This window comes from Brevibacterium samyangense (assembly GCF_039529845.1).
In the GTDB taxonomy this organism is placed as follows: Bacteria; Actinomycetota; Actinomycetes; order Actinomycetales; family Brevibacteriaceae; genus Brevibacterium; species Brevibacterium samyangense.
The window spans coordinates 6414-55621 of record NZ_BAAANO010000025.1; the positions used below are offsets into that span (position 1 = coordinate 6414).

The 49208-nt window shown below is 70.0% G+C and carries 45 protein-coding genes and 1 pseudogene; 33 read left to right on the plus strand and 13 right to left on the minus strand.

Features of this window, described 5'->3' with window-relative positions; genetic code table 11:
* Positions 1-699, plus strand: a pseudogene (locus ABD172_RS12440) (ISL3 family transposase); the annotation flags it as partial.
* 234 nt (positions 700-933) lie between these two features.
* On the opposite strand, the gene ABD172_RS12445 reads toward ABD172_RS12440, so the two are convergent.
* The gene (locus ABD172_RS12445; protein WP_344310091.1) at positions 934-2316 is read right to left on the minus strand and encodes a chromate transporter; all 1383 of its coding nucleotides are present in this window, start codon (positions 2314-2316) and stop codon (positions 934-936) included.
* Between ABD172_RS12445 and ABD172_RS12450 the strand changes: the two genes are divergently transcribed.
* The gene (locus tag ABD172_RS12450; RefSeq protein WP_344310093.1) at positions 2315-2836 is read left to right on the plus strand and encodes an acyl-CoA thioesterase; all 522 of its coding nucleotides are present in this window, start codon (positions 2315-2317) and stop codon (positions 2834-2836) included. The two genes, ABD172_RS12445 and ABD172_RS12450, sit on opposite strands and share 2 nt — an antisense overlap.
* 52 nt (positions 2837-2888) lie before the next feature.
* Here the strand turns inward: ABD172_RS12450 and ABD172_RS12455 are convergent, their stop codons facing one another.
* Together ABD172_RS12455 and ABD172_RS12460 are read right to left on the minus strand one after the other, a co-directional pair.
* Complete coding sequence (locus ABD172_RS12455; RefSeq protein WP_344310095.1) at positions 2889-3809, minus strand: DMT family transporter; 921 nt, start codon at positions 3807-3809, stop codon at positions 2889-2891.
* 66 nt (positions 3810-3875) lie between these two features.
* Positions 3876-5618 carry a glycosyltransferase family 2 protein gene (locus tag ABD172_RS12460; RefSeq protein WP_344310097.1) on the minus strand — a complete coding sequence of 581 codons (1743 nt, stop codon included), beginning with the start codon at positions 5616-5618 and terminating at the stop codon, positions 3876-3878.
* 138 nt (positions 5619-5756) lie between these two features.
* Here ABD172_RS12460 and ABD172_RS12465 point away from each other — a divergent pair, with 138 nt between their 5' ends.
* Positions 5757-6710 carry an SCO6745 family protein gene (locus ABD172_RS12465; protein WP_344310098.1) on the plus strand — a complete coding sequence of 318 codons (954 nt, stop codon included), beginning with the start codon at positions 5757-5759 and terminating at the stop codon, positions 6708-6710.
* 63 nt (positions 6711-6773) lie between these two features.
* Here ABD172_RS12465 and orn read toward each other — a convergent pair whose 3' ends face one another.
* Entirely contained in the window at positions 6774-7343 is a 570-nt protein-coding gene (gene orn, locus ABD172_RS12470) for an oligoribonuclease (RefSeq protein ID WP_425546687.1), read from the minus strand.
* 360 nt (positions 7344-7703) lie between these two features.
* Between orn and ABD172_RS12475 the strand changes: the two genes are divergently transcribed.
* The 12 genes from ABD172_RS12475 to ABD172_RS12530 all read left to right on the plus strand — a co-directional run bounded on the left by ABD172_RS12475 (position 7704) and on the right by ABD172_RS12530 (position 22400).
* A complete protein-coding gene (locus ABD172_RS12475) occupies positions 7704-9356 on the plus strand; it encodes a hypothetical protein (RefSeq protein WP_344310102.1) in 1653 nt (550 codons plus the stop codon).
* Positions 9357-9398: 42 nt separating this feature from the next.
* A complete protein-coding gene (locus ABD172_RS12480; RefSeq protein ID WP_344310103.1) occupies positions 9399-10358 on the plus strand; it encodes a tetratricopeptide repeat protein in 960 nt (319 codons plus the stop codon).
* Between the two features lie 23 nt (positions 10359-10381).
* On the plus strand, positions 10382-12106 hold the full coding sequence (locus tag ABD172_RS12485; RefSeq protein WP_344310105.1) for a DUF8094 domain-containing protein: 1725 nt from the start codon (positions 10382-10384) through the stop codon (positions 12104-12106).
* A 26-nt stretch (positions 12107-12132) separates the two neighbouring features.
* The gene (locus ABD172_RS12490) at positions 12133-12483 is read left to right on the plus strand and encodes a hypothetical protein (RefSeq protein WP_344310107.1); all 351 of its coding nucleotides are present in this window, start codon (positions 12133-12135) and stop codon (positions 12481-12483) included.
* A gap of 8 nt (positions 12484-12491) precedes the next feature.
* Positions 12492-12995 carry a hypothetical protein gene (locus ABD172_RS12495; RefSeq protein ID WP_344310109.1) on the plus strand — a complete coding sequence of 168 codons (504 nt, stop codon included), beginning with the start codon at positions 12492-12494 and terminating at the stop codon, positions 12993-12995.
* Between the two features lie 176 nt (positions 12996-13171).
* Positions 13172-14455: a cysteine desulfurase family protein gene (locus ABD172_RS12500; protein WP_425546684.1), complete on the plus strand. Its 1284-nt coding sequence runs from the start codon at positions 13172-13174 to the stop codon at positions 14453-14455.
* Entirely contained in the window at positions 14452-15627 is a 1176-nt protein-coding gene (gene mnmA, locus ABD172_RS12505; RefSeq protein ID WP_344310111.1) for a tRNA 2-thiouridine(34) synthase MnmA, read from the plus strand. Before ABD172_RS12500 ends, mnmA begins: the two co-directional genes overlap by 4 nt.
* A gap of 56 nt (positions 15628-15683) precedes the next feature.
* A complete protein-coding gene (locus ABD172_RS12510; protein WP_344310112.1) occupies positions 15684-17714 on the plus strand; it encodes a prolyl oligopeptidase family serine peptidase in 2031 nt (676 codons plus the stop codon).
* Complete coding sequence (locus ABD172_RS12515; RefSeq protein WP_344310114.1) at positions 17711-18850, plus strand: hypothetical protein; 1140 nt, start codon at positions 17711-17713, stop codon at positions 18848-18850. Before ABD172_RS12510 ends, ABD172_RS12515 begins: the two co-directional genes overlap by 4 nt.
* Complete coding sequence (gene ligA / locus ABD172_RS12520; protein ID WP_344310116.1) at positions 18847-21054, plus strand: NAD-dependent DNA ligase LigA; 2208 nt, start codon at positions 18847-18849, stop codon at positions 21052-21054. Before ABD172_RS12515 ends, ligA begins: the two co-directional genes overlap by 4 nt.
* A 126-nt stretch (positions 21055-21180) precedes the next feature.
* Entirely contained in the window at positions 21181-21621 is a 441-nt protein-coding gene (locus tag ABD172_RS12525; protein WP_344310118.1) for a hypothetical protein, read from the plus strand.
* A 59-nt stretch (positions 21622-21680) separates the two neighbouring features.
* A complete protein-coding gene (locus tag ABD172_RS12530) occupies positions 21681-22400 on the plus strand; it encodes a class I SAM-dependent methyltransferase (RefSeq protein ID WP_344310120.1) in 720 nt (239 codons plus the stop codon).
* 113 nt (positions 22401-22513) lie between these two features.
* Here the strand turns inward: ABD172_RS12530 and ABD172_RS12535 are convergent, their stop codons facing one another.
* Positions 22514-22699, minus strand: a complete 186-nt coding sequence (locus tag ABD172_RS12535; RefSeq protein WP_344310122.1) for a hypothetical protein — start codon at positions 22697-22699, stop codon at positions 22514-22516.
* 383 nt (positions 22700-23082) lie between these two features.
* Positions 23083-23394: a hypothetical protein gene (locus ABD172_RS12540; RefSeq protein WP_344310124.1), complete on the minus strand. Its 312-nt coding sequence runs from the start codon at positions 23392-23394 to the stop codon at positions 23083-23085.
* Between the two features lie 120 nt (positions 23395-23514).
* Between ABD172_RS12540 and ABD172_RS12545 the strand changes: the two genes are divergently transcribed.
* Together ABD172_RS12545 and ABD172_RS12550 are read left to right on the plus strand one after the other, a co-directional pair.
* Positions 23515-24495, plus strand: coding sequence for a LysR family transcriptional regulator (locus ABD172_RS12545; protein ID WP_344310126.1), 981 nt, complete (start codon positions 23515-23517; stop codon positions 24493-24495).
* 1 nt (position 24496) lies between these two features.
* Entirely contained in the window at positions 24497-25030 is a 534-nt protein-coding gene (locus tag ABD172_RS12550; protein WP_344310128.1) for a GNAT family N-acetyltransferase, read from the plus strand.
* A 90-nt stretch (positions 25031-25120) separates the two neighbouring features.
* Here ABD172_RS12550 and ABD172_RS12555 read toward each other — a convergent pair whose 3' ends face one another.
* Complete coding sequence (locus ABD172_RS12555; RefSeq protein WP_425546688.1) at positions 25121-26743, minus strand: solute symporter family protein; 1623 nt, start codon at positions 26741-26743, stop codon at positions 25121-25123.
* A 5-nt stretch (positions 26744-26748) separates the two neighbouring features.
* Positions 26749-27177, minus strand: a complete 429-nt coding sequence (locus ABD172_RS12560) for a DUF485 domain-containing protein (protein WP_344310131.1) — start codon at positions 27175-27177, stop codon at positions 26749-26751.
* A 283-nt stretch (positions 27178-27460) separates the two neighbouring features.
* On the opposite strand from ABD172_RS12560, the gene gatC reads away from it, so the two are divergent.
* Genes gatC through gatB form a run of 3 tightly spaced genes read left to right on the plus strand, consistent with a single transcriptional unit; the run spans position 27461 to position 30772 of the window.
* Positions 27461-27766, plus strand: a complete 306-nt coding sequence (gene gatC, locus ABD172_RS12565; RefSeq protein ID WP_344310133.1) for an Asp-tRNA(Asn)/Glu-tRNA(Gln) amidotransferase subunit GatC — start codon at positions 27461-27463, stop codon at positions 27764-27766.
* Between the two features lies 1 nt (position 27767).
* Positions 27768-29276, plus strand: a complete 1509-nt coding sequence (gatA, locus tag ABD172_RS12570; RefSeq protein ID WP_344310135.1) for an Asp-tRNA(Asn)/Glu-tRNA(Gln) amidotransferase subunit GatA — start codon at positions 27768-27770, stop codon at positions 29274-29276.
* A gap of 14 nt (positions 29277-29290) precedes the next feature.
* A complete protein-coding gene (gene gatB, locus ABD172_RS12575; protein WP_344310213.1) occupies positions 29291-30772 on the plus strand; it encodes an Asp-tRNA(Asn)/Glu-tRNA(Gln) amidotransferase subunit GatB in 1482 nt (493 codons plus the stop codon).
* Positions 30773-31009: 237 nt separating this feature from the next.
* On the opposite strand, the gene ABD172_RS12580 is transcribed toward gatB, so the two are convergent.
* From ABD172_RS12580 to ABD172_RS12590, 3 genes are read right to left on the minus strand one after another with little or no spacing between them, the layout of a single operon-like run.
* The gene (locus tag ABD172_RS12580; protein WP_344310137.1) at positions 31010-32080 is read right to left on the minus strand and encodes a FecCD family ABC transporter permease; all 1071 of its coding nucleotides are present in this window, start codon (positions 32078-32080) and stop codon (positions 31010-31012) included.
* Entirely contained in the window at positions 32077-33189 is a 1113-nt protein-coding gene (locus ABD172_RS12585) for a FecCD family ABC transporter permease (protein WP_344310138.1), read from the minus strand. The genes ABD172_RS12580 and ABD172_RS12585 overlap by 4 nt, the downstream gene beginning before the upstream one ends.
* Before the next feature lie 11 nt (positions 33190-33200).
* Complete coding sequence (locus ABD172_RS12590; protein WP_344310140.1) at positions 33201-34220, minus strand: iron-siderophore ABC transporter substrate-binding protein; 1020 nt, start codon at positions 34218-34220, stop codon at positions 33201-33203.
* A gap of 229 nt (positions 34221-34449) precedes the next feature.
* On the opposite strand from ABD172_RS12590, the gene ABD172_RS12595 reads away from it, so the two are divergent.
* From ABD172_RS12595 to ABD172_RS12620, 6 genes are all read left to right on the plus strand, one after another.
* Positions 34450-35502: an iron-siderophore ABC transporter substrate-binding protein gene (locus tag ABD172_RS12595; RefSeq protein ID WP_344310142.1), complete on the plus strand. Its 1053-nt coding sequence runs from the start codon at positions 34450-34452 to the stop codon at positions 35500-35502.
* A gap of 5 nt (positions 35503-35507) precedes the next feature.
* The gene (locus ABD172_RS12600; protein WP_425546685.1) at positions 35508-36593 is read left to right on the plus strand and encodes a FecCD family ABC transporter permease; all 1086 of its coding nucleotides are present in this window, start codon (positions 35508-35510) and stop codon (positions 36591-36593) included.
* A 101-nt stretch (positions 36594-36694) separates the two neighbouring features.
* A complete protein-coding gene (locus tag ABD172_RS12605) occupies positions 36695-37756 on the plus strand; it encodes a FecCD family ABC transporter permease (protein WP_425546689.1) in 1062 nt (353 codons plus the stop codon).
* Between the two features lie 2 nt (positions 37757-37758).
* On the plus strand, positions 37759-38784 hold the full coding sequence (locus ABD172_RS12610) for an ABC transporter ATP-binding protein (protein ID WP_344310215.1): 1026 nt from the start codon (positions 37759-37761) through the stop codon (positions 38782-38784).
* Positions 38781-39761 (plus strand): siderophore-interacting protein, encoded by a 981-nt coding sequence (locus tag ABD172_RS12615; RefSeq protein ID WP_344310146.1) that lies wholly within the window; start codon positions 38781-38783, stop codon positions 39759-39761. The genes ABD172_RS12610 and ABD172_RS12615 overlap by 4 nt, the downstream gene beginning before the upstream one ends.
* A gap of 95 nt (positions 39762-39856) precedes the next feature.
* On the plus strand, positions 39857-41062 hold the full coding sequence (locus tag ABD172_RS12620) for a hypothetical protein (protein ID WP_344310148.1): 1206 nt from the start codon (positions 39857-39859) through the stop codon (positions 41060-41062).
* Between the two features lie 84 nt (positions 41063-41146).
* On the opposite strand, the gene def is transcribed toward ABD172_RS12620, so the two are convergent.
* Positions 41147-41722 (minus strand): peptide deformylase, encoded by a 576-nt coding sequence (def, locus tag ABD172_RS12625; RefSeq protein WP_344310149.1) that lies wholly within the window; start codon positions 41720-41722, stop codon positions 41147-41149.
* Positions 41723-41733: 11 nt separating this feature from the next.
* Positions 41734-41865 carry a hypothetical protein gene (locus ABD172_RS12630; RefSeq protein WP_344310150.1) on the minus strand — a complete coding sequence of 44 codons (132 nt, stop codon included), beginning with the start codon at positions 41863-41865 and terminating at the stop codon, positions 41734-41736.
* A gap of 88 nt (positions 41866-41953) precedes the next feature.
* On the opposite strand from ABD172_RS12630, the gene cysK reads away from it, so the two are divergent.
* The 7 genes from cysK (at position 41954) to ilvD (ending at position 49109) form a co-directional block, all read left to right on the plus strand.
* On the plus strand, positions 41954-42880 hold the full coding sequence (gene cysK / locus ABD172_RS12635; RefSeq protein ID WP_344310152.1) for a cysteine synthase A: 927 nt from the start codon (positions 41954-41956) through the stop codon (positions 42878-42880).
* The gene (gene epsC, locus ABD172_RS12640) at positions 42880-43539 is read left to right on the plus strand and encodes a serine O-acetyltransferase EpsC (protein WP_344310154.1); all 660 of its coding nucleotides are present in this window, start codon (positions 42880-42882) and stop codon (positions 43537-43539) included. The genes cysK and epsC overlap by 1 nt, the downstream gene beginning before the upstream one ends.
* 310 nt (positions 43540-43849) lie before the next feature.
* A complete protein-coding gene (locus ABD172_RS12645) occupies positions 43850-45067 on the plus strand; it encodes a CE1758 family FMN-dependent luciferase-like monooxygenase (RefSeq protein ID WP_344310156.1) in 1218 nt (405 codons plus the stop codon).
* Positions 45067-45687 carry a CE1759 family FMN reductase gene (locus tag ABD172_RS12650; protein ID WP_344310158.1) on the plus strand — a complete coding sequence of 207 codons (621 nt, stop codon included), beginning with the start codon at positions 45067-45069 and terminating at the stop codon, positions 45685-45687. Before ABD172_RS12645 ends, ABD172_RS12650 begins: the two co-directional genes overlap by 1 nt.
* Positions 45662-46231 (plus strand): MarR family winged helix-turn-helix transcriptional regulator, encoded by a 570-nt coding sequence (locus tag ABD172_RS12655; RefSeq protein WP_344310160.1) that lies wholly within the window; start codon positions 45662-45664, stop codon positions 46229-46231. Before ABD172_RS12650 ends, ABD172_RS12655 begins: the two co-directional genes overlap by 26 nt.
* Positions 46232-46318: 87 nt before the next feature.
* Entirely contained in the window at positions 46319-47269 is a 951-nt protein-coding gene (locus ABD172_RS12660; protein ID WP_344310162.1) for a 2-hydroxyacid dehydrogenase, read from the plus strand.
* 76 nt (positions 47270-47345) lie between these two features.
* Complete coding sequence (ilvD, locus tag ABD172_RS12665) at positions 47346-49109, plus strand: dihydroxy-acid dehydratase (RefSeq protein ID WP_344310164.1); 1764 nt, start codon at positions 47346-47348, stop codon at positions 49107-49109.
* Positions 49110-49208 lie beyond the last annotated feature (99 nt).

Sequence of the window (49208 nt, forward strand, 5' to 3'; positions counted from 1 at the left end):
GAAGGTCGGTCGAAGAAGGCGTTCAAGGACTGGCTGGCCGAGCGGGACCAGGCTTGGCGCGATGGGATCGAGGTCGTGGCCATGGATGGGTTCGCGGGCTTCAAGACCGCCACCACCGAGGAGCTGCCGGACGCCGTCACGGTTATGGATGCCTTCCACGTCATCCGGTTGGCCGGGGACGCTCTCGATGAGTGCCGCCGCCGAGTCCAGCAGGAACTGCACGGATAACGCGGACGCAAGGGCGACCCGCTCTACACCGCGCGGCGGACCCTGCACACCGGGGCTGACCTGCTCACCGACCGCCAGCACGAGCGCCTTGACAAGCTCTTCGCTGGGGACCGGCACGTGCAAGTCGAGTGCACCTGGGGGATCTACCAGCGCATGATCTCCGCCTACCGTCACCCCGACCGGGCAGCCGGCCGCGTCGAGATGAGCTCCGTGATCGACGCCCTCGCCGACAGTGTGCCTGAGGCGTTGGTAGAACTGCGCAAGCTCGGCCGCACCCTGACCAGACGCGCCTGCGACGTCCTGGCCCACTTCGACCGGCCGCGCACGAGCAACGGACCTACCGAAGCCGTGAACGGTCGCCTCGAGCACCTGCGTGGCCTGGCCCTCGGCTTCCGCAACCTCACCAACTACATCGCCCGCGCACTCCTCGAAACCGGCGGATTCAGACTACACCTACACCCCGAATTGTGAAGAGCCACAAAAGGACGCTCTCGGTTCGGCGGCTGAGGTGGTGACCATCGTTGATCTATTGGCGCCTCGAGAAGTACAGGGACCCTGGAATCGTTTGTGGGGTCTGGGGACGAAACGACCGTCGCCGACCCTCGCGTCGCGGCCACGTGCACCACGAGCTCGCAGAACCCGCCGTTCGGACCGTGAACCCGTAGTTCAGAACGTGAACTCGCCGTTCAGACGAGAACCCGCCGCTCAGAACGCGAACGCGCCGACCACGCCGGCGGCGATGACGACCGACCACGCCGGGAGCTTCCACACGACGAGCGCGACGAAACACACCGCGGCCACACACAATGTGCCGACACCGAGAATCCCTGTCGTGAACACCGGGTTCCACAGTGCCGCGGCGAGGATCCCGACGACCGCCGCGTTCGCCCCGACCATCGCGCGCCGGATCCCCGGCCGTGTCCGCACCTGCTCCCAGAACGGCAGCACCCCGAGGACGAGCAGCGCCGCCGGCAGGAAGACGGCGAGCAGCGCGAGCAGACCACCGAACACCCCACCCGGACCGGCTGCATCGACGACGCCGAGGAACGCCGCGAAGGTGAACAACGGCCCCGGCACCGCCTGCGCTGCGCCGTATCCGGCCAGGAAGTCGGCGGCCCCGACTGTCCCCGCGCCGACGGTGCCTCCCTCGAGGAGCGGCAGCACGACGTGCCCGCCACCGAACACGAGCGACCCGGCCCGGTAGTACGTGTCGAGGAACCCGAACCCGGGTACGCCGGCGGCCGCCCCGATCGGCAGGCCGACGAGGACGAGAACGAACAGCGCGAGCGCGCCGAGCGCGACTCCCCGTGATGAGCGCGCGGACGCCGGCCGTCCCGAGTCGTCCGGCCCACCGACGGCACGGTCCCCTCCGGAGCCGACGCCACCGTTTCCTCCCGAGGGGCCGTCCCCTCCCGAGCCACCGTCCGAACCACGCGGCGCCTCGGGTGCGTCGGAAGTCGACGCCACCCCCTGCCGGCGGTGGATCGCCGAGGCGAGGGCGGCTCCCAGCAGAATCGCCCCGACCGGCGCGAGGGTGTGGGGGACGAGCGTCACGAGGACGAAGGCGCCGACCGCGATCGCGGCCGTGAGGCGACCGGAGGCGAGGTTCCCCGCCATCCCGAGGACGGCCTGGGCGACCACCGCGACGACCGCGCATCCGAGACCGATGATCCACCCCGCCGGTTCACCGCCCGCGAGTGCCGGCCCACCGAGGGCCCCGAAAACGAACGCGAAGACCGCCAGCGCGACGGCCGAGGGGAGGGTGAACGCGAGCCACGCGAGGAACATCCCCAGGTGTCCTGCCCGGCGCAGCCCGACGGCCATCCCCACCTGCGAGGACGCGGGTCCGGGGAGGAACTGGCAGAGCGCGACGAGATCCGCGTACTCCTCCTCGGTCATCCAACGGCGCCGGAGGACGAACTCCTCGCGGAAGTACCCGAGGTGGGCGACCGGACCCCCGAAGGACGTGAGACCGAGGCGGGTGAAGACGAGGAGGACCTCGAGCGCGGCATGCATTCCACGATGATGACCGAACTTGGTGACGAGGTCGAGGACGACACATGAACGATCACCTACTGTGGGCCTCATGACATCCACAGATCTCACATCGCGCGCGCAGGAGCCGACCGCAACGAACGACACGAATGCCACCCCGCAGACCACCCCGGAAGCCACGACAGCCGGGTCCGCGACGGTCCAGGACCCGAGCAGGGTCACCGTCCCGCTGCGGTGGCGGGACCTCGACGCGCAGGGCCACGTGTACAACGGCGCCTACCTCACGCTCTTCGACGAGGCGAGGTCGGTCTACATCCGGCACGTCACCGGAACCGGGCCGGAGGTCGGCAGTGTCGTCGCGCGGATCGAGATCGACTACGTCTCCGAGATCGCGGCGGGAGTGCCGGCCGTGACGATCGAATCGGGGATCCTCGCTGTCGGCAACAAGAGCTTCCGCACCCTCGAGACGATGTACACCCCCGACGGCACCGTCGCCGCCCGGGTGCAGGCCGTCATGCTGCTGTGGGACAAGGAGGCCCGCGTGGCACTGCCCCTCACGGACGCACAGCGGGCGGGCCTGGAAGCGGCGCGGGTCGAGCAACCGAACGCATAACGGCGGAGGCACCCCACACCCGAGGCGCCCCGCACCCGTGGCGCCCCGCACCTCAGCCGGTCCGGCCCCCGGCGACGGGGGTCGGGGGCCCGGCCGGCGCCTCGGCGGTCTTCGGCTTCCGGGAGACGAGGACGACGCCTAGCACGATGACGACACCGCCGAGCATCTGCATGGGTGTGAGGACGTCCCCGAGGAACAGCCCCGCGAGGGCGGTGAAGAACGGCAGCAGGTTGAGGAAGACCCCGGCGCGGGCCGCACCCACGCCCTTCACGCCGATGTTCCACATGAGGTAGGAGAGCACCGAGGGGAAGAGGGCGATGAAGAGGACGCCCCACCACGTGGGTGCGTCGACGGGAGCCGAGGCGCCGCTGAGCAGCCCGGCAGGCACGAGGATCACCGAGGCGATGAGGGACTGGACGGCGGTGGCGGCGATCGGCGGGGACGACAGGAACCGGCCGGCGACCGTGTACGTCACCCAGGTGACGATCGCGCCGACCATGAGGAGCTCACCCGTGCCGAACCCGATGCTCGGGAGCGCGCCGCCTCCGAACCGCACGAGCACGAGGACGACACCGGCGAGGGAGAGCGCGAGGCCGAGGACCGCCACCGGCCGCATCCGCTCCCGCGCGATGAGGACGGCGACCCCGGCGATGAGGGCCGGGCACACCGCATTGAGCAGGCTCGCGGAGACCGGGGTCGTGTGGAGCAGGGCGAGATACGTGAACATGCCGTACCCGACGAGCCCGAGGACGGAGAGCCCGAGGAGTTTGGGCCATTCGGCGAGCACGGAGCGCCACCGAGGGCGTTCGACGAGTACGGCGATGACGAAGAGCGGCACCGTCGCGACGACCCAGCGCATCATCGTGAGGTAGAGCGGATCGACCTTCCCGGCCACGAGCCCACCGACGACGAAGTTCCCCGCCCAGAAGACGTTCGCCAGGACCAGGAACAGGTAGTTCTTCGCATCTCGCACGATCGGTACTGTACCGAGTGGCCGTGACGGTCCCCACACCCGGGGTCGGGCGCCCGCCGGATCGTCTCACCGTTCCCGGGAGTGCTCCACGGTCGATCCACGGTCGGACGGACGCGCATGCCCCCGCCCGATCCAGGCAGCACTCGTCGGGGCGTCGAGCGCGACGGCAGCCGCGCCGGGGACTCCGGCGGAAGCGGCGGTCATCTTCTCGGTGACGTCGAAACGCTCGCGGTACCTGCCGACGAGGAGTCGACCCTGCGAGTAGAGCGCGGTCGAGGCGTTGAATGTGAGGATCGTCGCCGGGTACAGCAACCACTGGAGATACATGAAGAGGTGCCGACGGCGCGAGTAGTAGACCGGCCGCGGCGGCAGCACGGCCCGGTACACGAGGATCGAGATGAGCAGGCTGATCATCGCGATCTGCTGCACGAGTCCGACGACGTACGGCATCTGCTCGATGAACGCGTCGGAACCACCGGTCGTGCGCATGACGAGGAACGGGATCCATCCGCCCATCGCGATGATGAGCGAGACGCACGCGAGCGAGATGTGCCCCTCGAGCAGGTTGAGGAACCGGAGGAACCCGGCCCAGAAAGGTGCGCGGCGGTGCCGGCCGAAGATCCCGGCGGCGACGAACGGGACGTCCGAGGCACCGTACGACCACCGGCTCAGCTGTGTGAACTGGGCCACGAGCGTGTCCTTCAGCCCTCCGGCCATGACCGCGTCCTGGTAGATCGGCACGTGGATGGGCACGACCCGGTAGTTCCCCCGGAAGTGGAAGTAGGAGCGCCAGTACTGGTGTCCGTCCTCGACGATCGTCCGTTTCGACCAGTACCCCATCTCCTCGAGCGCGTCGAGGGGCTGCGAGTGGGACGCGAAGTTCCGCAGAGCGAAGGGCCGCACCGTGCACGTGAGGTTCCAGAAGCAGTTCGCACTCGCGATGACGCGGGTGACGGCGGGCGCGTCCCAGATGTTCGTGATGTAGAGGGAGATCGGCTGGTACGCGGTGCGCTTGCGGTCGGGGCTCGCGATGTACTCGTACGCGACGTAGTCGAAGTAGCTGTCGTAGGGGTGGTTGTCGCAGTCGAGCGTCGTCACGAGGACGTGCTCGGGGGCGATTCCGTGCTCCTTCACCCAGCGGGAGACCGCGTGCCCCGCATACGTGATGTTCGATCCCTTGCCCGCGATCTCGTCCGGGAGGTCCGTGGGGTGCTCGACGATCTCGAACGCACCGAAGCGGTGCCCGTACTCGGCCCGCAGCCGGTGCGCCGTCTCCCGGATGCCGTCACCGCCGCGTTCCTCGTACGCGAAGAACACGAGGAGTTGTTCGCCGGGGGTCGTCGAGTACGCGAGGGAGCGGATCGTCGGTGCGATGACGTCGTAGGGCTCGTTGTACGCCGCGACGATCACCGCGTGGCGGAGATCGTTCGGGTGGAGGAAACGGTCTGGGTCCGCCTTCACCTCGTCGAGCAGTGCCCGGTGCCGGTGCACGCGGAAGGAGTGCGGGGGACTGGGCGGCACCCGACGCCCGTCGAGTGCGAGCCCGATGTCGACGAGGCGGGCGCTCCAGTCCACGCGGGACGAGGCACGGAACCGGGCGAAGCCGCGGGCCAGGTCGACCGAGCCACGGATCGCCCGGAAGAACATCACGCCGACGACGGCGAGCACGTAGTACGCGCCCAGGCGCGGATCGATGAAGGGGAGGACGAAGACGAGGACGAGCAGCGAGTAACTCACGACGGCGGGCAGCATCTCGAAGGCGCGGTAGAGCGGTGTGCGCGTGCCGCGCGGGATCTCGTTCTCGATCATGGTCCTCCTCGCCGAGCGGACGTATCGATCCATCGTTACCGAATCGATATAGCGCATGTGTGCACAGGAGGTGAATAGTTGACGCGTTCCGCGAGACATGTGATGTCACCCACCGTCCGGAAGGCGTATTCTCGCCCGATGGACAACTCACAACGGGGTGAGACCGGCCGTCGCCTGTTCCGCCACCTCGACACCGTGCACGCCGCGTCCTACTTCGCGCCCGAGGTCGCCGAGGCGCTCGCCGGCGTGGGCCTCGACCACCCGGCCGGGCAGTACCTGGCCTCCCGCACCGCCCCGCTCGGCGCGGTGCCGAGTGCCGTCGTCACCGCCACCTTCTACAACTTCGCTCCGGCTCACGTGGCGCGGCACGTGCCGGGGTGCTGGGACGTCGCGACGCCTCGGGAGATCCTCGACGCCCGCACCCGGGGTGTCGAAGCGCTCCTGGCCCGCCTGTTCGGGCCGGGGGAGAACGCCGCGGGTACGGACGGCGCGCGCTCCGCGGTCGTCGAGCGTTCCCTCACCGCCCGGGAGATCACCGCCCGACTCCAGCCGGTGCTCGACGAACTGCCCGACGACGGACGGCCCCTGTTCGCCGCGCACCGCAGCGCATTCGACGGGGGAGTGCTCACGGAGTCCCCGGACCTCCAGGCGTTCATGGATCTGTGGATCGGATGCACCCTCGTGCGCGAGTTCCGCGGGGACGGGCACATCGGCGCGCTCCTCTCCCACGGGCTCACGGGGCTCGAGGCGCTCGTGCTCCACTGCGCCACCGGTACCACCTTCACGCCCCGGGCTGCGCGGAGGTCGCGGGGCTGGACCGAGGAGGAGTGGGCGGACGCCGAGGACGCGCTGCGCGAACACGGGCTGCTCACCGGTTCCGGTGACGAGGCGCGGATCACCGACGCGGGGGCACGTCTGCGGGAGGAGATCGAAGCGGTGACGGACACCTCGAGCGCGCAGGTGTGGAAGGGGTTCGACGACGCCGCGCTCATGTCGCTCGCGTCGGCGGTGCGGGACCTCTCGCGGGTGGTCGTGAGTGCCGAGGCGTTCCCGGCGAAGGTGTTCCGTCCCGCCTCCGGCCGGGTGCGGTAGGACCGGGCGGGAGGCGGGAGGCGGGCGCGGGACCGTCCGGAGGAGGGACGCCGAGGCGCGGGCTCAGGCCCGGGCGGCGGTCACCTCGGCCGCGATCGCCATGGCCTCCTCGGAGGTCGGTCCCTCGTCCCCGCGGAACACCGCGGAACGGTAGTACGTGAGTTCGGCGATCGAGTCCTGGATGTCGCCGAGCGCGCGGTGACCGCCGGTCTTCGCCGGGGCGTGGAAGTAGGCGCGCGGGAACCAGCGCTTCGCGAGCTCCTTCACCGAGGACACGTCGATGATGCGGTAGTGGAGGTGCTCGACGAGCTCGGGCATCTGCTCGAGGAGGAACGCCTTGTCGGTGCCGACGGAGTTGCCGCCGAGCGGGGCCTTCTTCGCCTCGGGGACGTACTTCCTGATGTGGGCGAGGACCCGCTCCTGCGCCTCGGCGACCGTGAGGCCGGCATCGAGTTCGGTGATGAGGCCGGAGGTCGTGTGCATCTGCGTGACGAAGTCGTTCATGTTCGCCCGGGCGGCGTCCGAGGGGCGGATGACGACGTCGATCCCCTCGTCGAGGACGTTGAGGTCGAAGTCCGTGATGTGCACGGCCACCTCGATGAGTTCGTCGATCCCGAGCTCGAGCCCGGTCATTTCGCAGTCGATCCACACGATTCTGTCATTAGCCACGGCTCCGATCCTAGCGTCCGGGCATGCGGACAATCCCGGGGGAGTCGTGCCGGAAGCGGTGACCGGCCGATCGTGGCGGGCGTCACCGCGGTCCGGAGCGTACTGCCAGGGTCCTTCAGTAGGGTCGATTGCCGTTCGCCGCCGCGGACTTCCGGGGCTCCCGGGGCCGGAGCACGGTCTGTGTCCCCACCTGCGCCTATTCTGGTGGCAGTGGGTCGGTGGTGAACACGAATGCCATGGGCTCCGTGCCTGGCGTCCCACAGCGGGGCGGGAGGCCTGCAGGGTTCACGGCAGGGTCGATTGTCGGTTACGAAGGGAATGCGCGTGCGCTACATCTTCTCCGTTCTGTTCATCGTGGCCGGGCTGGTGCTCGGTGGACTGGGAGTACTCCAGAAGACGCTCTGGGCGCCGAGCGAGAACATCACGGCGAGCACCACGCTCGAGGATCCGGGGCCACTGCTCGTCGTGGACCCGGGCGTGCTCAATCTGTACGACACCCCCGCGAAGCTCACGATCGAGGGCGAGGGCGACCTCGTCATGGTCGAGCAGTCGAAGGAGTTCGTCGATGCCTGGGTCGGCGACACGACCCACACGAACATCACCGGCCTGTCCGGTGAGGGCGCGCTCGCCGCCGAACGCACCGACGGTGAACAGGCGACCGCTCCGAACCCCGCCACCGGTGACACGTGGAACTCCGTCACCACGGGTGAGGGAACCCTCGAACTCACCTGGGACGAGGATCCCGGACGCACGACCTTCCTCGTGGCGAGCGACGGCACGCAGCCGGCCGCCACCGACGTCACAGTCGAATGGCCCAATCACGCGGAGACGCCGTGGGCCCTCCCGCTCATCATCGGCGGCGCCGTGCTCGTCGTCATCGGCATCGTCCTCGCCGTCACCCGTTGGAGGCGCGGTCGCAAGGACCGGGCACGCCGTGAGGCCCGTGTCGAACGCCGCAAGAAGCTCGTCGAGACCGGGGCCGCCTTCGCCGTCGTCCCCGCCATCGCCCTCGCCGGATGCGCGCCGTCGCCCGAACTGCCGACGCCGCAGCCGGCCGCGGCCCCGAGCACGGCGCCGGCGTCCGTCACCGACGAACAGATCACGAAGATCCTCGAGGACACCGCGAAGGTCGTCGCCGACGCCGACGGGAAGACGGATGCGAAGGCCCTCGAGCCCCGCGCCGCCGGAGCCTTCGCCACTCAGCGGAACCTCGCCTACGAGGTGAAGAAGAAGTCCGAGGACTTCACCCTGCCGCCGGCCGTCGCCGACCAGGAGGTCCTCGTCAACTGGACGACACAGACGGACACCTGGCCGCGCATCACCTCCGTCGTCGCCTCCGACGAGGAGATCGGTCAGACCCAGTACCTCGTGTTCTCCCAGGAGGACGTCCGCGCGCCGTACAAGCTCGTCGCCCAGACCACCCTCGTGCCCGGGGTCGAGTTCCCGTCCGTCGCGGACGCCCGGGCCGGTGCGCTTCCGGTCGCCGGCGACTCCGAGGACTTCGTCCTCAAGCCGCAGGACATCACCGGTCGCTACGCCGACGTCCTCACCCACGGCGATCAGTCCAAGTTCGCCGGCGATTTCTCCGTCGACGCCCTTCGCCTGCGCCTCGCCGGTGAGCAGAAGAACCTCACGGATTCCCTCGCCTCCGGCAACGCGACCGTGGAGTTCTCCTACAGTGCGGACTCCAACGCGCTCGTCGTCCAGCAGACGGCGGACGGGGCCGCGATCGTCACGGGGGTCGTGGGCGGCACGACGACGATGACCCCGGAGAAGGAGGACGACCGCGTCGGCAAACTCAGCCTCACCTCTCCGATCAGCGACATCGTCGGGGAGACGGAGACCGAGCAGTCCGTCGAATCGACCCGCCAGATGCAGGTGACCTTCTTCGTCCCGAAGGCGGATGCCGCCGAGGACGCCCGGGCCGTCGAGCTCATCGGCGTCACGGATACGATGTCGGGCGCAGAGCTCAAGTAAGGTGCGCCACCTCCGCACAGCCGCACGTCGAAAGGACCACTGGTGACCACGCCGCAGGATTCCACACCCCAGGGACTCGACCTGTCCGCAGCCCGTTCGACCCGCACCGCCGCCGAGGCGCCCGCCGGCACCCGGCCGGACGTCGCCGGTGCCGGTGGGGGCGCCTCGGGTGGGCAGCCGCCGGAGAACACGGTGGCCGTCCCGTCGCTCGTGTTCGACGTGAACGAGGAGGCGTTCAACGACCTCGTCGCCCTGTCGAACGACGTGCCGGTCGTCGTCTCGCTCCTCACCGAGTGGAGTGAGCCGTCGAAGGACATGACCGCGATCCTCGAGTCGATCGCCACGTCCCTCGAGGGGCGGATCGTCGTCGCCCTCGTCGACATCGAGAAGAGCCCGCGGGTCGCGCAGCTCTTCCAGGCGCAGAGCGTCCCGACCTTCGTCGCGATCGTCAAGGGACAGCCGATCCCGCTGTTCCAGGGCACGATGGCCGAACCCCAGGTCCGGGAGTACGTGAGCCAGCTGCTCCAGGTGGCCGCGCAGGCCGGGGTGACGAAGACCGCCTTCGTCGGAGGGGCCGAGGAGGCGGCCCCGGCCGTCGCCCATCCGGAGGCCCTCGCCGCGATGGAGGCGGGCGACCTCGACACCGCCGCGGAGGTCTACCGCAAGGCCCTCGCGGAGGCCCCGGCGGACGCCGAGGCGAAGGTCGGCCTCGCCCGGGTGGGGCTCCTCTCCCGGGTCAAGGACATGGACGCGACGGCCGTCCGGGCAGCTGCCGCCGAGGACTCGAAGAATGTCGCGGCGGCCCTCGACGTCGCCGATCTCGACCTCGCCGGCGGTCATGTCGAGGACGCGTTCAATCGCCTTCTCACCGTGCTCACTCTCGTCGCCGGTGAGGACCGGGAGTCGCTCAGGGTCCGCCTGCTCGAACTCTTCGACGTGGTCGGCGCGGAGGACCCGCGGGTCGTCAAGGCCCGTGCCCGCCTCATGCGCGCCCTCTTCTGAACCGCCCGTCGTCAGGTTCCCTCGTGATTCGTCTGATCCTCGCCGCACTCGGCCTCGTCCTGGGGCTCGTCGCCGGCGGTCTCTCGGTCTCCGCCCTGTCCGTCGTCGGAACGGACGACGTCACGGAGACCGCTCCTCTGACCCTCGACTCGGCCGCCCACGGCATCGTGTTCAACCAGGGCCTGGTGCCGTTCGAGCAGACCACGGCGACGGTGCACGTGAAGGCACCCGAGGGAAATGAGGTGTTCCTCGGTACCGCGAACGGGGTGGACGCGACGAGCTACCTCACGGGCGTCGCCCACGAGGAGATCACCTCGGTCGAGTTCCCGCAGGCGCTCGGTCACCGCTTCGTCGCCGGCGACACGACGCCGAAGTCGAGCGCCCAGAGCCGTGACTGGTGGCTCGACACCTCGACCGGCCCCGAGGTCTCCACGACGTTCGAGGTCGGGCCCGACTCCCCGCAGAACATGGTCGTCGTGCTCCCGGCCGACATGACGTCGACTCTCGAGGGTGCGCAGGTCTGGGCGACGATGTCGACCGACGGCGTGTTCGGATTCTCGATCCTCGGACTCGCGATCGCGCTGCTGCTGATCGGGGTCGCGATCTTCCTGTTCCTCCACTGGCGGAACTCGCGCCCCGGCGTACGGCGTCGTAGGAGGGCGCGGGCCCGGGCCGCTGCCGAGGAGGGTGTCGGTGCGAGGTCGCCGGCCACCTCGGCGACAGCGGGGGTGCGTGGGCCCGGTCAGCGGGATCGCAGGTCGAGCGCGCGGCGCGGCCGTTCGTTCGCCGCGCTCGTCCTCGTTCCCGCGTTCGCGGTCGCCGGTTGCACGCCCCTGCCGGTGGCCCAGCCGCACACCCCGATCCTCACGCCCGCCGAACGCCCCGCGGTCCGGGAGGGTGAGGCCGCGGCATTCCTCGAACGCTACAACTGGGTACTCGACGAGGCCCTGAGCGGTGGGTCCTGGGACGTCGACACGACGATGTACGGACCGCTCCTCGAACGCACGCGGGCGGAGATGGCCATTGCGGAGGCCGGCGGGTCCGAGGCCAGTGCGGTGCCGTTCGCCCAGGTGTCCGCCGGTGGCCCGGTGTTCTCCGAGTACCCGATGTGGTTCTTCGCGTTCGCGGAGCCGACACCGGACTCCGAGAACGTCCAGGTCATGCTCGCGACCCGGGAGAGCGCCGCGGACGACTGGAAGGTGCCGCAGGCCCTCTTCATCCCGCGTGACCAGATGCCCGTGCTCCTCGCGGACGGGGCCGGTGGGGTGGAGCCCGCGCCGAAGAGCCACGTCGCGACCGCGGAGAAGGTGCGGGCACAGCTCGAGGAGTACCTCGAGACCGGCAAGGTCGCGGAGCTGGACGGGGTCACGATCGAGTACCCGACGAACGCGTTCACGAGCTTCCGCGAGTACGTCGAGGAGTTCACGGGCGAGGACTCGGACTTCGACAGCGTCGACGTGCAGTGCACGCCCTACGCCGGCTTCGACTTCTCGCAGTACGCCCTGTCGACGGAGTCCGGCTCCATCGCGGTGGGGGAGATGCGCTGTTCGATCACCTTCTCCGTGCTGCCGGATTTCGCCCTCGACCTCGGTGAGCAGATCGACGCGGTCATGACGACGGGTGACGAGGGGAACATCGTGACGATCAACACCTCGCTGCCCCTCTTCATCAACGTGGGATCCGATGACGTCGTCCGGGTGAGCAGCCCCGACTGGTTCCTCCTGTCGGCGGAGACGCGCGAGGGCTGAACGCTTCCGGCGCCTAGAATGGCGGGGTGCTTCCGTTCCTCACCTACACGTTCTTCGCGCTCTGTGTCGTCCTCGCGGGATGGGCTCTCGTCCTCACCCTCAGGAACCGGCCGGCCGGGCCGTGGATCCTCCTCGCGACGGCACTCCTCCTCGTCCTCCTGCTCGTCCAGGGAGTCGTCGGGATCGTCATGTGGGGAAGCTCGGGGAATACGGACGGGATCCTGTTCTTCGGTTATCTCCTCACCGCGATCGTGCTCCTGCCGCTCGCAGGCTTCTGGGCCTATGCCGAACTCAGCAGGTGGGGACCGGCCGTGCTCGCCGCCGCGGCCGTCACAGTCTTCGTCATGATCGAACGGATGGATCAGATTTGGGTATGAAGGACCGGATGCGGGACGCACACGAGTCCCGGACGCGCGGAGTGGGTTCGCCGGAGACCACCGCGCGGGAGTCCCGGAGCCCCGTGGCCCCGTCACCGCACGGCTACTCCGCGATGCGCACCGGCCCGGGGCGTCTGCTCGCCGCCGTCTACGGGTTCTTCGCACTCGCGGCCGGCATGCGTTCGGCCGTCCAGATCCCGCGCGAGTTCGACACCGCACCCGTGGCGCTCACGCTCTCGGGCGTCGCAGCCCTCGTCTATGTCCTCGCGACGGTGTGCCTCGTCGTGAGCAACCGCGTCACGCACCACGTGGCGGTCGCCTCGTGCGTCTTCGAACTCCTCGGCGTCCTCGTCGTCGGGTTCCTCAGCCTCACGCACCCGGAGATGTTCCGGGTCGACTCGGTGTGGTCGCTCTTCGGCATCGGGTACGGCTTCGTCCCGCTCGTGCTGCCGGTGCTCGGCCTGTGGTGGCTCCGGCACGTCTCCCGCGTCACCGCCGCCGAGGCGCACTGACGGATCCCTCCTGACAACGGTTTCGCCGAGAACGACGCATTCGGTTTCCTTCTCGCGGAACGGCAATGGATTCGGTTGCCGTGGGTGAAACCGTTGTCTTCTCGCGGTCGGAGGCTGTACCGATCGTGCGCAAGGTCTCCCGGCCGGCCGTGCGCGACCGGCGTAAAATGGTGCCGGTGCGTGCTTACTTCGATCACGCCGCGACCTCGCCCATGACCGACGAGGTGCTCGCGGCGTACACCGCGGAACTCACCCGGATCGGGAACCCCTCGTCGCTCCATGCCGAGGGGCAGGCCTCCCGTATGCGTATGGAGGCCGCCCGCGCGACACTCGCGGCCGCCGTCGGGGCCTCGACCCCGTCCGAGGTCGTCTTCACTTCCGGGGGCACCGAAGCCGACAACCTCGCCCTCAAGGGCATCTGGTGGGCCCGCAACGAGAGCGCCGCCGGAAGCCTCCCGCGTCCCCGCCTCCTCGTCTCGGAGATCGAGCACCACGCCGTTCTCGAGACCGCCGAATGGCTCGAGACCCGTGGTGCCGAGCTCGTGTGGCTCCCCGTCGACGCCGAGGGTGTCCTCGATCTCGCAGCCTTCGAACGCGCCCTCCTGACGGACCCGGAGCGCACCGCCCTCGTCTCCGTCATGTACGCGAACAACGAGATCGGCACGCTCCAGCCGATCGCCGAGGTCGTCTCCCTCGCACACGCCCACGGGGTGCCCGTCCACACGGACGCCGTGCAGGCCCTCGGACAGGTGCCCCTCGACTTCGCCGGCCTCGGGGTCGACGCGATGACGCTGTCCGCCCACAAGATCGGCGGCCCGGTCGGCGTCGGTGCCCTCGTCCTCGCCCGGGACCTCGCCCCCGTCCCCGTCCTCCACGGGGGCGGGCAGGAACGCAAGGTCCGCTCGGGCACCCTCGACGTGGCCGGGGCGACGGCCTTCGCGGAGGCGGCCCGGCTCGCGACGGAACGACTGCCGGAAGCCGCGGCGCGCCTCGGCGACCTGCGGGACCGGCTCATCGCCGGGATCGAGGCGGCCGTCCCGGACGCCGTCCTCTCGGGACCCCGAGGCGATCGCCGGCTGCCCGGGAACGTCCACTTCACCTTCCCCGGGGCGGAGGGCGACTCCATGCTCTTCCTCCTCGACGTCGCCGGATTCGCGACCTCGACCGGTTCCGCCTGCCAGGCCGGGGTCTCCCGGCCCAGCCACGTCCTCATGGCCTGCGGCCGCGACGAGGACACCGCCCGGTCCACCCAGCGGTTCACCCTCGGGTACGGCACGACCGAGGAGGAGATCGACGCTCTCGTCGCCGCCCTCCCGGACGTCGTCGCCCGGGCGCGGAGGGCCGGGATGGTCTCCGCGACGCCCGCCTGGATGTCCGACACCCCCGAGATGCCGACCGCATCTGCGTCCACCGCACCTCCGTCCACCGCGCACCCGACCCGAGAGGTCCCCCGCTCATGAAGATCCTCGCTGCCATGTCCGGCGGAGTGGACTCCGCCGTTGCCGCCGCCCGCGCTGTGGATGCCGGCCACGAGGTCGTCGGCGTCCACCTCGCGCTCTCCCGCATGCCCGGCACCCTCCGCACCGGTTCCCGCGGTTGCTGCACGATCGAGGACTCCCGCGACGCGCACATGGTCGCCGGGCTGCTCGGCATCCCGTTCTACGTGTGGGACTTCAGCGAGCGGTTCAAGGAGGACATCGTCGACGACTTCATCGCCGAGTACTCCCAGGGGCGCACCCCGAACCCGTGCATGCGCTGCAACGAACGCATCAAGTTCGCCGCGCTCCTCGACCGCGCCCTCGCCCTCGGCTTCGACGCCGTGGCGACCGGTCACTACGCGGAGATCGCGTTCGACGACCACGGGCACCCCGAACTCCACCGGGGCGTCGACATGAACAAGGACCAGAGCTATGTTCTCGGGGTCCTCACGGAGGACCAGCTGCGGCACTGCTACTTCCCGATCGGCGCCTCGGCGTCGAAGGCGGACGTGCGTGCGGAGGCCGAACGGCGCGGATTCCCGGTCGCGAACAAGCCGGACTCCTACGACATCTGCTTCATCCCCGACGGGGACACGAAGGCGTGGCTCGCGGACAAGATCCCGCTGCGGCCCGGCCTCATCCGTGACACCGAGGGAGAGGTCCTCGGGGAGCACGACGGCGCGACGACGTTCACGATCGGGCAGCGCAAGGGCCTGCGGATCGAACGGCCCGCGGCCGACGGGAAGCCCCGCTACGTCGTCGACGTCGACGCTCGCGAGAACGTCGTCACGGTCGGTCCGCGCGAGGCACTCACGGTCGACCACCTCGACGGGATCCGGACGACGTGGTGCGGCATCCCGCCGGAGGACATCGGGCTCGGTGAGGACGGCGCGATCGAGTGCGAGGTGCAGATCCGTGCACATGCGGACCCGGTCCCGGCGCGCGCCTGGTTGGGCGAGTACGTGAGCGAACCGCCCGCCTCCGAGTACAACGTCCCGACCCCGCGGCCGGCGGGGCAGATCATGCACGTCGACGTGCGCGAACCGCTCTCCGGCGTGGCCCCGGGGCAGACGATGGTCGTGTACCGCGGCACCCGAGTGCTCGGGCAGGCGACGATCGACCGCACCGAGCGGAAGCCCGTCGCGATCGGCTGAGCCCCGTGACTGCGCGACCGGGATGTGTGTCCGTCCCGGCGGATAGAGTTCTTCCCATGCGCACAGCCCCGTTCGGTTCCTGGGAATCCCCGGTCGACGCCCGTACCGTCGCGGCGGGCACCGAACCGGTCCACGACGCGTGTTTCCTCGGCGAGGACATCTGGTACCTCGCCCGGGTGAGTACCCTCGACGGGCGCAATGCGCTGTTCCGGGTTCCGGCCCCCGGCGGCGTGCCGACCCCCGGTTCCACTCCCGAGGCGCTCCTCCCTCCCGGTAGCAACGTCCGGTCCCGGGTCCACGAGTACGGAGGTCGCGCCTGGGCGGCGCGGCTCGAGGGCGACGTGCCCGTCGTGTACTGGGTGGAGGGAGCGGACCAGCGCATTCACCGGCTGCGCGTGGGCACGGGGGAGGCCCCGGCGGTCCTCACCCCGGACACCGGCGCGCGCGTCCGCTACGGCGACCTCGTGATGGCCGGCGGCCGGCTGCTCGCGGTCCGGGAGAGCCATGCCGAGGACGGGACGGTGAACCGCGCGATCGTCGAGGTGATCGACCGTGCGGAGGACGCCGGTCCCGGTGTCGCAGCTCCCGCCGTCGTCGAACTCGCCCGCGGACCCCATTTCCTCGCGTGGCCGCGGCTCTCTCCGGACGGGCGGCGCCTCGCGTTCATCGGGTGGGACCACCCGCACATGCCCTGGGACGAGACCGCCCTGTACGTCCGGGAACTCGACCGCGAAGACGCCCTCTCCGCGGTCCGCGTACTCGGCCGTCCGGAGGAGTCCCTGCTCCAGCCCGAATGGCTCTCGAACTCGCGGCTCGCGGTCCTCGGGGACCGATCGGGGCGCTGGGACCTGTACTGGTTGCGCGTCGAGGACTTCCTCGCCCGCGCCTCGGGTGATCCCGGTGCCGGGCCCGCGGAGGAGGAACTCGTGCTCCGTGCCGAGGGGGAGATCGGCGGACCGCTGTGGGCCCTCGGCGCCCGGTGGTACCTGCCGGTGCGGTCCGGACACGGCACCCGGATCCTCGCGGAGGACCGTCACGCCACGAGCACACTGCGCTGGGCGATCCCCGGTGGTGAGGTGCGCACCCTCGACTGTCCGCTCGCCACGTGTTCCCTGCAGGACCACCGGGACGGCACCGTGCTGCTCATCGGCGGGGGACCCGACCGGGTGTCCGGCCTCTACACGTTCCACGTGGCGAGCGGGGAACTCACGGAGGTGAAACTCGCGATCGACCCGTTCCCGGACGGGGCTCCCGTGTCCCCGGCGGAGGTCCGGGAGTTCGTCGACCCGGACACCGCGGAACTCGTCCACGCGGTCGTGTACCCGCCGCACAATCCCGCTTTCACCGCACCCGAGGGCGAACGCCCGCCCTATGTCGCGTTCGTCCACGGCGGGCCCACCGGGCAGGTCGTTCCCCAGGTGTCGCTCCACCACACGTACTTCACGAGCCGCGGAATCGGCGTCGTCGACGTCAACTACGGCGGTTCCACCGGTTTCGGGCGGGCCTACCGCGAACGCCTGCGCGGAGCGTGGGGGATCGTCGACGTCGCGGACACGGTGACCGTGCTCCGCGGCCTCGTCGCGGAGGGCGCGGCGGACCCGGACCGCCTCGCGATCTCCGGGGGTTCCGCCGGCGGGTGGACCGTTCTGGGTGCGCTCACCCGCACGGACACCTTCGCCTGTGGGACGTCCGCGTACGGGGTCGCGGAACTGAGCGTCTTCGTCACGGAGACCCACGACTTCGAATCGCACTACATCGAGGGCCTCGTCGGTGATCCCGCGGACGAGGAGCTCTACCACGACCGGGCGCCGCTGAGTCACCTCGAGGATCTCCGCGTGCCCGTTGCGGTGTTCCAGGGTGAACTCGATCCGATCGTGCCCCCGGCACAGGCGCGTCGTCTCATCGCCGCCCTCGAGGACCGCGGTGTGCCGTACACGAGCCTCTTCTTCCCGAACGAGTCCCACGGGTTCGTCCGCCCCGACAACGTCGTCCGGGCGCTCGAGGCCGAACTCGGGTTCTACGGACGAGTCCTCGGATTCGAGGTGCCGGGTGTGCCACCGGTCCGGATGCAGGGGAGAGGGCGATGACACAGCGGGGAACGACGACGGAAGGACGGCGTACGAACATGGTCGGAACGGGCGATCGCGCGGCGGAAACCGCACCCGGTGCCGCCGTCGAGTCGGTGCGAGCGACGACGACCGGCGTGTGGCCGGGGGAAGAACCCCGGCAGGCCGCCTCGGCGGGTTTCTCGGCACTCGCCGAGGCGTTCGTTCCCGTCCCTCTGGTGTCCACTCCCGCGCACGGCGGCACCCGCTGGGCCGCGGACCTCATGGGATTCGCCGTCCAGTTCCTCGAGGGGCTGCCGGTCGACCGGAGTTCCTTCGGATGGCGCCTCTCCCGCGGCACCGGTGCGGACCTCCGGATCGAACGCTCCCGATTCGGCCGGACCCTCGACGCGCTCGGGGAGTACGGCGAGGGCTTCACCGGGCGACTGCTCCTCACCCTGCCCGGGCCCTGGGAACTCGTCCACGCCCTCAGCCTGCCCGACGGCAATCGTGTCCTCGGTGATCACGGGGCGCGCCGGGACGTCGTACAGTCCTACGCCGCGGGAGTCGCGGAACTCCGGGTGCGCATGGCCCGGTTGTTCGACCGGCCCCCACGTGTCCGTCTCCTCGAGCGGCACCTCGATGCGATCCTCACCGGCGCCGTGCCCACGGTGTCCGGCTACGCGACTCTCCCTGCCGTCCCGGACGCCCACGTGACCGCCGCGCTGCAGTCCTTCCTCGCGCGCTCGGGCCCGGATACGCTCCTCGCCCTTCCCGCGCTCGGCGCGGTCGAACTCTCCGGGAAGCGGGTGACGCACCGGTCCCTGCTCGAGGCGACGGGCGCCTCGGCGGTGGAGATGCCGCTGCGGCGGCTGGACGCCCGGGGATGGGAGCAGTCCGCGGAGCTCGTCGAATCCGGGGCCGAGGTCTGGCTCGGTCTCCCGCCGGACGCCGGTGCACGGCCGGGGGACGTCCGCCGGTGGATCGCGGCGATCGAGGAGCCCTGGGCGCGGATCGGGATGGGCCGTGCGGGCCTGCGCGACTTCGGGATCACCACCGGCTGGGAGGCCCCGGACGCGCTGCCGCCGCTGCTGCCGGAGAGCGCGGATCCGAGCACCGCCGCCGGTCAGGGAGAATTGGCTGCACGAGTGGTACGTGCACTGAAGGAGTCGGAATGAGCGAGGAGCAGGTGACCGGGACGCAGGGGACCGGCGACACCCCGGACACGACCGGGACACCGGAGGACCGGGCGGCCCGTGTCGCACGTCTGCGGGCGGCGATCGAGGAACACCGGGACGCGTACTACCGGCGTGACGCCCCCACCGTCTCCGATGCGGAGTACGACGCGCTCGTCCACGAACTCGAAGCGCTCGAGGAGCAGTTCCCCGAACTCCAGGAACCCGATTCCCCCACGCAGACCGTCGGCGGCGCAGCCGACACGCGGACCTTCGACCCCGTCGTCCACACCGCACGCATGTACTCCCTCGACAACGTGTTCTCGCACGAGGAACTCGACGAGTGGTTCCTGCGGACGGGGAAGTCCGTGGGCCGGGAGGTCGCCTATCTGTGCGAGCTCAAGATCGACGGGCTCGCGGTCAACCTCCTCTACCGGGACGGGGAACTCGTGCGGGCCGCCACGCGCGGCGACGGTCGGGTGGGCGAGGACATCACCGCGAATGTGCGGACCATCGCCGACATCCCCGAACGCCTCGACACGGACGCGCCCCCTGCCGAGGTCGAGATCCGGGGCGAGGTCTTCTTCCCGGTCGAGGCCTTCGGCGACCTCAACGCCTCCCTCGTCGAGGCGGGCAAACCACCCTTCGCGAACCCCCGGAACGCCGCTGCCGGCTCGCTGCGGCAGAAGGACCCCTCGGTCACCGCGCGCCGGCCGCTCCACATGCTCGTCCACGGCATCGCCGCCTGGACCCCCGCCCCGGGAGCGGACCCCGAACCGGCGGCCCAGTCCGAGGTCTACGAGCTCCTCCGCGGTTGGGGGATGCCGATCAGTGAGTACTACGCGGTCAAGCACACCCCGGAGGAGGTCCACGCCTTCATCGATCACTACGGGGAACATCGGCACTCGGTGATCCACGAGATCGACGGGATCGTCGTCAAGGTCGACGACATCGCCACGCAGGAGGACCTCGGATACACCTCGCGGGCACCGCGGTGGGCGACGGCGTTCAAGTACCCGCCGGAGGAGGTGACGACGAAGCTCCTCGACATCCAGGTGCAGGTGGGACGTACCGGTCGGGTCACCCCCTTCGCGGTGATGGAACCCGTTCTCGTCGCCGGCTCCACCGTCGAACGCGCCACTCTCCACAACGCCCACGAGGTGAAGCGCAAGGGCGTCCTCATCGGCGACACCGTCGTCCTCCGGAAGGCCGGGGACGTCATCCCCGAGGTGCTCGGGCCCGTCGTGGCGAACCGCGACGGTTCCGAACAGGAGTTCGTCATGCCGAGCACGTGCCCGGCCTGCGGCGCCGAACTGTACGAGCAGAAGGAGGGCGACAAGGACCTCCGGTGTCCGAACGCACGCTCGTGCCCGGCCCAGTTGCGCAACCGCGTGTACTACCTCGCGTCCCGCGGGGCGTTCGACATCGAGGCCCTCGGCGAGGAGGCGGCGACCGCGCTCACCGCACCGCTCGAACCCGAGCTGCCGCCGCTCACGACCGAGGCCGACCTCTTCGACCTGCGGCCGGAGGACCTCGCGGACGTCGTCATCGAACGGCCCGAGAGGAAGAAGGGTGTCCTCACGGGGCGGATGGAGAAGGTCGCCTACTTCTACACGAAGGCGACCGCGAAGACCCCGAGCCGCCCGCGGAAGAACACGCTCACGATGTTCGAGGAGATCGAGAAGGCGAAGTCCCAACCGCTGTGGAGGGTCCTCGTCGCGCTCTCGATCCGTCACGTCGGCCCCACCGCGGCCCGCGCGCTCGCGGGCCACTTCCGGTCGATGGACGCGATCCGGGCGGCCTCCGTCGAGGAGCTCGCGGAGGTCGAAGGAGTGGGCACGATCATCGCGGAATCCCTCACCGCGTGGTTCGAGGTCGACTGGCACCGCGAGATCGTCGAGAAATGGGCCGCGGCCGGTGTCCGGATGGAGGACGAGGCGCCGGAGGACTCAGGAGTCCCGCAGACTCTCGAAGGCCTCACGATCGTCGCGACGGGATCGCTCCAGCACTACACTCGGGATGGGATCAAGGAAGCGATCACGGCGGCCGGCGGCAAGGCGGCGGGATCCGTCTCGAAGAAGACCGACTACCTCGTGGCCGGGGAGAACGCCGGCTCGAAACTCGACAAGGCGGAGTCGCTCGGCGTGCCCGTGCTCGATGAGGACACCTTCACCCGACTCCTCCAGGAAGGACCGGAGGCACTGTGACGTACGGAGACCAGTGCCACCCCGGTGGGCAGAACCCGGGACAGCAGGTTCCGGGACAGCAGAACCCGGGTCCGGTGTCCGGACAGCAGCCCGGGCCAGTACGCGCAGTCCGGACCCTCCGGGTACGTGCAGCCGGCTGCGGGGGCGACACCGTGGTTCCTCGGACTCGTGGGTGCGTACGTGCCCGTTCTCGGCACACTCGTGCTCGCCGTGATCGGGCTCGTCGGGAAGAAACCCGAAGGACCGATGTGGCCAGCCGAGTCCCTCGCCCGGTGGCGCAACGGATGGAACTGGAACATCTCCTGCGGTATCTACACGCTGATCGCCGCGGTCATCGGTGTGATCGGCATCGTGCTCATGGTGAACGGTGACGCCGACGGCAACGGAGGGGTCTCCTTCGGGGAGTCGCCCGCCGCGTCGGTCGGCATCGTTCTGTGGGCCTCGGCATGCATCTTCGTCTTCCTGCTCTGCCAGGTGCAGTTCTGGGTCGCGATCGTCTGCGGCATCCGGGCGAACACGCGGAAGCCCACCCGCATGTGGCCGACGTTCCCGGCGAGGAAGCCCTGACCGAGCCGGGACCCTGCACGTCCGCCGGTCCCCACTCCTCGACACCCGAGAGGCCCCGCATGTCCGACCACGCACACGGAGCACACGAGCACGCCGGGTTTCCCGACCCGCACACGGATCCGAAGGAGTTCTGGGAGGAACGGTACGGGTCCGGCACTCCGGTGTGGTCCGGGAAAGTGAACACAGCGCTCGAGTCCGTCGCACGCGAGCTCACCCCGGGTACCGCCCTCGACCTCGGATCGGGCGAGGGAGGAGACGTCCTCTGGCTCGCCTCGCAGGGGTGGACGGCGACGGGCTACGACCTCTCCGAGAACGCCGTCGCGCTCGCCCGGGCCGCCGCACGCACCGCGGAGGCCGCCGGGACGGTACCGGCCGACCGGGCATTCTTCGAGATCGTCGATCTATCGGAGTGGGCGGCGGGAACCTCTGCGGGGGACGTTCCCGCGGGAGATCGTTTCGACCTCGTCACGGCCTCGTTCCTCCAGTCGCCCGTCGTGCTCGCCCGCACGGAGGTCCTCCGAGCGGCCGCCGCGCACGTCGCCCCCGGCGGGCATCTGTGCGTCGTCGCGCACGCGGAACCGCCGCAGTGGGTACGGCCGGAGGCGATGAGCGCGCACCAGGAGTTCCCGACTCCGGAGTCCGACCTCGCCGCGCTCGCGCTCGACCGCGAGGGGTGGACCGTGGAGATCGCCGAAGTGCGCACCCGCGAAGGCCTCGCCCCGACGGGGGAACCGACCGTATGGAAGGACTCCGTCGTCCTCGTTCGCCGCAACGCCTGACTCCTTTCACGCACAGCAGCACTTTGCCCCGGGACACAGGGTTCGTTCCCTGTGTCCCGGGGCAGAGTGCTGCTGTCGGACGTGCACGCGGGCGCGTGCGGCTGCGCCTCGGGTCAGACGCGCGCGATGCCGGCGGCGTCGAAGCCGCGGTGCACGGTCGCGAGGAATCCGTGGAAACCGGTGCCGCGATCGGCGACGTTGAACTGCGCGTCGGTGACGAAACGACCGATCGCGTAGTAGCCCGCCACGATGGCGACGGCGATGAGAGCGAGGAACAGAACTGCTGCGAACGTGCTCATGACGAGCTCCTTCCGGAAGTGTGGATGTCGGCGGGTCCCAGTACCTACCGCGTCCTGCGGATGGAACCTCGTGCACCATCGTGCGGCCGCGGGGCCGTTCGTTTCCACCGCACGGACCTGTACAACCGTGCAGCTGACCTGCACAGGGTCCGTGCTGATGTGAACGCGGGTCGAACGGCCGGTATTCCGGGCGGAGAACGCTGTCATTCCGTGGCCCGGGTCACCGGAATCGGAGTGTTCGGTGGACTCGGACCCCCGGCCGGCCACTCGGAGCGTGCGGCCGGGTGAGGAAGATCACCCTGCCTCCCTCGGGCCCGTCGTCCCTGCGCGTCCCGTGCACCCGCCGGGACGGGAGGGCAGATGTGCCCGAGGGCGCGGTCACGTCATGCCGGGCAGCGGTCCGCCTCGCCCGTGGCCGCATGTGCGTCCCGGCCCGGGCGCGCGGAGGTGGCGGCGCCACCGTCCCGGTCCGCTGCGTGCTGCGCGGCGGACGGCCGTTCCCGGCGGGTGAGTGCTGCGGAGAGGGCGAACGTCTCGGCGCCGCGGACGAGCGTGTGGAGGACGCCCCGGAGTCCGAGTTCGGCGAGCGGCACGCGCTCCCGCGCGGGTGTCTGGAGGCGACCGACGAGGAAGTACTCGAGGGTGATGGCGGATGCGAGGGCGAGGAGTGCGGTGAGGGCGACGACAGCGGACATGGAGGCTCCTTCGGGCAACTGGAGGGTGGGATGGATGCGTACCAGGATGCGCCGCTGCCACATTGCAGGAATAGCGCACAGGTCTTCACGCGTGAGCGCGTGAGCTTTACAGTGATATCCATGACCGACCTGACCCAGTTGCGTGCCTTCCGTTCGATCGTGTCCACCGGATCCGTCCGCGGTGCCGCGGACGCGCTCGGTTTCACCCCCTCGGCCGTGAGCCAGCAGCTCCGCGCGCTCGAGCGGGGCACCGGGCTCCAACTCTTCACCCGGGTCGGGCGGAGTCTCCGGGCGACCGAGGCGGCCCGCGACCTCCTGCCCCAGGTCGAAGCGGTCCTCGATGCGATGGCCGAACTCGAGGAGAAGGCCTCCGACCTGAGCGAGGGCCGGCGCGACACCCTTGCGATGAGTTATTTCGGGTCGACCGGTGTGCGGTGGGTTCCCGATGCCCTCGCGTTCCTCGAGTGGTTCCGGCCCGAACTCTCGGTGAGCGTCGTCATGGGCCAGGGCCGTGGTGATTTCCAGGCGAACGGGCCCGAGGTGCAGGTCGTCATCTCCGACACCGACCGGATCACGGTGCCGACGGGATGGACCGCCACCCATCTGCTGGCCGATCCCTACGTCGTCGCGCTCCCGGAGAACAATCCGCTCGCGCAGGAGGAGTCCGTCCGGATCCCCGACCTCGTACCCTTCGCCTGGGTCGACAACGAGGCCGGGGGAGGGCCGTGCGCCGACCGGCTGCACGCGGTGTGCGCGGCCGTGGGTGTCACGCCCCGCTTCCGCTACGGAGCGTACGACTACCAGACGGCGATGGAGATGGTCGACCGTGGCATGGGGGTCTCGATCCTCCCGCGCCTCGGCATCGTGCACATCCCCTCGGGTGTGCGTGTGCTGCCCATCGTCGATCCGGTACCACTGCGTCACATCCACCTCGTGGTCTCCGAACGGATCCCGGACGCGGAACTGCGCGAGCGCCTCGCCGAGTGTTTCCGCAACCTCGCCCGTGAGTCCGTCGAGGAGGACATCGCACGCCTCGGTTTCAGCGCCGGTGACGGCACCGGTGTTCTCGAGGTCGCCACGGGCCTCGAATCGGTGGCCTGAGATGGCAGGAGTCCCGCACTCCCCGGAGCTGTCCCTCCGTGGTGCTGCCGCCGCCGACCTGCCGGCAATCCGCGCGCTCGTGCGGAGTTCGTACGCGCTCTACGTCGAGCGCATCGGGAAGGAGCCGGCGCCCATGACGCACGACTACGCCCGTTCCCTCGCCCACGACCGGGTGTGGGTCGCCGAGGCGGTCCGCACCTCCCCGGCACCTGCGGGCGGCGCTCCCCGTTCCCCGGGACGGACCGGACTGCTCGGCCTCCTCATCACCGTCGACGCCGGGGACCACCTCCTTCTCGAGAACGTCGCGGTGGCCCCGGAGGCACAGGGGACCGGGCTCGGGCGGGTGCTCCTCGCACGGGCGGAGCAGGACGCGCGGGACCTCGGACACACCCGCATCGAGCTCTACACGAACGCCGCGATGACGGAGAACCTCGCGTACTACCCCCGGCGCGGGTACGTCGAGGTCGACCGGCGGACCGAGGACGGGTTCGAGCGCGTGTACTTCGTGAAAACACTCGTGCCCCGGGGAGCCTGAGCTCCTCGGGGCACGAACGGTGAGGGGGGCGGGATCCGCCGAGGCGCCTCGGCGGTTCCGGCGACAGCGGAGTCACCGGCGCCCGCCGGGTCAGTGGGCGACGGCGCCCTCGGCTCCGTGGCCGGTGAGGGAGCGGACCTCCATCTCCGCGGCGAGTTCCGGATCCTCCTTGCGGGACTCGGTGATCGACCCGAGCCACCCGAGAAGGAAGCCGAGCGGGATCGAGATGATGCCGGGGTTCTTGAGCGGGAAGATCGCGAAGTCGACGCCCGCACCGAGCATCGCCGTCTCGTTCCCGGAGAACACCGGGGAGAACACGATGAGGAGGACGCAGGAAGCGAGCCCTCCGTACATGCTCCACACCGCGCCGCGGGTCGTGAAGCCGCGCCAGTACAGCGAGTACACGATCGTCGGCAGGTTCGCGCTCGCGGCGACCGCGAACGCGAGGGCGACGAGGAACGCGATGTTCTGGCCCTGGACTCCGATGCCACCGACGATCGCGACGACACCGATGACGACGACCGTGCGCCGGGCGACCTTCATCTCCTCGGCCTGATCGGCCTTCCCCTTCTTGATGACCGAGTTGTAGATGTCATGGGCGAAGGACGCCGAGGCGGTGATCGCGAGGCCGGCGACGACCGCGAGGATCGTCGCGAACGCGACCGCACTGATGAAGCCGAGGAGGACCGGGCCACCGAGCGCGTTCGCGAGCAGCGGTGCGGCGGAGTTCACGCCACCGGGGGCGGCGGCGATCGCCTCGGGACCGACGAGCGCGGCGGCACCGTAACCGAGGACGAGGGTGAAGAGGTAGAAGATGCCGATGAGCCAGATCGCCCAGACGACGGACTTCCGAGCCTCCTTCGCGGTCGGAACCGTGTAGAAACGCATGAGCACGTGCGGCAGACCCGCGGTACCGAGGACGAGTGCGAGCGCGAGTGACACGAAGTCGATCGGCAGGGCCCCGTACTGGAGGCCGGGGGCGAGGATCGCCTCGGGCGGGGTGGAGGTCGAGGTCGCCACGGCACCCTCGAGCACCGAACCGAGGCTGAAGCCGTTGATCGCGAGGACCCAGGCCGTCATCGCGAACGCGCCGCCGATGAGGAGGACCGCCTTGATGATCTGCACCCAGGTCGTGCCCTTCATCCCGCCCACGAGGACGTAGAGGATCATGAGGGCGCCGACGACCGCGACGACGACCGACTGGCCGACCTGCGAATCGATACCGAGCAGCAGGGACACGAGTCCACCGGCGCCGGCCATCTGCGCGAGGAGGTAGAAGAAGCACACCGCGAGCGTCGAGATCGCTGCGGCCATGCGGACCGGGCGCTGGCGGAGGCGGAAGGAGAGTACGTCCGCCATCGTGAACTTGCCGGTGTTGCGCATGAGCTCGGCGACGAGGAGGAGTGCGACGAGCCAGGCGACGAGGAATCCGATGGAGTAGAGGAATCCGTCGTAGCCGTTCACCGCGATCGCCCCGACGATGCCGAGGAACGAAGCGGCTGACAGGTAGTCGCCACTGATCGCGAAGCCGTTCTGGGTCCCGCTGAAGGACCGGCCGCCCGCGTAGTAGTCCGCGGCGGACTTGTTGTTCCGGCTCGCCCGGAACACGATCACCATCGTCACGGCGACGAAGGCGCCGAAGATCGCGATGTTGAGGACGGGGTTGTTCTCGGCCGTCGCCGGCTGCGCGAGCAGTTGCGCGGCATGGAGCATCGTGGTCATTTCACACCGTCCTTCTCGTATTGTTCGAGGCGCTCACGGATCGCCACCGCCTTCGGATCGAGGGTGCGGTTGGCGAAGGACACATAGGCCATCGTGATGACGAATGTCGTGACGAACTGGGCGAGCCCGAGGACGATGCCCATGTTGACGGGCCCGAACACGGGGCGCGCCATGAACTCGTGCGCATAGGCGCCGAGGAACACGTAGACGAGGTACCAGAGAAGGAAGAACGCCGAGAGCGGCAGCACGAAGGACCGGTGGGTCCGTTTGAGCGTCGTGTACTCCGGTGAGTTCTCCACCTCGACGAAGTCGATCGCGTGGTGCGCGACGGAGCTCTCCGTCCGCGTCGATTCCTCCGCCGGTCCGGTCGTACCGGTGGCGGAGGGTGGGTTCGGACCGTTGGCCGAATGAGCGTCGTGACTCATAGTGCCTCCCAGGTTCGGCGGGCGTCGTTGCCCGGCCGGGGCGTCGTTGCCCGGCAATAGCTGGAAGTCTATGAGCGGCATCACGAATTGCAAGGAAATTGCTTGAAATGGGTATCAATCGGTTCCGAAGTGATGTCCACCGCTGCGGGTCGGAGCCGGAGCGGTGCCGGGGCCGGTGGAGCGCCTCGGCGGTGGGGACGGGGCCCGGAAGGGGCACCCGTGTGCGGCGATAGACTGGGGCGCGAAGTCCCGACCAGTAACGAAACCCGAAGAAGGGGTGACGATGCCGGAGAAATCCGCAATCACCACCGAGGACGTGGCACACCTGGCGAACCTCGCCCGGATCGCCATGTCGGACGAGGAACTCGCCGTCATGGCGACGGACCTCGACACCATCCTCGCCAATGTCGCACGTGTGAGCGAGGTCGCCACGGACGACGTCCCCGCCACCTCGCACCCGATCCCGCTCACGAACGTCATGCGCGAGGACGTCGTGGGGCGGACGCTCACCCAGGAGCAGGCCCTCGCCGGTGCGCCCGCCTCCGACGAGGCCAAGTTCCTCGTCCCGCAGATCCTCGGGGAGGAGTGAGATGACGGACATCGTCAGGAAGAGCGCGGTCGAGCTCGCCGCCGGACTCCGCGCCCGGGAGTACTCCTCGACCGAGGTCGTCGAGGCGCACCTCGAGCGCATCGGAGCGGTCGAGGAGACCGTCGGGGCCTTCATCACCGTGACCGGCGAGCAGGCGCTCGCCACCGCCGCCGAGGTCGACGCGAAGCGCACCGCCGGTGAGGACCTCCATCCCTTCGCGGGTGTACCGGTCGCCCACAAGGACCTCGTGTCCACCGAGGGCATCCTCACGACCGCGGGGTCGAGGATCCTCGGGAACTGGGTCCCGCCGTACGACGCGACCGTCTACCGGAAGACGCAGGAGGCGGGCCTGCCGCTCCTGGGCAAGACGAACCTCGACGAGTTCGCGATGGGCTCGACGACCGAGCACTCCGCGTTCCACCCGACGACGAACCCCTGGGACACCTCGAAGGTGCCCGGTGGCTCCTCCGGTGGTGCGGCAGCGGCCGTCGCCGCGTACGAGGCGCCCTTCTCCGTCGGCACCGACACCGGCGGTTCCGTCCGTCAGCCGGCTGCCTTCACCGGCACCGTCGGCGTGAAGCCCACCTACGGTTCGGTCTCCCGGTACGGCGTCATCGCGATGGCGTCCTCCCTCGACCAGGTCGGTCCGCTCACCCGCACGGTGGGCGACGCCGCCGCCCTCCACGAGATCCTCGCCGGGCACGACCCCTTCGACTCGACGTCGCTGCCGGACGAGGTGCCCTCGTTCCTCGCCGCCGCCACGGCCGCCGCGGCATCGGGCTCGCTCGCCGGCAGGAAGCTCGGTGTCATCAAGCAGCTCGTGTCCGACGCGTATGCACCCGGCGTGCGCTCGGCGTTCCGGGAGGCGCTCGACGTCGCCGCGAAGGCCGGCGCCGAGATCGTCGAGGTCGACTGCCCGTCGCTCGGGTACGCGCTCGACGCCTACTACCTCATCATGCCGTCCGAGGTGTCCTCGAACCTCGCCCGCTACGACGGGATGCGCTTCGGCCTCCGTGTCGAGCCCGAGGAGGGCCCGGTCACCGCGGAGACGGTCATGGCCGCGACCCGAGCCGCCGGTTTCGGTTCCGAGGTCAAGCGCCGCATCATCCTCGGTACCTACGCCCTGTCCGCCGGGTACTACGACGCCTACTACGGCTCCGCGCAGAAGGTCCGCACGCTCGTGCAGCGCGACTTCGCCGCCGCCTTCGAGCAGGCCGATGTCCTCGTGTCCCCGACCGCCCCGACGACCGCGCTGTCCTTCGGTGCGGAGGCCGAGGCGACCGACCCGATGGCCCTCTACCTCGGTGACATCGCCACCATCCCGGCGAACCTCGCGGGCATCCCCGGCATGTCCCTGCCGGCCGGTCTCTCCGAGGGCATGCCCGTCGGCTTCCAGCTGCTGGCACCGGCCCGTGAGGACGTCCGCCTGTACGCGATCGGTGGTGCCCTCGAGGCAGCCCTGAACTCCGCCCGCGGCACCACGGTGCTCGCGCAGGCACCGGAACTGTGAGGATGAGCGCGATGATGAAATACGAAGACGCGGTCGCGAAGTACGACCCGGTGCTCGGGATCGAGGTCCACGTGGAGCTCGGGACCGCGACGAAGATGTTCGACGCCGCCCCGAACTCCTTCGGTGCCGGGGCGAACACCTCCGTCACCCCGGTGTCGCTCGGTCTGCCCGGTGCGCTCCCGGTCGTGAACGAGAAGGGCGTCGAGTACGCGGTGAAGATCGGCCTCTCTCTCGGCTGCGACATCGCCGAGACCTGCCGCTTCGCCCGGAAGAACTACTTCTACCCGGACGTCCCGAAGAATTTCCAGACCTCCCAGTACGACGAACCGATCGCCTTCGACGGCGAACTCGAGGTCGAGCTCGAGGACGGCACCCTCGTGACGGTGCCGATCGAGCGCGCCCACATGGAGGAGGACGCCGGCAAGAACACCCACGTCGGCGGGGCGACCGGCCGGATCCACGGCGCCGATCACTCGCTCGTCGACTACAACCGTGCCGGTGTACCTCTCGTGGAGATCGTCACCCACCCCATCACCGGCACGGGGAAGCGCGCACCCGAGGTGGCCTCCGCGTACGTGCGGACCCTCCGTGACATCTTCAAGGCGCTCGGGGTCTCCGAGGCACGGATGGAACAGGGCAATGTCCGCGCGGACATCAACGTGTCGCTGCGTCCCTCGCCGGACGCCCCGCTCGGCACCCGCACGGAGACGAAGAACGTCAACTCCTTCCGGTCGATCGAGAAGGCGGTGCGCTTCGAGATCCAGCGGCAGGCGACCCTCCTCGAGGCCGGTGAGTCGATCCTCCAGGAGACCCGTCACTTCCACGAGGACACGGGGGAGACCTCCTCCGGCCGCGTGAAGTCGGATGCAGACGACTACCGCTACTTCCCGGAGCCGGACCTCGTGCCGCTCGTGCCCTCGCGCGCGTGGGTCGAGGAGATCCGGGCGACGCTGCCGGAACTGCCGGCCGCCCGTCGCCGTCGCCTCCTCGAGGAGTGGGGATTCTCCGAACTCGAGATGCGCGACGTCATCAACGCCGGGCTCCTCGACCCGATCGAGGCGACCGTCGCCGCCGGCACGACTCCCGCCGCCGCGCGCAAGTGGTGGACCGGTGAGATCGCCCGCCGTGCGAACCAGGACCAGAAGGACCCGGCGGAGCTCGTGACCCCGGCCGCCGTCGCGGAGCTCCAGGGCCTCATCGACGCCGGCAAGCTCAACGACAAGCTCGCCCGGAAGGTGCTCGGGTCCGTCATCGACGGCGAGGGCACCCCGACGGAGGTCATGACCGCCCAGGGCCTCGAGATCGTCGAGGACACCGGTGCCCTCGAGGCAGCGGTGGAGCAAGCCATCGCCGACAACCCCGATGTCGCGGAGAAGATCCGTGGTGGCAAGATGCAGGCGATCGGCGCCCTCATCGGACCGATCATGAAGGCCACCCGCGGTCAGGCGGACGCGAACAAGGCCCGCGAGCTCATCCTCGCGAAGCTCGGCGTCTGAGGAGCGGCTGAGACACGACGACCGAGGCCATCGGCGCACGACACGGCGGGCCGGTTCCGGGATCACTCCCGGTACCGGCCCGCTGTTCTCGTGTCGTTCAAGAGATGCCGAGATCGCGATTCCATTCGGACTTTGCGTCGAGATCGCAGTTGAATGCGTGGTTTCGCCGAGATCCAGCACTCGATTGCGAAATGAACCCCCCCGCGACCGCAGCCCATCGAACAGCCGGCGTCGCGGTCAGTTCTGCTGCCGCCAGCGGTGGACGAGCAGGGCACCCAGGTAGAGGCCACCGACTCCCGCCGTGACGATACCGACGGGCAGTCCGTCGAGGGCCGGCACCTGCGTGACGAGGAGGTCGGAGGAGACGAGGACGAGGGCACCGGTGAGCGCGGAGCCGAAGAGGTCGGTCCCGGCCCCGCGGCGCACCGGCCCGGCGAGGCCCCGCGCGATGTGCGGGCTCATGAGCGCGACGAAGGCGATCGGTCCGCATGCGGCGACCGCGAAGGCGGCGAGTCCGACGGCGAGGAACACCGACACCGTACGGGTCGACACCGCCGGGGAGCCGAGGACGGTCGACAGCGTGTCCCCGAGCTCCATCACGCGGAACCGGTGCGCGAGCCACGCGAGGACCGGCAGCGCGAGGACGAGCGCGGTCCACACGAGGGCGACGTGCCCGAGGTTCCGGGTACCGAGCGATCCCACGAGGTACCCCGCGAGTTCGGCCGACTGGTCCCTCCGGGTCGCGGTGAGCACGAACTGGGTGACCGAGATCGCGAGGGCATTCACCGCGATCCCCGCGATGATGATCCGGCCGGTCGAGGAGAATCCGTTGCCGGTGAAGAACCACAGGGCCGCGAGGGTCACCCCGGCCCCGAGGAGCGCACCGACGGGTCCGCCGAGGGCCACGGGCGCGAGCACCGAGGCGACCGCGACGCCGGCGCCGGCGCCCGAGGAGATGCCGAGGACATCGGGACTGCCGAGCGGATTCCGGGTCACCACCTGGAACAGGGCACCGGCGAGCCCGAGGGCGGCACCGGCCCCGATCGCGACGAGCACCCGCGGACCGCGGAGTTCGGTGAGGACGTAGGCAACCTTGCGCGACGCCTCGCCCCGCACGAGGTCGAGGACATCGCCGGGACCGACGCCGAGGCGCCCGAGACCGAGCGTGAGGGCGACGAGGACACCGAGGAGGACCGCCTCGGCGGCCCATACGAGAGTCCTGCGGTCGGGGCCGGACCCGCGGCTCCTCGACGTGTCGTGCCCGTGCCCGGAGAGTCCGCCGTCGAGGCGCGTGTCGCCCCTCCTCATTTCTCCACCGCCCCGCGACGGACGGCGGCGAGGAGGAACGGTGCCCCGAGGAACGCGGTGACGATCCCCACCATGAGTTCCTGCGGTCGCACGAGGACCCGGCCGAGGACGTCGGCGCCCACGAGGACGAGCGCACCTCCGAGGAACGAGGCCGGCAGCAGCCACCGGTACTCCGTGCCGAGGACGGCCCGCAGGATGTGCGGCACCGCGAGTCCGACGAAGGCGATGGGACCGGCGACCGCGATCGCGGCCGCGGCGAGGAGCGTGGCGGCCGCGAGTCCGGCGGCCCGGACGGGCATCACCCGGACACCGAGCCCCGAGGCCGCGGCATCGCCGAGCGAGAGCACCTCGAGCGGCCGGACGAGCAGACAGGCGACGACTGCGCCGAGGACGAACGCCGGCAGCGCCGCGAGCAGACCGGCGTACTCGACGCCGGCGAGCGAACCGACCATCCAGAACCGGTAGGAGTCGAAGACGTCCGGCCGCAGGAGGATCATCGCGTTCACATAGGCGGTGAGCACCGCGGTGACGACGGACCCCGCGAGGACGAGCGGGACGACCGAGGCCGACCGCGACTGCCGCCCGAGCAGGTACACGACGAGGACCGCGCACACCGCGCCGGGCAATGCCACCCACACCGTCGTCGTCCCCGCGGCCACCGCACCGGAACCCGCGAGCGCACTCGCGGTCACCATCGCGGCGCTCGCACCCGCGCCGATCCCGAGGAGTCCGGGTTCGCCGAGCGGGTTCCGGGTGAGTCCCTGGATGAGAGTGCCCGAGGCGGCGAGGGCCGCACCGACCACCGCACCGACGACGGTGCGGGGGATCCGGGCGTCGACGACCTGGCGGATGTAGTCGTCACCACCGCCGGTGAGGACCGCGAGGACCTCACCGAAACCGGTGTCCTTCGACCCCGCGAAGAGGCCGAGCACGCCGACGACGGCGAGGGCGAGCACGAGGGTCGCGAGAGTGAGCGGGCCGGCGAACCGACGGGCGCCTCGGGCGGGGAGAGCGGCCGGGCCGGTACCGGGCGCCGGGGCAGCACCTGCCGGGCCGGTACCGGCACCCGGACCGGCACCCGTCGTGGAGGGGAGACGATCGAGCGACATGGTCGGTGTGCTCAGACCTTCGCGACGGCCTCGTCGATGAGTGGGGTGAACCGCTCGAGTACCCACGGGACGGTGAGCGGGTTGATCTGCGAGGACGCGGTGACGAGCGTCTGGTCGGTGGGCGCGACGACGGAACCGCGTTCGATCGCGGGGATCGAGGCGTAGAGCGGCTGGGCCTCGGTCTCGGTACGGTTCGCCTCGTCGAGGTAGAAGGTGAAGAGGAGGTCCGAGTTCTTCAGCATGTCGGCGTTCTCGAGTCCGAAGGACGCCGACTGGGTGCCGGGTGCGTCGTAGGACTTCTGCAGCTCCTCCCACACCGGGTCGGGCGTGAGGCCGAGCGCGGCGACCATTGCGGAACGCTGTTCGGTCGGGTAGAAGACGCCGAGCGTACCGGGGCCGTTGTTGTAGATGTACGAGTACGTGAGGCCCTCGTACTCGGGCTTCGCGGCGGCCTCGAGCGTCGTGGTGATCTCGTCGACGAGTCCGGCGGCCTCGTCCTGCTGCCCGAGCGCCTCGCCGATGATCCCGATCTGCTGGTCCCACTCGATCGTCCACGGCTGTTCGGGATAGGCGACCACCGGCGCGAAATCGGAGAGCGCGTCGTACTGGGCCTGGTCGATCCCGGACCACGGTGCGAGGACGAGATCGGGGTCGAGCTCGATGATCGACTCGACGTCGAGTTCGGTGGCGCCGGTGATGAGCGTCGGCAGTTCGTCGCCGGACTCGGTGACGGCGTCGTGGATCCACGGGAGGTACCCGGTCTCGTCGGCGCCCCACGTGTACTCCTCGATGCCGACCGGCGTGACGCCGAGGGCGATCGCGGTCTCCGCGGAGCCCTGACCGAGGGTCACGATGCGTTCGGGGCGTTCCTCGATGACCGCGGTGCCGAGCGCGCTCTCGATCTCGACCGGGGTCCAGTCCCCGGAACCGGACTCCGCCTCGGTCGTGTCGCCGCCGGGGCTGCACGCCCCCATGGCGAGCGCGAGGGACAGGGCGCCGGCAGCGGCGGCGAGTATGCGGGTGATCCTCATGGTGGGCCTTCCGTGAGCGGGGTCCGGGGGACCGGATGCCCGTATCGGGTTTCGGAATTAATGAAGGTGACCCTAACCTAAGTAGTATGGAATATGCGAACACCGAGGTGCTCGAATTCCGGTCGCATTTACGACATGCATGTCTTTTTGAAAGAAAGATGGGCCCGCGTGGTGTTGACTTTCCCCGGCCGCTCGATCAGCGAGCGCCCCGACCCCAGGAGCTGAACCCATGCGTTCTCTTCGCACTCTCGCCCTCGCCGCGGCCTCCGCAGCGCTCCTCGCGCTCTCGGCGTGCGGCACTTCCGCCCCGGGCGGCACCGATACCACAGCGGGCAGCGACACCGGAGGCACCGGCGCCTCGGGTGAGGTCACGTACCCCGTCGAGATCGAGCACGCGCTCGGCACCACCGTCATCGAGGAGAAGCCCGAACGGGTCGCCACCGTGAACTGGGCGAACCACGAGGTGCCCCTCGCTCTCGGCGTCGTCCCCGTCGGCATGGCGGCGGCGAACTACGCCGACGAGGACGGCGACGGCCTCCTGCCGTGGACGAAGGCGAAGCTCGACGAGCTCGGCGCGGAGACCCCCGTGCTCTTCGACGACACCGCGGGCATCGACTTCGAAGCGGTGGCGAACACCGAACCGGACGTCATCCTCGCGGCCTACTCCGGCATGACGCAGGAGGACTACGACACGCTCTCCCAGATCGCCCCGACCGTCGCCTACCCCGAGAACGCCTGGGGTTCGACGTGGCAGGAGACCATCGAGTTCAACTCCGCCGCGATGGGCATGGCACCCGAGGGCCAGGCGCTTCTCGAGGACCTCACCGGCACGATCGAGGGCCTCGCCGGCGAGCACCCCGAACTCGAGGGCAAGACCGCGATGTTCATGACCCACATGAACGCCGACGATCTCAGCCAGGTCGGTTTCTACACCCAGCTCGACACCCGCGTGAAGTTCTTCCAGGACCTCGGGCTCGAGATGCCCGAGTCGGTCGTGAACGCGGCCGACGGCGAGTTCTCCCAGACCCTGAGTGCCGAACAGGCGGATCAGTTCTCCGACGTCGACATCATCGTCGCGTACGGTGACGCGGCCCTCCAGGAGCAGATCCAGGCCGACCCGCTGCTGAGCAAGATCCCCGCGATCGCGAATGGCGCGATCGTGTGGCTCGACGGTACGACCGCGGCGAGCACCGCCGCGAACCCGACCCCGCTCGCGATCGACGACCCGATCACCGCGGACTACGTCGAGCAGCTCGGACAGGCCGCGGCGAAGGCCTCCTGATCGACGTGACCACCACCCCCGCCGAGGCGCCCCACCGGGACGCCGTGCCCGGCACCTCCGCAGCGGACACCGCCTCCGCACCGGAGGGTCGGGCACGGCGGGTGTCCGTGCGCGCGGGCGCCCTGCTCCTCACCGTCGCGGTCGTGTGCGGCCTCTGCGTGCTCTCGGTCGCGATCGGTTCGCGGTCGGTCGGGTGGGACGACATCCTCGCGGGCATCGCCGGCCACACGGACACCTTCGAGCAGGCGGCCGTGTTCCGCCGCGTGCCGCGGACCCTCCTCGCCCTTGTCGTCGGGGCGGCCCTCGGGCTCGCGGGCGCGGTCATGCAGGGCGTGACCCGCAATCCGCTCGCGGACCCCGGCATCCTCGGGGTGAACTCCGGTGCGGCACTCGCGGTCGTCCTCGGCATGGCCGTGTTCGGACTGTCCTCGGCCTTCGGTTTCATCTGGGTGGCGATCGTCGGTGCAGCGCTCTCCGCCGCCTTCGTGTACGGGATCGCCTCGCTCGGCACCGGCGGTCCAACCCCGCTCAAACTCGTCCTGTCGGGAACCGCGACGGCCGCCGCGATGACCTCCTTCGTGAGCGCGATCGTCCTGCCGCGCGGGGACATCGCCGAGAACGTCCAGCAGTGGCAGATCGGCGGGGTCGGTGGTGGCACCTTCGAGAAGGTCGGCGCGGTCCTGCCGTTCCTCGTCGTCGGATTCCTCCTGTGCCTCGTGTGCGCGCAGGCGCTCAACTCCCTCGCCCTCGGTGACGAGCTCGCCGCGGGCCTCGGGGAGAAACCCGCCCTCGTGCGCGGGATCGCGGCGACCGGCGCGGTCGTGCTCTGCGGTACCGCGACCGCCGTCGCCGGACCCATCGGCTTCGTCGGCCTCGTCGTCCCGCACGTGTGCCGTCTGCTGCTCGGCCCCGACCACCGCCGGCTGCTGCCGTTCTCGGCGCTGAGCGGTGCGGGCCTGCTCGTCGCCGCGGACGTCCTCGGGCGCATCGTCGCCCGACCCGCCGAGATCCAGGTCGGCATCATCACCGCCCTCGTGGGCGCCCCCTTCCTCATCTGGATCGTCCGTCGGACCAAGGTGCGTGAGCTGTGAGCACCCTCGTCCCGTCCACCTCGTCCGCCGGAGCCGACACGCCGCCCGAGGCGCCCCGCCCCTCGGGGGGCCCTCTCACCACGACGTCGCCCGCCTCCGCCGTGTCGGGCGCCGACACCCCGTCCGCCGCGGACACCCCGGCGTACCGTGAAGTCGCTGCCGAACGACGCCGTGGCCGGGCTCGCCGCGGCCTCGTCGTCGGGGCCCTCGCGGCTCTCGTCGTCGTGGTCTTCGCGCTCAGCCTCATGTGCGGGCACCGCTTCTACTCCCCGGGCGAGGTCGTCCGGGTGATCCTCGGCCAGGACGTGCCCGGCGCGGGCTTCACGGTCGGAACCCTCCGTCTGCCGCGCGCGCTCCTGGCGGTCGTGACGGGTCTGTGCTTCGGCATGGGCGGTGTCGTCTTCCAGACGATGCTCCGCAACCCCCTTGCGAGCCCCGACATCATCGGCATCAGTTCGGGCGCCTCGGCGGCGGCCGTGTTCGCCCTCGTCGGACTCTCGCTCAGCGGTGTCTGGCTGTCGGTCTCCGCGGTGGTCGCCGGGCTCGCGACCGCCCTCGCGGTGTACCTCCTCGCGTACCGCGGCGGAGTGCTCGGCACGCGCCTCGTCCTCATCGGCATCGGCGTCGCCTCGATGCTCGACGCGCTCACCTCGTACGTTCTCGCCGGCGCCGGGCAGTGGGAACTGCAGGAGGCGACACGGTGGCTCACCGGAAGCCTCAACGGGGCCTCCTACACGGCGCTGCTGCCGGTGCTCGGCGCGCTCCTCGTGTGCGGCGGGCTCCTCCTCGGCGCGGGGCGGAACCTCCAGATGCTGCGCCTCGGCGACGACTCCGCCGCTGCCCTCGGGGTCCGGGTCGAGGGCACCCGCGTCCTCGTCATCCTCGCCGCCGTCGGCCTCATCGCCTTCGCGACGGCGGCATCCGGGCCCATCGCGTTCGTCGCGTTCCTGTCCGGACCGATCGCCGCGCGGCTCGTCGGCGGCGGGCACTCGCTCCTCGTGCCGGCCGGACTCGTCGGTGCCGCACTCGTCCTGTGCGCGGACTTCGCGGGGCAGTGGCTGCTCGGCACCCGGTTCCCCGTCGGCGTCGTCACCGGCGTCCTCGGTGCGCCCTACCTCGTCTACCTCATCATTCGCAGCAATCGCTCGGGAGGATCCCTGTGACCATGCAGACCGGGACGTCGGAAACCGCGACCGCGGATACCGTGACCCCAGACCCCGTGCCCACCGACGCCGTGTCCCCGGACGGTACCCCCGCCGGAGTCGCCCCGGCCGGATCCGTCGGCGGAGACGCCTCGGTTCCGCACGGCGGTGGCACCGCGGGTCCGACCTCGCTCCGCGTCTCCGGGCTCGAACTCGGCTACGGGACGCGCACCGTCGTCCGGGACCTCAGTGTCGAGTTCCCGGCAGGGCGCATCACCGCGATCGTCGGCGCGAATGCCTGTGGCAAGTCAACCCTGTTGCGGGCCACCTCGCGGTTGCTCAGGCCCGCGCGCGGCACCGTCCTCCTCGACGGTGCGGACATCCACCGGATGCCGACGAAGAAGCTCGCGAGGCGCCTCGGGCTGCTCCCGCAGTCGCCGATCGCCCCCGAGGGCATCACGGTCGTCGACCTCGTGGGGCGCGGGCGGCACCCGCACCGCTCGGCCTTCTCCCGCTGGTCGCAGGAGGACGACCGGGCCGTCGCCGAGGCGCTCGCGGCCACCGACATCACGCACCTCGCCGACCGCTCGGTCGACGAGCTCTCCGGTGGGCAGCGGCAACGGGTGTGGATCGCGATGGCGCTCGCCCAGGAGACCGACGTCCTGCTCCTCGACGAGCCGACGACGTACCTCGACGTGAGCCACCAGATCGAGGTGCTCGACCTCCTCGCGGATCTCAACGCCGCGCGGGGGACGACGATCGTCATGGTGCTCCACGACCTCAACCTCGCGGCCCGCTATGCCGATCACCTCGTGGCGATGGCCGCCGGTCGGCTCCACGCGGCGGGCGCACCTGCCGAGGTCCTCACGGAGGAGTGCGTGCAGGAGGTGTTCGGTCTCGCGAGCCGGATCGCGCGGGACCCTGTGTCCGGGACGCCGCTCGTGGTGCCGATCGGACGTCACCACGTGAAGAACACCCGCGATGACGGAGCAGAGGATCCCCGAGCAACCACAGGAGCGCTCGCTCCCGAAGGAGGAACGACGGAATGACGACCACCGCGAACACCGCTGCGACCGCGGCCGCCCCCGTCCTCACGGAGGACGAACTCGCCGCGGCCGAACGGGAGATGACCGAACGCACCGTCCGGGCGATGGAGGTCTTCGAGGAGACCGAACCCCAGGTGACGAGCATCCGGGTGCTCGACACCGAACAGGTGACCCCCGGGTTCATGCGCATCACCTTCGGGCCGGACCCGCTCGCGCCCGACGGGGGAGCGGGACACCCGTTCGCCTTCGGCGGTGCCGACCAGTGGTTCCGCCTCTTCGTGCCCGCCGGCGGCCGGCACGACGGTGAGCTCCACCTGCCGTGGGGCCCGTCCGAGGGCTGGTTCAAGCGCCTCGGCGCCATGCCCGAGGACGTGCGCCCCGTCTGCCGGAACTACACCGTCCGCGATTTCCGGCAGGGCGCGGACACCCGCAGCGGTGCCGCCTGGGAGTTCGACGTCGACTTCGTCCTCCACCGGAACGGCGCGGGTGAACTCGAGGGCATCGCCGCCCGCTGGTCGACCGAGTGCGTGCCCGGCGACCGGGCCGGCATCCTCGGTCAGTCGACGATGTACGACCCCGAGGGCGAACCCGGTACCGTCACCATCCTCACGGACGAGACCGGCCTGCCCGGCGTCGAATCGATCATCCGCTCCCGCCCGGCGGGTTCGGAGACGACCGTGCTCGTGACGATGGCCCACCGGGACGACGCCCGCCCGCTCGAGTGCGCCTCGGCGTGCCACGACTGCTTCTTCTGCCCGAAGAACCCGAAGGTCCACGTGCGCTGGCTCGAACGCGAGTCGGGGGAGAGCTGGGAGCGGGCGCTCGATGCGCACCTCGCGACGCACGCCCCCGACTACTTCTACGCGGTCGGCTCCCAGCCGATGGTGCTCGACGCCCGGAAACGCGCGAAGGCCGTGGGCCTGACGAACGAGCAGATCCGCTTCTGCGCCTACTGGATGCCCGCCCGTGTGCGGGGCTGAACCGACGTTCCTCGGTTCGGCGGAAAACCCTCCAGCGAGTTCTCGGGTGGCCGACCTAGACTTGCCGCACACCGAGCACTCCGGAGGTTGTGGGCATGAGCACGTGGCGCCGACTGTGGAAGGACGAGGTACGGGGTACCCCGCCGTTCTATCGCATCCTCGTGCCCGATTCCGTCCCCGAATCCGTCGTGCGCGTGTGGAACGCGCGCGGATACAAGGTCTCCGCGGGTGCGCCGACGGCACCGTTCCTCCACCCCGCGATGAACCGGAACCTCATCCGGTCGAACATCGGCTTCCAGGCCGCCCGGACGACGAGCGTCGCCGCCGTCGCCGCCGCCGGACTCCCGACGGGGATCGAATGGATCGCGTCGAGCACTCTCTCGGGTGTCGGCGCTGCCATCACCGGAGTCCTCGCCGTCGGAGGAACCGCCCTCACCGGATGGACCGGGTGGAAGTTCCGGAAGGACCCCAAGCGCCTCGACCGAGAGCAGAAGGAGGCCGCGGCGAAGGCCCGGTGGATCACGCCGTCCGATCTGGGGTTCATCCCCGGCGAGGGTGGATTGCTCCGCGGCAAGGGTGGTCAGGACACCGACGAGCAGCGGCTCTTCCACCTCGCGGTGGTGACCGCCCGGAAGATCACGCAGACCCGTGCGTGGACGCACCCGATCCTCCAGGACCACGTGTCCCGCGTGGATCTCGACCACGCGGTCGGGTCGATCGGTGTGCGTCTGCAGGAACTCGTCTCGCTCCGTGCCGAACTCGAGTCGGTGCGTGAACCGCACACGAGTGCCCGGATCGATGCCTATCTCGGCAAGCTCGGCGCAGCGTTCTCCTCGATGTCCGCCCGTGTCGTCGCGATGCACGAGTACTACGAGCACCTCCTCGACCTCGACCGGCAACTCCAGATGCTCGAGCACACCGAAAGGTCGAAGGAACTCGGCGACCGGGTGCTCGACGTGCTCTCACGCACCGCGGACGACGAGACCGCCGACTGGCGGTTCCGCGAACTCAATATCGAGGCCGACTCGCACTCCGACGTCATCCGCGGGCTCCTCGACGACCTCATCGAGACCGCCGGCGAGTTCGACGACCTCGACGATCTCGACCGTCGCCTCGCCCAGGCGCAGACGGCAGCACCACAGGGCAGGGCACGGGAGGACGCACCGGAGCGCAGGACGCAGACGTCCCCGAGCGCGCAGGAGCCCGCGGCGCTCGAGGGGATCCGGTCGGACGCCGAGGAGACGCTGGATCGGATCCTCGGTGCCGATCGGGAGCGGAAACCGGAGGATCGGGGGCGCTGACGCCGGTCAGTGCCCGAACGGCGGCTGGTGCCTCAGTGCCCGAACGGCGGCTGGTGCCTCAGTGCCCGAACGGCGGCTGGTGCCTCAGTGCCCGAAGGGGTCCTCGTCCTCGCCGGGCATCCAGCTCTTCCCCGGCTCGGTGTAGCCGCGTTCGCGCTGGGCCTTCTTCCACTTCTTCGTCCACTTGGCGTCGAGCTTGTCGACGTACAGGTAGCCCTGGAGGTGGTCGTACTCGTGCTGCATGATGCGGGCGAACCACCCCTCGACGGAGAGGGAGACGGGTTCACCGAATTCGTTCTGCCCGTTGACGGTGACCTTGTGCGCGCGCTTGAGCGGGAAGTCGAGGCCGGGGACGGAGAGGCAGCCCTCGGACTCGTCGTAGGGGTCGGGGCGTTCGGTGGGGACCTTCGACCCGACCAGGATCGGGTTGGCGAACACACCGCGGCGGCGGACCCCGGCGACCTCGTCGTCGGCGTCGTACACGAAGATCTGCTTGCCCACGCCGATCTGCGGGGCGGCGAGGCCGACGCCGTTGGAGAGCTTGAGCGTCTCGAACATGTCGGAGACGAGGGTGCGGAGGGCATCGTCGAAGTCGGTCACGGGTTCCGCCTTGCGGTGGAGGACCGGCTCGCCGTAGACCACGATCGGATGAACAGTCATGGTGGGGGATTCTAGTCGTCGGGCGAGGTGCGGGTCCCGGCGGGAGGTGCGGCTGTGGGGGAGAACACGGCATACTGGCCCCAGGTGGTGCGCGTCTCGTCCATGAGCTCCGTGCACCGGAACCGACCGGCAGCTGAAGCCATTGGCTGGACGGTGTGTACATGTCGAACCTCCCGGGCCGTGCCTACCACCGGGCCGGCACTGTGACTCCTCGTGGAAGGAACACACCGAATGAAGATCTACAACGACGTCACCGAACTCGTCGGCGGCACCCCGCTCGTGAAGCTGAATGCCGCGAGCGCCCGCACCGGCGCCGAGATCGTCGGCAAGCTCGAGGCGGCGAATCCCGCGAACTCCGTGAAGGACAGGATCGGCGTGGCGATGATCCGCGCGGCCGAGGCGTCCGGTGCCCTCCGGCCGGGCGGCACCGTCGTCGAGGCGACCTCGGGCAACACCGGGATCGCCCTTGCGATGGTCGGCACCGCGCTCGGCTACAAGGTCGTCCTCACGATGCCGGAGTCGATGTCGAAGGAACGCCGGGCGCTCCTGCGGGCCTTCGGCGCCGAACTCGTCCTCACCCCGAAGGAGGAGGGCATGCGGGGTGCGGTCGCGAAGTCGGAGGAACTCGCCGCCGAGGGCGCTGTCCTCGTCCGGCAGTTCGCGAACCCCGCGAACCCGCAGATCCATCGGGAGACGACCGCGCGGGAGATCCTCGAGGACACCGACGGTGAACTCGCGGCGTTCGTCGCGGGCATCGGTACCGGCGGCACCATCACGGGTGTCGGTCAGGTCCTCAAGGAGAAGGACGCCTCCGTCCACATCGTCGGCGTCGAGCCGGCGGCCTCCCCGCTCCTGTCCGAGGGCACCGCGGCCGGTCACATGATCCAGGGCATCGGTGCGAACTTCGTCCCCGAGGTGCTCGACACCGCCGTGTACGACGAGATCGCCGCCGTCTCGAACGAGGATGCGCTCGCGGCCGCCCGTCAGGTCGCCCGTGAGGAGGGCCTCCTCGTCGGCATCTCCTCGGGCGCGGCTCTCGTCGCGGCCGAACGGGTCGCCGCCCGCCCGGAGTTCGCCGGCAAGCGTGTGGTCATCGTCCTCCCGGACTTCGGTGAGCGCTACCTCAGCACACCGCTGTTCTCCGAGTACATGGACTGATGCGCCTCACGAGTGCGCTCGCTGCGGCGGCGGCCGGTGTGGCCGGTGCCGTCGTCGCGGGCAGCGGGTACCTCGCCTCGCGTCCGGAGGTGCGGACCGCGTTCCGGGAGGACCTGGAGACGGTCCGGCGACGTGATCCGGCGGCGACGAACGACCTCGTCACGGTCCTCGGCGCCCCCGGCCTGCACGCGGTGTGGGCGCATCGGGGGCTGCACCGCTTGTGGCAGCGGCCCGGTGGGAGGGTGCCGGCCCGGTTGCTCTCGCAGGCGGTCCGGACGCTCACGGGGGTGGAGATCCATCCGGGTGCGCGGATCGGCCGACGGTTCTTCATCGACCATGCGCACGGCGTCGTGATCGGGGAGACGACGGAGATCGGTGACGACGTCATGCTCTACCACCAGGTCACCCTCGGTGGGACGAGCCAGGAGCCCGGCAAACGGCATCCGACGATCGGCAACGACGTCCTCATCGGTGCGGGAGCGAAGGTCATCGGTCCCGTGCACGTGGGGGACGGCTCCTCGATCGGGGCGAACGCCGTCGTGGTGAAGGACGTGCCCGCGGATTCGATCGCGGTCGGAGTCCCGGCGACGGTGAAGCATCCGGTGGAGAGACCGCACGGGGGCCAGTGGGAACTCACGGATCCGGCCATCTGGATCTGAGGTCCCGGCACGGAACGACAACGGTTTCGCCCACGGCAACTCAATGGGTTGCCCTTCGGGTGAACGGCAACCGATTCGGTTGCCCTGGGCAGAACCGTGGGAGAACGGACCGTGGTCGCACGGACCGTGGAGCCGCATGAGGACACGAGAAAGGCCCGGGGAATACCCGGGCCTTTCCTTCTGTTCGATCCGGTGTTAAAGTTTTAAGCAAATGGTTGAGAGTTCAACTTACTTTCGACCGACTGTGAGAGTTCGACCGACGCCGCCCTCCGGATGGACGTCACTTCGGTCGACAAGCGAGGAGAACCCCATGGAACTCGGTGTCTTCACCATCGGCGACGTCACGACCGACCCCACGACCGGCACCACCCCGAGCGAGCACGAGAAGGTCAAGAACACCCTCGCGATCGCGAAGAAGGCCGAGGAGATCGGCCTCGACGTGTTCGCGACCGGCGAGCACCACAACCCGCCCTTCGCAGCCCCGGCGGACCCGCCGGTGCTCCTTGCGTACATCGCGGCGCAGACCGAGCGGATCAAGCTCTCGACCGCGACGACGCTCATCACGACGAACGATCCGGTGCGACTCGCACAGGACTACGCGTACCTCCAGCACCTCTCCGACGGCCGCACGGACCTCATGATGGGGCGCGGCAACACCGGCCCCGTCTACCCGTGGTTCGGCAAGGACATCCGTGCCGGCATCGCCCTCGCGATCGAGAACTACAACCTCCTGTACCGCCTGTGGCGCGAGAAGGACCTCGACTGGGAGGGTAACTACCGCACGCCGCTCAACGGGTTCACGGTCGCACCGTTCCCGCTCGACGACGTCGCCCCCTTCGTGTGGCACGGGTCGATCCGCAGCCCCGAGATCGCCGAACAGGCCGCGTACTACGGTGACGGCTTCTTCCACAACAACATCTTCTGGCCCGCCTCCCACACCGCGCGCATGGTGAAGCTCTACCGCCAGCGGTACGAATACTACGGTCACGGCCGCGCGGACCAGGCGTTCGTCGGCCTCGGTGGTCAGGTGTTCATGGCGAAGAACTCGCAGGACGCGGTCAACACCTTCCGTCCGTACTTCGACAATGCACCGGTGTACGGTCACGGACCGAGCCTCGAGGACTTCACCGCGCAGACCCCGCTCACCGTGGGTTCCCCGCAGCAGGTCATCGAGCGCTACCTCGGAATGCGCGAGTGGGCCGGTGACTACCAGCGCCTCCTCTTCCTCATCGACCACGCGGGTCTTCCCCTCAAGACGGTCCTCGAGCAGATGGACATTCTCGGTGAGGAGGTCGTCCCGGTCCTCCGCAAGGAGATGGACGCCGCCCGCCCCACCGACGTGCCGGATGCGCCTACCCATGAATGGCTGAAGGAGCGCAGGGAGAACGGCGAGGCGCCCGTTCCCGGCGGTGCCCCGACCTCCCGGGCATTCCGCGACCGGCAGGACCGCGCCGAGCGCGAGGCGGCGAAGAAGGCGGCGGAGGAGAAGGCCGCTGCGGAGAAGGCGACGAAGGGCGAGGAGGACTGATGTACCGCATCGTCGCGATCTCCGGGGGGACCGGGGAACCGTCGAACTCGACGAAGCTCGCCGAGCGCATCCTCGTGGCGACGAGCACCGAGCTCGGGGGGCTCGGCGCTCAGGTGGAGACCGAGGTCATCGCGCTGCGCCCGCTCGCGCACGACCTCGTCGACATGGCACTCACCGGGATCGCCTCGGACGCGCTCCAGGCGGCGTTCGATTCGATCCGGACCGCCCACGGCGTCGTCGTGGTCTCGAGCGTGTACAACGCCTCGCCGTTCGGATTGTTCCAGTTGTTCCTCCAGCTGTTCCCCGACGGAGGGCTCGACGGGATCCCGGTGACCCTCGGGGCGACCGGCGGTACCGCCCGTCACTCGCTCGTCGTCGAATCGCACATCCGCCCGCTCGTGTCCTACCTCAAGGGCCTCGCGCTCCCGACGACGGTCTTCGCCGCGACCGACGACTGGGGTGCGCCCGAGTCGGTCACCGGCCTGAACGCGCGTGTCCACCGGGCGGCCACCGAACTCGCCCGGTTCGTCACGAGCGTCCCGGACGAGACCCGGAACGTCTTCGACGACCTCGACCCCGAAGGGGTGACTCCCTTTGACCAGCTCCTCGGCGGGCTCTGAGGCGACGGAGCCGGGAGCCGGTGCGCGGCGCCTCGGCGGGTTGTCCCTCGGGGCGCCGGGCCCGCCCGACGCCCCCGGCAGGTCCGGGCACCCCGGCCTCCTCGCGGAGACCGCGGTCCTCGATGCCTGGCGGGCCTACTTCGAGACCGGGCAGCGGCTCACCACCCGCATCGAGGAGGAACTCAAGAAGCAGGCGGGGCTCACCCTGTCGGACTTCAACCTCCTGCTCCTCCTCGTCGAGGCGCCCGAGCGCCGGCTGCGGATGAACGTCCTCGCCCAGCGCCTCGTGTTCTCCGCACCGCGCCTCACGTACCGGGTCCAGGTCCTCGAGGACCGCGGCTGGGTGGTGAAGCGGCCGTGCCCGGACGACGGACGCGCGCACCACGTGGAACTCACCGACGACGGCCTGCGGGTGTACCTGCGCGCCGGGTCCGTGCAGCGCGGGCTCATCGCCCGCTTCTTCGAGCAGGCACTCGGGCCCGGGGACGCCGAGGCGCTCCACCGGATCAGCACGGCCCTCGCCTCGGGCCTGGACGAGGAGTAGCGGGGCCGGGCGAGTGACCGGGGCCGCAGGCGGGACCCGGGCCCGGAGGAGGAACGTCGTGTCTGTGGCCGATGGCACACTGGTGCCATGACGACCCTCGACATCACCACCATCGCCTTCCCCGACGCCGAACTCCGCGAGAAGGTCCTCGCGCTCGTGCCCGATCTCCTCGAGGAACAGTTCGAGTTCCCCGTGTGGTCGCACCGTCACCAGGACGACTCCGTGAGCCGCGAGGACATCGACATGGTGATCCTGCCGTACCTCGGTGGGCAGAAGACCGTGCCGATGCTCGAGGACCTCCCGAACCTCAGGGCGGTGCAGACCCAGTCGACCGGCTACGACATCGTCGCCCACAAGGTGGGGCAGATCGCGGTGGCGAACGCCTCGGGCGTGCACGCGGCGGCGACCGCCGAACTCGCGATCGGCCTCGCGCTCGCCTCCCTCCGCGGGATCGACGGCGCCTCCCGGGACATGGTCGCCCACACGTGGAACCACACCCGGCTCCCGGGCCTCGCCGATCGGAAGGTCCTCCTCATCGGCGTCGGCGGGATCGGCCGCGAGATCACCAAGCGGATCCTGCCCTTCGAGGTCGAGCTCACCCGGGTGGGCACCCGCGCCCGCGAGGACGACCACGGCACGGTCCACGGGATCGACGAACTCCCGCAGCTCCTGCCCGGGGCGGAGGTCGTCATCCTCATCACCCCGCTCACTCCGCAGACCGAGAAGCTCGTCGACGCCGAGTTCCTCGCGGCCCTCCCGGACGGCGCGCTCCTCGTGAACGTCGCTCGCGGCAAGGTCGTCGACACCGACGCGCTCGTCGCCGAACTCGAGTCCGGCCGCCTCCGCGCCGCCCTCGACGTCGTCGATCCGGAGCCGCTGCCGGCCGACCACCCCCTGTGGTCGGCGCCCAACACGCTCATCACCCCGCACGTCGGCGGCAACACCGAGGCGTTCGAACCGCGCATCGTGAAACTCCTCGCCGAGCAGATTCGCCGCATCCAGGCGGGAGAGGAGCTCCTCAACCTCGTGACGGAGTGAGAGGACCGGACCACACGACACGTCCGGGAGGCGAGATGTGTCGCCACTATGCGGACACGAGGAATAGGCTGCGTCCATGAGCACTGAAGCACAGATCCCCACTGCGGCGGACTCCGCCGCCTCGAGCGACGCCGCGGCAGTGAAGCCCGGCGTCGACATCAAACCGCGTTCGCGCGACGTCACCGACGGCATCGAACGGGCCGCCGCCCGCGGCATGCTCCGCGCCGTCGGCATGGGCGACGACGACTGGGAGAAGCCCCAGATCGGTGTCGCCTCCTCGTGGAACGAGATCACCCCCTGCAACCTCACCCTCCAGAAGCTCGCGGGCTTCGCGAAGGAGGGCGTCCACGCCGCGGGCGGGTACCCGCTCGAGTTCGGCACGATCTCCGTGTCCGACGGCATCTCGATGGGCCACGAGGGTATGCACTACTCGCTCGTGTCCCGCGAGGTCATCACCGACTCGGTGGAGACCGTGTTCGGCGGCGAACGCCTCGACGGTTCCGTGCTCCTCGCCGGCTGCGACAAGTCCATCCCGGGCATGCTCATGGCCGCCGCCCGCCTCGGCCTGTCCTCGGTGTTCCTCTACAACGGATCGATCATGCCGGGCACCGCGAAGCTCTCGGACGGCACGGAGATGGAAGTGACGCTCATCGACGCCTTCGAGGCGGTCGGTGCGTGCCGCGCCGGAAAGATCACGAAGGGCGACCTCGACGCGATCGAACGCGCCGTCTGCCCCGGTGAGGGCGCGTGTGGCGGCATGTACACCGCGAACACCATGGCCTCCGCCGCCGAGGCGATGGGCATGTCCCTGCCCGGGTCCGCCGCCCCGCCGGCGATCCACCGCTCCCGCACCGTCTTCGCCCGCAAGTCCGGCGAGGCGGTCGTGAACCTCCTCCGCCAGGGCATCACCGCACGCGACATCATCACGCGGGAGTCGCTCCTCAACGCGGTCGCCGTCGTCATGGCCTTCGGTGGCTCGACGAACGCGGTCCTCCACCTCCTCGCGATCGCTCACGAGGCCGACGTCGACCTCACCCTCGAGGACTTCAACAAGGTCGGTGACAAGGTCCCGCACCTCGGCAACGTGAAGCCCTTCGGGCAGTTCGTCATGAACGACGTCTTCAAGATCGGTGGCGTGCCGGTCGTCATGCGTGCGCTCCTCGATGCGGGCCTCATCAACGGTGACTGCCTCACCGTCACCGGGAAGACCGTCGCGGAGAACCTCGAGGCGATCAACCCGCCGGACCCCGACGGCAAGATCCTCCGGGCCCTCAACAACCCGATCCACGCGACCGGTGGCCTCACGGTCCTCCACGGTTCCCTCGCTCCCGAGGGTGCCGTCGTGAAGTCCGCGGGCTTCGACGCCGACGTCTTCGAGGGCACCGCCCGCGTCTTCGACCAGGAGCAGCCGGCGATGGACGCGGTGCTGAACGGTGAGCTCAAGAAGGGTGACGTTGTCATCATCCGCTACGAGGGCCCCAAGGGCGGCCCGGGTATGCGGGAGATGCTCGCGATCACCGGCGCCATCAAGGGCGCAGGCATCGGCAAGGACGTCCTCCTCATCACCGACGGCCGCTTCTCCGGCGGCTCGACCGGCCTGTGCATCGGCCACGTCGCCCCCGAGGCCGTCGACGGCGGTCCGATCGCGTTCGTTCGGGACGGCGATCCGATCAAGGTCGACATCGCCGGCCGCAGCATCGACCTCCTCGTCGACCCGGAGATCCTCGAGGAGCGGAAGAAGGGGTGGACGCCCCCGGAGAACCACCGCCTCACCGGTGTCCTCGGGAAGTACGCGAAGCTCGTCGGCTCCGCCTCGAAGGGTGCCGTGACGACGGACTGAGTCCCGTCACCCCCGGAGGCACTCCGCACAAAAGTCGAGGCGCCCGTTCCCCGCACAGGGAAAGGGCGCCTCGGTTCGTTTCCCACCGTCCAGCGAACT

Excerpts from the sequence above, each read along its gene's own strand:
- ABD172_RS12450 (WP_344310093.1), top strand. The coding sequence starts at position 2,315 with ATGACATCCACAGATCTCACATCGCGCGCGCAGGAGCCGACCGCAACG.
- ABD172_RS12445 (WP_344310091.1), bottom strand. The coding sequence starts at position 2,316 with ATGAGGCCCACAGTAGGTGATCGTTCATGTGTCGTCCTCGACCTCGTC.
- ABD172_RS12460 (WP_344310097.1), bottom strand. The coding sequence starts at position 5,618 with ATGATCGAGAACGAGATCCCGCGCGGCACGCGCACACCGCTCTACCGC.
- ABD172_RS12465 (WP_344310098.1), top strand. The coding sequence starts at position 5,757 with ATGGACAACTCACAACGGGGTGAGACCGGCCGTCGCCTGTTCCGCCAC.
- orn (WP_425546687.1), bottom strand. The coding sequence starts at position 7,343 with ATGACCGGGCTCGAGCTCGGGATCGACGAACTCATCGAGGTGGCCGTG.
- ABD172_RS12495 (WP_344310109.1), top strand. The coding sequence starts at position 12,492 with ATGCGGGACGCACACGAGTCCCGGACGCGCGGAGTGGGTTCGCCGGAG.
- mnmA (WP_344310111.1), top strand. The coding sequence starts at position 14,452 with ATGAAGATCCTCGCTGCCATGTCCGGCGGAGTGGACTCCGCCGTTGCC.
- ABD172_RS12510 (WP_344310112.1), top strand. The coding sequence starts at position 15,684 with ATGCGCACAGCCCCGTTCGGTTCCTGGGAATCCCCGGTCGACGCCCGT.
- ABD172_RS12515 (WP_344310114.1), top strand. The coding sequence starts at position 17,711 with ATGACACAGCGGGGAACGACGACGGAAGGACGGCGTACGAACATGGTC.
- ligA (WP_344310116.1), top strand. The coding sequence starts at position 18,847 with ATGAGCGAGGAGCAGGTGACCGGGACGCAGGGGACCGGCGACACCCCG.
- ABD172_RS12530 (WP_344310120.1), top strand. The coding sequence starts at position 21,681 with ATGTCCGACCACGCACACGGAGCACACGAGCACGCCGGGTTTCCCGAC.
- ABD172_RS12535 (WP_344310122.1), bottom strand. The coding sequence starts at position 22,699 with ATGAGCACGTTCGCAGCAGTTCTGTTCCTCGCTCTCATCGCCGTCGCC.
- ABD172_RS12540 (WP_344310124.1), bottom strand. The coding sequence starts at position 23,394 with ATGTCCGCTGTCGTCGCCCTCACCGCACTCCTCGCCCTCGCATCCGCC.
- ABD172_RS12545 (WP_344310126.1), top strand. The coding sequence starts at position 23,515 with ATGACCGACCTGACCCAGTTGCGTGCCTTCCGTTCGATCGTGTCCACC.
- ABD172_RS12550 (WP_344310128.1), top strand. The coding sequence starts at position 24,497 with ATGGCAGGAGTCCCGCACTCCCCGGAGCTGTCCCTCCGTGGTGCTGCC.
- ABD172_RS12555 (WP_425546688.1), bottom strand. The coding sequence starts at position 26,743 with ATGCTCCATGCCGCGCAACTGCTCGCGCAGCCGGCGACGGCCGAGAAC.
- ABD172_RS12560 (WP_344310131.1), bottom strand. The coding sequence starts at position 27,177 with ATGAGTCACGACGCTCATTCGGCCAACGGTCCGAACCCACCCTCCGCC.
- gatC (WP_344310133.1), top strand. The coding sequence starts at position 27,461 with ATGCCGGAGAAATCCGCAATCACCACCGAGGACGTGGCACACCTGGCG.
- gatA (WP_344310135.1), top strand. The coding sequence starts at position 27,768 with ATGACGGACATCGTCAGGAAGAGCGCGGTCGAGCTCGCCGCCGGACTC.
- gatB (WP_344310213.1), top strand. The coding sequence starts at position 29,291 with ATGAAATACGAAGACGCGGTCGCGAAGTACGACCCGGTGCTCGGGATC.
- ABD172_RS12580 (WP_344310137.1), bottom strand. The coding sequence starts at position 32,080 with ATGAGGAGGGGCGACACGCGCCTCGACGGCGGACTCTCCGGGCACGGG.
- ABD172_RS12585 (WP_344310138.1), bottom strand. The coding sequence starts at position 33,189 with ATGTCGCTCGATCGTCTCCCCTCCACGACGGGTGCCGGTCCGGGTGCC.
- ABD172_RS12590 (WP_344310140.1), bottom strand. The coding sequence starts at position 34,220 with ATGAGGATCACCCGCATACTCGCCGCCGCTGCCGGCGCCCTGTCCCTC.
- ABD172_RS12595 (WP_344310142.1), top strand. The coding sequence starts at position 34,450 with ATGCGTTCTCTTCGCACTCTCGCCCTCGCCGCGGCCTCCGCAGCGCTC.
- ABD172_RS12610 (WP_344310215.1), top strand. The coding sequence starts at position 37,759 with ATGCAGACCGGGACGTCGGAAACCGCGACCGCGGATACCGTGACCCCA.
- ABD172_RS12615 (WP_344310146.1), top strand. The coding sequence starts at position 38,781 with ATGACGACCACCGCGAACACCGCTGCGACCGCGGCCGCCCCCGTCCTC.
- ABD172_RS12620 (WP_344310148.1), top strand. The coding sequence starts at position 39,857 with ATGAGCACGTGGCGCCGACTGTGGAAGGACGAGGTACGGGGTACCCCG.
- def (WP_344310149.1), bottom strand. The coding sequence starts at position 41,722 with ATGACTGTTCATCCGATCGTGGTCTACGGCGAGCCGGTCCTCCACCGC.
- ABD172_RS12630 (WP_344310150.1), bottom strand. The coding sequence starts at position 41,865 with ATGGCTTCAGCTGCCGGTCGGTTCCGGTGCACGGAGCTCATGGACGAG.
- cysK (WP_344310152.1), top strand. The coding sequence starts at position 41,954 with ATGAAGATCTACAACGACGTCACCGAACTCGTCGGCGGCACCCCGCTC.
- epsC (WP_344310154.1), top strand. The coding sequence starts at position 42,880 with ATGCGCCTCACGAGTGCGCTCGCTGCGGCGGCGGCCGGTGTGGCCGGT.
- ABD172_RS12645 (WP_344310156.1), top strand. The coding sequence starts at position 43,850 with ATGGAACTCGGTGTCTTCACCATCGGCGACGTCACGACCGACCCCACG.
- ABD172_RS12650 (WP_344310158.1), top strand. The coding sequence starts at position 45,067 with ATGTACCGCATCGTCGCGATCTCCGGGGGGACCGGGGAACCGTCGAAC.
- ABD172_RS12660 (WP_344310162.1), top strand. The coding sequence starts at position 46,319 with ATGACGACCCTCGACATCACCACCATCGCCTTCCCCGACGCCGAACTC.
- ilvD (WP_344310164.1), top strand. The coding sequence starts at position 47,346 with ATGAGCACTGAAGCACAGATCCCCACTGCGGCGGACTCCGCCGCCTCG.